Origin of the sequence: Streptosporangium sp. G11 (assembly GCF_051192615.1) — a bacterium.
Lineage (GTDB): Bacteria > Actinomycetota > Actinomycetes > Streptosporangiales > Streptosporangiaceae > Streptosporangium.
In genome coordinates, this window is record NZ_JBPJUQ010000032.1 from 1 (window position 1) to 56,145 (window position 56,145).

Genomic DNA, 56,145 nt, shown 5'->3' on the forward strand with positions numbered 1-56,145 from the left:
CAGGTCAGCCGGTTCTCGTTGTCGTCCAGGAACGGGTCCTCGATGAGCCCGGCGGCCAGCAGATCGGTGTGCACGCACCCCGGCACCGTGGCCGGGACGTGGGAGACGCCCCCGTCCACCTGGTGAAGGGTCCAGCCGTCGTGTAGTGCCCTCAACTAACGCTCCCCGTGGATGTGGATGTGGTGCCGCCCCGCCGGACGAGGTGACCCGGTTTGACCTCCACCAGTGTGGAGGGTCCTTCTGGCACGTCCCCGGCGGGGGCGGCGGGTTCGCCGTCCCACCGGGCGGTGAGCCTCGGCACCGACGACAGCAGCCTGATCGTGTACGGGTGGAGGGGGTCGCCGAACACCATGTCGGTGGGACCGGACTCGACCACCTGCCCCCGGTACAGGACCACGGCCCGCTCGCTGATGTAGTTGCCCAGCGACAGGTCGTGGGTGACGAACAGCACCCCGAGGCCGCGCGACTTCAGGTCGGCGAGCAGGTTGAGGACGTCGATCCTGGTGGACGCGTCGAGCATGCTGGTGATCTCGTCGGCGACGAGGTACCTGAGGTCGAGCAGGAGCGCCCTGGCGATCAGCAGGCGCTGCAGCTGGCCGCCGCTGAGCTGGTGCGGATATCGGCCCAGGATCTGCCCGGGGTCGAGGCCGACGTCCTTGAGCGAGGTGTCGATCCTGCCCGCCCACTCGGAGGCGGCGACGCCGGGGAAGTACTCGTCCTTGATCATCCGAAGCACCCGGTCGGCGGTGAAGACCGGGTTGTAGCAGCTGAACGGATCTTGGAACACGCCCTGCACGTGCCGGTAGTACGCCTTGCCCGGCCTGGCGGGGGCGCCGTCGAGGGTGATCGTGCCTTTCGTCGGGCGCAGCAATCCCAGGACGGTCTTGCCGAGGGTCGTCTTGCCGCTGCCGCTCTCACCGATGAGGGAGACCACCTCCCCCGGCGCCAGGTCGAGGCTCACGTCGTCCACGGCGGTCAGGGTCGCGGTGCCGAAGGCACCCACCCTGTAGGTCTTGGTGACCCCTTCGAGTCTCAGCATCGTCCGAAATCCTTCGGGTCAGGCCTTCCAGCAGGCGACGTGATGGCCGGGGGCGACCTCGACCGGCGGCGGGTCCTCCGCGCACCTGTCGAAGGCCAGCGGGCAGCGGTCCCTGAACCGGCAGCCGGAGGGCGGGTCGAGCAGCGAGGGCGGCCTGCCGGGGATGCCGGAGAGCCTGCGTTCGGTGTGGCGGACGCCGACCTCGGGCAGTGAGGAGATCAGCATCCGCGTGTACGGGTGGCGCGGCTCGCTGACGATCACGCCCGCCGGGGCCTTCTCGGCCAGCCTTCCCGCGTACATGACCATGATCGTGTCGGCGATCTGGTATGTCAGCGAGATGTCGTGGGTGATGAAGATCATGCTGCGCACGAACCCCCGGTCCCTGAACTCCATCAGGGTCCTGGCCACGGCCTTCTGGGTCGACACGTCGAGCGCGGAGGTGATCTCGTCGGCGATGAGCAGGGACGGGTCGAGCAGGGTGGAGACGACCATCACCATCCGCTGCTTCATCCCGCCCGACAGCTCGATCGGGTAGCGCTCCAGCACCTCGCGGGGCAGCTCGACCAGGTCGAGGCGGCGTTCCAGCTCGGTGACGTCGAGGCGCTCGCCCCGGGAGGCGAGCAGCTCGGCGACCATCCGGCCTATCTTGCGGGTGGGGTTCAGCGCGCTCATGGAGTACTGCGGGATGAGGGAGACGCGGCTGAAGCGGAAGGCGTTCATCCGGCGGTCGTCGCCGATCGGCAGTTCCTCACCGTCCAGCTCGGCGCCGCCCCCGGCCAGCCGCATCCGGCCGTCCATCCTGATGAGGCTCTTGCCGAGGGTCGTCTTGCCGCAGCCGGACTCGCCCGCCAGGCCGAGGATCTCGCCGTCGCCCACGTCGAAGCTGACGCCGTCGAGCGCCCTGACCTCGCCGCGCAGGGTCCTGTAGTGGACCCGCAGGTCGTCCACGCGCAGGGTCATCGGACCGTCTCCTTCACTACAGCTCCCGCAGTTTCGGGTTGAACACCTCGTCCAGGCCGACGTTCATCACGTAGAGGGCGCCGACGATGGCGGTGATCCCGGCCCCCGGGGGGACGAACCACCACCACATGCCCAGGTGCAGGGCGCTCCAGCGGGCGGCGTTGTTGAGCATCAGACCGAGCGAGACGCCCTCGCTGGGGCCGAGCCCGATGAAGTCGAGCGAGGCCGCGATCAGGATCGACCCGCCGAACAGCAGGATGAAGGTCATGAAGAGGTACGAGCTCATGTTGGGCGCGATCTCCCTGGCGATGATCTTCCAGGTGCGCACGCCGCTGAGCCTGGCCAGGTCCACGAAGTCGCGCGAGCGCAGCGAGAACGTCTGGGCTCTGATGGCCCTGGCCGCCCAGGGCCAGGAGGTGAGCCCGATGAAGAGCGCCTGCACGCCGACGCTGCGGACGCCGAGGTAGGCGTTGACGATCAGCAGCACCGCCAGCGCGGGCAGGACCAGGACGATGTTGGTGAGCATGTTCAGCACCTCGTCGACCAGCCCGCCCCGGTATCCGGCGGTGAAGCCGACCACCATGCCGATGATCGCGGCCAGCCCGCCGCCGAGCACCCCCACCTGGAAGGTGACGCCCAGGCCGTAGACGAACTGGGCGAAGATGTCCTGGCCGAACATGGTGGTGCCGAACCAGCGCTCGGCCGAGGGCGGCGAGGCGGGGGTGGCGACGTAGGCGTTCGGGTCGCCCCCGACGATCACCGGGGCGGCGACGGCCAGGACGAGCAGCGGGACCAGCACGGCCAGCCCCGCCAGGAGCTTTCCGTTGCGCATCGCGAAGTACAGGCCCTCGCGGCGCCTCGCGGGCACGGCCGTCACGGCGGCCTTCCCCTCCGGGCGCGGGTCCGCGGGCACGGCGGTCACGCGGCCTCCCCTCCCATCCCGATCCTGGTGCGCGGGTCGACCAGGACGTAGACGATGTCGATGATGAAGTTGGCGACCAGCACGCCCACGACGATGAACAGGAAGGCCCCCTGCAGCAGGAAGAAGTCCTGGTTCTGGATCGCCATGAGGATCAGGTGGCCCAGCCCCGGATAGGAGAAGACGATCTCGGTGACCAGGGCTCCGGCCACGAGCACGCCGAGCTGCAGGGCCAGGCCGGTGATCTGCGGAAGGACCGCGTTCCTGAACGCGTAGCGCCGGATGAGCCTTCGCGACGCCCCGAGCGAGGACAGGTAGGTGGAGTAGTCGGCCTCCAGCTCATAGATGATCATGTTGCGCATACCGATCGCCCAGCCGCCGAACGCGACGAGGAAGAGCGAGGCGAACGGCAGGAACCAGTGCAGCGCCAGGTCCCCGACGAACTCCCACGACCAGTTGGGCCGCATGGAGAAGCTGTAGCCGCCGGAGACGGGGAAGATCCCCGCCACGACGCCCAGCCCCCAGGCCATCAGGATGGCCAGCCACATGTAGGGCGTGGCGGTGAGCACGTACCCGATCGGCAGTGCCGTGTTGTCCAGCCACTTCCGCCTGGCCGCGAAGGCTCCGAACCTGTTGCCCGCCCACCAGCTGAGCAGGATGGACGGGATGAGCAGCGCCAGCGTGTAGGGCACCGCCCGCACGATGACGTCGGTCACCGGAGTGGGGAACAGCCAGATGCTGGTCCCCAGGTCGCCCCGGAAGAGCGCGGCCCAGAAGTTGGCGTACTGCTCCCAGAGCGGCAGGTCGAGCCCGAACAGGCTCGTGTAGTGGGCGCGCATCGCCTCCACGGCGGCGGGCTGTGACACGTTGGCCCTGGCCAGCATGCTCTGGACCGGGTCGCCCGGCATGAAGCGCGGGATCATCCAGTTGATCGTGACGGCCACGAGGAAGGTGAGCCCGTACACGAGCAGCTTCCGGCCGAAATAGCGTCGCACGCGATCCTCCAGAATCGGCGAGATGGACCCCCTCCCCGCGCGGCCCCCGAACGGATCCAGGCGCGCGGGGAGGAGGTGAGGATCGCGGGGTCAGCCTCCGGCGGGCTTCAGCTCGGTCAGGGTCAGCACCCCGCCCAGCTCCAGCCAGTTGCGCCACATGGTCGGCGGCGTCTTGGGGGTGCTCGCGGCCGAGGACGGCCAGTTGGTCCAGACCGCGTTGCTGGTCTGCGCCCACAGGCCGTTGTACCAGAGGGGGATCACCGGCAGATCGTCCAGCTGGACCTTCTGAATCTCCGAGGCGACCTTCTTCATGCCCTCGGCGTCGTCGACCTTCTGGCCGTCGAGTTCCTGGACGAGGTCCCAGACCTTCTTGTTCTCGTAGCGGCCGAAGTTGACGGTGTTCTGCTGCTTGTTGATCGGCAGCCGGAACATGTAGTCGTAGTACATCCAGGGGGTGTTGGACAGCTGCCGCTCGTTGTTGAGCAGCAGGTCGAACTTGCCGGACCCGCGCTGGTCGACCAGCGCGTTGTAGTCGGGGAACTCGGGGGTGAGGTCGATCCCGGCCGCTTTGGCGCCCTCGGCGATGACCCGGCTCGCCTCCATCCAGTCGGTCCACCCGGCCGGAACGATGATCTTCAGCGAGGCCTTGGAGCCGTCCTTGTTCTCCACGAACCCGTCGCCGTCGCCGTCCTTGTATCCGGCGTCGGCCAGCAGCTTCTTCGCCTTCGCGGTGTCGAACGCGAAGCCCTTCTCGCCCACCACGGCCTGGTCGACGTACTTGTCCCACTGGGGCAGCAGCCCGGTGGGACTGGCCGCCTTGACCAGGTTGCCGTAGACACCCTCGACGATCTTCTTGGTGTCGATGGAGTTGGCGATCGCCTTGCGGAAGGCGGGGTCGTTCATCGGCTTCTTCGTGGTGTTGGGCACCAGGAAGGCGGTGTTGGCCGAGAGCATGTAGGGCGGTTCGGGGTAGTAGGTCTGGACGCCGAAGTTGCCCTTGACGAGGTTGGCCACCCCGGGCAGGAAGTTGTTGCTGAGGTCCAGGCCCTTCTGCAGCAGCAGGCCCATCGCGACCTCGTTGCTGGAGTTGACGACGTCGACGACGTACTTGGGCTTGACGTCCTTGCCCAGCGCCGCCGTGGCCCACCAGCCGTCGCGCTTGACCCAGGCCATCCGGTCCTGGTCGTGGCTGTGGTAGGCGTACGGCCCGGTGCCGACCGGCTTCTCGTTGACGCCGTTCAGCACCTCCTCCTCGGAGAGACCTTCCCAGATGTGCTTGGGGACGATCGCGTTGCTGTAGACCCAGTTGGCCCACTGCTGGTAGTTGGCCGTGGAGAAGGTGAATCTGACCGTGTTCGGGTCGACCGCCTCGACCTTCTCAAGCCAGTCCCACAGGTTGGCGTAGGGGACGGTCTTCATCTTGCCGAGTTCGACCGTGAAGACCACGTCGTCGGCGGTGAAGGGCTTGCCGTCGGCCCAGGTGACGCCCTGCCTGAGCTTGAGGTCGTAGGTCTTGTCGTCCGTCCAGGTGCCGCTCTCGGCCAGCCAGGGGGGGAACTTGTCCGTCTGGGGGTCGTACAGGAACAGGGTCTCGTAGACGAGTCCCTTGGTGCCGGTGGCCGAGTCCCAGGTCCGCAGCGGGTTCCAGTTGGCCGGAGGGCCCCACTGGGTGCCGCTGGTGTACAGGGTCTCGTTGCGGGGGAACGCGGCGTTCGCGCCGCTCGCCCCGCCCGCCCCGGCCGACGGGGCCGCGCCGCCGGAGCCCTGCGGCGCCCCGCTCGGAGCGGACGGCGTCGTGGACCCTCCGGTGCACCCGGCCACGACCATGCAGGCCGCCGCCCCGAGGATCGCGAACCTTCGTCGAATCCGCATCGACAGTCTCCTCTCCAGCATGGGAGCGCTCCCAACCGACCTAAGACGCGACCGCATGCGCTTGCTGAACCGGATAAGTATCGTGACCGTAAAGTCAATGTGTCGGTACTGTCAATAGGTCGCTGGACCGGTTCAGTTACAATCGCCACAATCGAGGAGAGGGGATCATGAGAAGACCGACGATCACGGACGTCGCCAAGCAGGCCGGGGTCTCGAAGGGCGCCGTCTCGTACGCCCTCAACGGGCAGCCCGGCGTGTCGGAGAGCACCCGCGCCAGGATCCTGGCGATCGCCGAGGAGATCGGCTGGCGCCCCAACAGCGCGGCCCGCGCCCTGAACGGCGCGCGGGCCCACACCGTCGGCCTGGCGCTGTGCCGCCCGGCCCGCACCCTCGGCATGGAGCCCTTCTTCATGGAGCTCATCAGCGGCATCGAGGGCGAGCTGTCGGCCCGCTCGTACGCGCTCATGCTGCAGGTGGTCGCCGACCACGAGCAGGAGGTCGCGGTCTACCGCCGGTGGTGGGGGGAGGGCCGCGTCGACGGCGCCATCCTGGTCGACCTGCACGTGGACGATCCCCGGGTCCCCGAGTTCGAGGCGCTGGGCCTGCCCACCGTGGTGATCGGCCATCCGTCGGGCGCGGGGTCGCTGGTCCCCGTCTGGTCCGACGACGGCGGCGCCGTCCGCGAGACGGTGGAGTATCTCGCCGCGCTCGGCCACCGCAGGATCGCCAGGATCGCCGGGCTGCCGCGCCTGGTCCACACCGTGCTGCGCGACCGCGCCTTCGCCGAGGCCTGCGACGGCGTCGCCGAGCACGTGACCGTGCACACCGACTACACCGGCGAGGAGGGCGCCCGTGCCACCCGGCGCCTGCTCAGCGCCCCCGGCCGGCCCACCGCGATCGTCTACGACAACGACATCATGGCCGTCGCCGGGCTGTCGGCCGCCCAGGAGCTGCGCCTGGACGTCCCGCGCGACCTGTCCGTCGTCGCCTGGGACGACTCCCCCCTCTCCCGGGTCGTCCGCCCCCCGCTGACCGCCCTGAGCCGCGACATCTCCGCCTACGGCGCCCACGCCGCCCGCAGGCTCCTGGCCCTCGTCGCCGGAGAGGAGGCGGGCCCGTACGAGGACGAGGTCGCCCGCCTCACCCCCAGGGCCAGCACCGCTCCCCCGCCCCGGTGAGGCGGCCCCCAGGACGCCTCGCGGGAGCCGCGTCAGGGCCACCTCAGGGCTTCGTCAGGGTGACGAGCAGCGCGGGGTGGTCGGTGTACCGCATGGAGATGACATCGGTGCGTTCGAAGCCCATGCTCGCCGCGAAGACGTGCTGCACGGCCCCGTCCCCCTTCCTGAAGAAGGGGGCGGAGTTGCAGTTCTGGACGTTCTGCCCGAACAGCGGCGCGTACCTCATGTTGAAGTCGCCCGCCAGGAAGGTCGGCCTGGTGGCGGCGCCCCGGTCGCGCAGCATGGCGATGGCGGCCTTGCACTGCGCCATGGCGACGTTCCCCGTGGTCGACAGGTGGGTGGTGCAGCCGGTCAGGTCGGAGAACTCGGCGCACACGTAGACGCGCCTCTCGCTCCCGCCGTCCTGGGTGGCGTAGACGCCCGAGAAGCTCGTCGCCCCCGTGGCGCGGAAGATCAGCCCGTTGCCGTACTCGTCCCCGTTGACGCAGCGCACCGGCGTGCCGTCGGGCCGCAGCGCCGGGGCGAACACCCGGTAGCCGTCCCCCATCGAGGGAGCCAGCTGGGCCAGGTCGTCACGGCAGATCTCGTTGAGCGTGACGACCTGCGGCTGCCTGGCGCCGATGATGTCGCGCGCCTCCTGGATGACACTGGCCCCGTTGAAGCAGGAGGTGTTGACGCCGCTGTGGCAGAGGTTGAGCTGCAGGACACGGTAACTCTGCGCGGCGGCCGCGGAGGGAACGGCGGTGACGGTCCCGGCCACGGCCAGCAGGACGACGAGAGGAAGGCGGGCGAGAGCATGGAGGCTGAACCACGAAAGGCGCATTTATCCTCTTATCTCGGACATGCCGAACGCATCAGTCGAACACGAAGCGGCCCCACAGAAGGCATCCGGGGCATTCACCGCCGAACGGCAACAGTGGCATATAAGGCCATCATGACGACTGGATCTAGATCGTCAACCGCGGGAACCGGCGGCCGCCGACACGGCCCCTCGGCCGGTGAACGCCGAAGGGCCGGTACGGCGGAACGCCGTACCGGCCCTTCAGGGTCTTGCCGCAGGACCCTCAGGTCCTACGAGGTGAATCAGCGGCCGTAACGGCTGCCACCGCTGCGCGGGGCGGAGCCACGGCCGTCGGCGCGGAACTCCCCGCCGCGGAAGCCGCCACCCTGGCGCTCGCCACGGAACGGCTCGCGCTCGCCCGCCGGACGCTCGGAGCGGAAGCCGCCACCGGCCGGGGCCGGACGGTCGGCGCGGAACGGCTCACGCCGCTCGCCACCGCGGTAGCCGCCGGCCGGACGGTCGGCGCGGAAGCCACCGCCCGCGGGACGCTCGGAGCGGAAGCCACCGCCGGCCGGGCGCTCGGAGCGGTACTGGCCGCCACCGGCGGCACCGGTGCCACGGTTGTCGTCACCGAAGGAACGCTCGCGGGGCGGCTGGCCCTCACCGGCGCCGTGGGCGGGACGGTCGGAGCGGAAGCGGCGCGGGCCACGCCCGCCGCCACCGTTGCCGTTGCCGCCGAAGCCGCCACGGCCCTGACGCTGCTTGGCGGCCGGCGCCGAGGGCTCCCAGACCGGGATCGGCTCGCCGCTGGGCATGCGCGCACCGGCGACCTCTCCCAGGCGCGGGTGGCCCGGGGTGGCCTTGATGCGGAACGGCTTGATGCCCGCGCGGCGGGTCATCGCGTCGGTGGAGCGGCGCTCGTTGGGGAGCACCAGCGTCATGACGGTGCCCTTCTCCCCGGCGCGAGCGGTACGGCCACCGCGGTGCAGGTAGCTCTTGTGGTCCTGGGGCGGGTCGACGTGCAGCACCAGGCTGATGTTGTCGACGTGGATGCCGCGGGCCGCGACGTCCGTGCAGACCAGGACGTTGATCGCGCCTTCCTTGAACTCGGCCAGGATGCGGGTGCGCTGGTTCTGGCGCTTGCCGCCGTGCAGGCCGCCGGCGCGGATGCCGACCTGGGCGAGCTGCTTGCACAGCCGGTCGACACCGTGCTGGGTGCGGACGAAGATGATCGTCCGGCCCTCGCGGTTGGCGATCTCGGCGGTCACCGGGAACTTGTCGTCGCGGTGCACCTCCAGCACGTGGTGCTCCATGGTGTCGACCGAGGAGGCGGCCGGGGACATGGAGTGGGTCACCGGGTTGGTGAGGAAGCGGCGGACCAGCTTGTCGACGTCGCCGTCGAGGGTGGCGGAGAACAGCAGGCGCTGGCTGTCGCCCGGCGTCTGCTGCAGGATCGCGCTGACGACCGGGAAGAAGCCGAGGTCGCACATGTGGTCGGCCTCGTCGAGGATCGTCACCTGGACCTCGTCCAGCATGCACTCACCCTGCTGCATGAGGTCGGTCAGACGGCCCGGCGTGGCCACGATGACCTCGACGCCGCGGCGCAGCGCCTCGATCTGACGGCCCATGGACATGCCGCCGACGACGGTCTTCATCCGCAGCGACAGGCCACGGCCGAGCGGCTCGAGCGCGTCGGTCACCTGCATGGCGAGCTCGCGGGTCGGGACGAGGACGACGGCCAGGGGGTGACCCGGACGGGCCTTGGCGCCGGCGATGCGGGTCATCATGGGCAGACCGAAGGCCAGCGTCTTGCCGGAGCCGGTCTGTCCGCGGCCGAGAACGTCGTGACCGGCGAGAATGTCGGGGATCGTGGCCCGCTGGATGGGGAAGGGACTGTCGATGCCCGAACGGGAGAGACCGGTGACCAGCGGCTTCGGCAGACCGAGGAGGGTGAACTCGGACGGACCCGCGGGGGCCTGGGAGATCTCAGCGATGTCGGTGATTTCGGGCAGAACAGCGTCAAGCATGGTCACGAAGACTCGTGCCTTTCGATAGAAGAACGGGGCACGTCACTTCTGCGAAAGGACGAGCCTGGAACGCACGGCCTGAGGCCGCGCTGGATCAACGCCCACATGGGGGCGGTAGTGCGGTGCAAGTCGAGGCGCACCGCACGGGGCGGGTCTAGCTTACCCGCACGCAGTCAAACCACGATCAAGCATACCCGGCGTTCGCAGTGCCGGGTTCGGTCGGGGCGTCCGGCATCAGCCGGTCGCTTGTCCGTCGAATGGAGTCAACACTCCTGGCCGGGCTTTTCTTCCCGGCCTCGGGAATCCTCTCACACAATTGGGCACGGCCCGAACCCAGGGGGTGCGAGCCGTACCGGGAGCCACGTCTCAGACGTTGAAACCGAGCATCCGGAGCTGCTCGCGTCCCTCGTCAGTGATCTTGTCCGGGCCCCACGGCGGGAGCCACACCCAGTTGATCTTCACGTTGGAGACCATGCCCTCCAGGGCCGAGTGCGCCTGGTCCTCGATGACGTCGGTCAGCGGGCAGGCCGCGCTGGTCAGCGTCATGTCGATGGTGGCGACCGGCAGGGTGGCACCATCGGCGCCTTCGGCACCCTCGACGGCCTCGGCGGCGTCCAGGTGGAGCCCGTAGATCAGGCCCAGGTCGACGACGTTGATGCCGAGCTCGGGGTCCACGACGTCCTTGAGGGCCTCCATGACCTCGTCATGGGTGGTGTCCCCGTCGTACGCCGTGGTGGGTGTCTCTACAGCCTTGCTCATTTGGTGCTCCTCACGACCGCGTCCTTGTAGGCCATCCAAGCCAGTAGCGCGCACTTCACGCGGGCGGGGAACTTGGCGACCCCGGCGAAGGCGACGGCGTCGCCCAGTACGTCCTCGTCCGCCTCGACCTTTCCCCTGCCCTGCATGAGCCGGGTGAACTCGTCCACGACGCCGAGGCTGTCGTGGACGGTCGAGCCGGTGGCCAGCTCGTGCAGCACGGAGGCCGCGGCCTGGCTGATGGAACAGCCCTGCCCGTCGTAGGAGACGTCCTCGACCTTGCCTCCGTCGCCCAGTTTCACACGCATGGTGATCTCGTCACCACACGTCGGGTTCACGTGGTGGACCTCGGCGTCGTACGGATCGCGGAGCCCCCTCCCCTGCGGGTGCTTGTAGTGCTCCAGGATCAGCTCCTGGTACATGGACTCGGCGATCATAGGGTCGTGCTCACCTTCTCGTTCGCTGCGCCGTGCGCTCGTGCATCGCCGGGCGCCGTGCGGCGGGCGTCTTTCGCCCGCCGTTCGCCCGTCCGCCGGCTCGACTGCTCGGGCATGGCTAGGCGAACACCTTCCGCACGTGGTGGAGGCCGCGGACCAGGGCGTCGATCTCGGCCGGTGTGTTGTACAGATAGAAGGACGCCCGCGTGGTCGCGGGAATCCCGAATCGCAGATGGAGCGGGCGGGCGCAGTGGTGTCCCACGCGCACGGCCACGCCGAAGTTGTCATCCAGGATCTGCCCGACGTCGTGCGGGTGAATCCCCTCAAGGGTGAACGAGACCGTGCCACCCCGGTCGGCGAGGTCCGTCGGGCCGATCACCCTCAGCCCCGGGATCTCCCCCAGGGCACCGAGCGCGTACGCGGTGAGCTCGCGCTCGTGGCGCACGACGGCGTCCATCCCGATCTCGGACAGGTAGTCGACCGCGGCGCCGAGGCCGATGGCCTCGACGATCGGCGGGGTGCCCGCCTCGAACTTGTGCGGCGCGGGCGCGTAGGTCGAGTGGTCCATCCAGACCGCCTCGATCATCTCGCCGCCGCCCATGAACGGGGGCATCGCCTCCAGCAGCTCACCGCGGGCCCACAGCACGCCGACCCCCGACGGGCCGACGACCTTGTGGCCGGTGAAGGCCAGGAAGTCGACGCCCAGCGCGGCCACGTCCACCCGCTGGTGGGGCACCGACTGGGAGGCGTCGAGCATCATCAGCGCGCCGACCTCGCGGACCCTGGCGAGCACCGGGGCCACCGGGTTGACCGTGCCCAGCACGTTCGACTGGTGCACGATCGAGACGATCTTCGTGCGCTCGGTGACGAGCTCGCCGAGGTTGGACAGGTCCAGGCGGCCCTCGTCGGTGACGGAGAACCACCGCAGCGTCGCGCCGGTGCGCTGCGCGAGCATCTGCCACGGCACGATGTTGGAGTGGTGCTCCATCTCGGAGATGACGATCTCGTCGCCCGGGCCGAGCCTGAAGCGGGGGTCGGTGCCGATGGGGTTGCCGAAGGCGTACGCCACCAGGTTGAGCGCCTCGGAGGCGTTCTTGGTGAAGACGACCTCGTCACGGTCGGGCGCGCCGATGAAGGCCGCGATCTTGTCACGGGCGTTCTCGTACGCCTCGGTGGACTCCGCGCCCAGCACGTGCATGGCGCGGCCGACGTTGCTGTAGTGCATCGCCATGTGCTCGCGCATCACCTCGACCACCTGCGTCGGCTTCTGCGCGGAGTTGCCCGAGTCGAGGTAGATCAGCGGCCTTCCGCCGGGAAGCTCGCGGGAGAGGACCGGGAAGTCCTTCCTGATCCTCTCCACGTCAAGGCCGGTCTCCATCAGGCCGACGCCTTCGTGTAGGCCTCGTAGCCCTCGGCCTCGAGCTTCTCGGCGAGCTCGGGGCCGCCCTGCTCCACGATCCGCCCGGCGGAGAAGACGTGGACGAAGTCCGGCTTCACGTAGCGCAGGATGCGGGTGTAGTGGGTGATGAGCAGCACGCCGGTCTCGTCGGAGCGGAAGCGGTTGATGCCCTCGGAGACCACGCGCAGCGCGTCGACGTCGAGGCCGGAGTCGGTCTCGTCGAGAACGGCGATCTTCGGCTTGAGGAGCTCCAGCTGGAGGATCTCGTGGCGCTTCTTCTCACCGCCGGAGAAGCCCTCGTTGACGTTGCGCTGGGCGAAGGCCGCGTCGATGGACAGGGCGTCCATGCCGGCCTTGAGGTCCTTGGCGAACTCGCGGAGCTTGGGGGCCTCGCCGCGGATGGAGGTGACGGCGGTGCGCAGGAAGTTGGAGACGCTGACGCCGGGGACCTCGACCGGGTACTGCATGGCGAGGAACAGCCCGGCGCGGGCGCGCTCGTCGACCGTGAGCTCCAGCAGGTCGACCCCGTCGAGCAGGACCTGGCCACCGGTGATGGTGTATTTGGGGTGGCCCGCGATCGCGTAGGCGAGCGTGGACTTGCCGGAGCCGTTGGGGCCCATGATGGCGTGGGTCTCTCCGGCCCGCACGGTCAGATTGACGCCGCGCAGGATCTCCTTGTCGGCGACGGTGACGTGCAGGTCGCGGATCTCCAGGGTGGAACCCGAGGGGACTCGGCTCGTGTCAGACACTTTATGACTCCTTCGAGAGCGAGACGAGGACGTCATCGCCATCGATCTTTACTCGGTATACGGGGACGGGCTTGTTGGCGGGCGGCCCGGTGGGCTTGCCCGAACGCAGGTCGAAGCACGAGCCGTGCAGCCAGCACTCCAGAGTGCCGTCGTAGACCTCTCCCTCGCTGAGTTTCACCTCGGCGTGGGAGCAGACGTCGTGCAGCGCGAAGACCTCCTCGCCCCGGCGGACCAGGGCGACGGGGGTGTCGTCGACCTCAAGGCCGATCACTCCCTCGTCGGGGATGTCGGCGAGCTTGCAGACCTTCTCGAACGTCACTTCTCAAGCTCCGCCTCAACCCGGGCGAGCACCCGCTCGCGAAGCTCGGGAACCTCGATCTTCTCCAGCAGCTGCGCGAAGAAGCCCCTGATGACGAGGCGGCGCGCGTCCTCGAAGGGGATGCCGCGGGCCTGGAGATAGAAGATGTGCTCGTCGTCGAGACGGCCCGAGGCGCTGGCGTGACCCGCTCCGGCGACCTCGCCGGTGAGGATCTCCAGGTTGGGCACCGAGTCGGCGCGGGCGCCGTCGGTGAGCAGCAGGTTGCGGTTGAGCTCGTAGGTGTCGGTGCCCTCGGCCTCGACGCGGATGATGACGTCGCCGATCCAGACCGCGTGGGCGTCCTGGCCCTGCAGCGCGCCGCGGTAGTCGACGTTGCTCCGGCAGTCGGGCCGGGAGTGGTCGACGAGCAGGCGGTGCTCCAGGTGCTGGCCGGCGTCGACGAAGTAGAGGCCGTTCAGCTCGGCGTCGCCGCCGGGGCCCTCGTAGGAGACCGACGGGGACAGCCTGACCAGGTCGCCGCCGAGGGTGACCACGAAGCCGCGGAAGGTCGCGTCCTTGGCCAGCAGGGCGTGGTGGTGGGAGACGTGCACGGCGTCGTCGGCCCAGTCCTGCAGGCTGACGACCTTGAGCGTGGCGCCCTCGCCCACGACGAACTCGACGTTGTCGGCGTAGACGGCGCTGCCCTGGTGGTCGAGGACGACCACGGCCTCGGCCATCGGCTCCAGCTTCACGACCGTGTGGCCGTACGCGGCGCCCTGGCCGGACCCGGTGAGGGTGATCACGGTCGGCTTGGAGGCGACGGCCTCGCGCGCCACCGTGATCACGGTGGCCTTCTCGAAGGAGGCGTAGGCCTGGGCGCTGACCCGGTCGGCGGGCACGTAGGCCTTGCCGACCCGCTGGTCGTCGCGGCCGACGGTCTCCACGGTGACCTCGGGGGCGGCGTCGACGTGCACGACCACGTTCGCGGAGGCCGCGACGCCCTCGTGCAGGCCCTTGAGCCGGGAGAGCGGGGTGAAGCGCCACTCCTCCTCCCGGCCGGTCGGTACCTCGAAGTCGGCCACGTCGTACGAGGCCTTCTCGTGGAGGGTCGACAGGGGTTTGCCGGTGTCGAGACCCATCAGCCGACGGCTCCTTCCATCTGAAGCTCGATCAGGCGGTTCAGCTCCAGGGCGTACTCCATCGGGAGCTCGCGGGCGATCGGCTCGACGAAGCCCCGGACGATCATCGCCATCGCCTCGTCCTCGCCCATACCGCGGCTCATCAGGTAGAAGAGCTGGTCGTCGGAGACCTTGGAGACGGTGGCCTCGTGCCCCATGGAGACGTCGTCCTCACGCACGTCCACGTAGGGGTAGGTGTCGGAGCGGCTGATCTGGTCGACGAGGAGCGCGTCGCACTTGACGGTGCTGGCGCTGCCGTGAGCGCCCTCCTCGATCTGGACCAGGCCGCGGTAAGAAGTGCGGCCGCCGCCACGGGCGACGGACTTGGAGATCACCGAGGAGCTGGTGTTCGGCGCGAGGTGCACCATCTTGGCCCCGGCGTCCTGGTGCTGGCCCTCACCGGCGAAGGCGACGCTGAGGGTCTCGCCCTTGGCGTGCTCACCCATGAGGTAGACGGCCGGGTACTTCATGGTGACCTTGGAGCCGATGTTGCCGTCGACCCACTCCATGGTCGCGCCCTCGTACGCCACGGCGCGCTTGGTGACCAGGTTGTAGACGTTGTTCGACCAGTTCTGGATGGTCGTGTAACGGCAGCGCGCGCCCTTCTTCACGATGATCTCCACGACCGCGCTGTGCAGCGAGTCGGAGGAGTAGATCGGCGCGGTACAGCCCTCGACGTAGTGGACGTAGGAGTTCTCGTCCACGATGATCAGGGTCCGCTCGAACTGGCCCATGTTCTCGGTGTTGATCCGGAAGTAGGCCTGGAGCGGGATCTCCACGTTGACGTTCGGCGGCACGTAGATGAAGCTGCCGCCGCTCCAGGTGGCCGTGTTCAGCGCGGCGAACTTGTTGTCGCCGACGGGGATCACGGTCCCGAAGTACTCCTTGAAGATCTCCTCGTGCTCCTTGAGGGCGGTGTCGGTGTCGACGAAGATGACACCCTTCTCCTCAAGGTCCTCACGGATCTTGTGGTAGACCACCTCGGACTCGTACTGGGCGGCGACGCCGGCGACCAGGCGCTGCTTCTCCGCCTCGGGGATGCCGAGCCTGTCGTAGGTGTTCTTGATGTCGTCCGGCAGGTCCTCCCAGGAGGCGGCCTGCTTCTCGGTCGAGCGCACGAAGTACTTGATGTTGTCGAAGTCGATCCCGCTGAGGTCTGAGCCCCAGTTGGGCATGGGCTTCTTGCCGAAGAGGCGAAGCCCCTTCAGGCGAAGGTCCAGCATCCACTCCGGCTCGCTCTTCAGCGCGGAGATATTGCGGACGACCTCTTCGGACAGGCCACGTCGGGCCGTCGCTCCCGCGGCGTCCGAGTCGGCCCAGCCGAACTTGTAATTCCCGAGGCCTTCCAGCTCCGGGCGGTCGGTGACAGTCACCTTCCGGTCTCCTTGCTCGATATGTCGATCGTTTCGTGGATTGCCGGCGATTGCGCCGGGTCGGGTGCCGGGGAGCCCGTCGCGCGCTCCCTCGCGCCCGGCCCGGATGTCCTGTGGGGACTCACGTGCGTGGTGCACACGCCGTCACCGTGGGCGATGGTCGCGAGCCGCTGCACGGGGGTGCCGAGGATGCGCGCGAACGCCTCCGTCTCGGCCTCGCACAGCTGCGGGAACTCCGCGGCCACGTGCGCCACCGGGCAGTGGTGCTGGCACAGCTGCTCGCCGCCGAGGCTGGCCTTGCTCGCCGAGGCGGCGTAGCCGTCGGCCGACAGCGCCTCGGCGAGGACGCGGACCCGCTGGTCCTCGGGGACCTCGCTCATCTTCGGCCTCAGGCGGTCGACCAGGCCGGCCACCTGTGACCGGGCGAACTCCGCCACGGCCTCCTCGCCCACGCGCTCGGCCAGGAAACGCAGCGCGCTCCCGGCGAGGCCGTCGTAGGCGTGCTCGAAGGCGCTGCGGCCCGCGTCGGTTATCGCGAACAGCTTGGCCGGTCGCCCGCGCCCGCGCTGGCCTCGCGGCCTGGCGGTGCGAGCCTCGGCCATCCCCTCGGCCAGCAGGGCGTCGAGATGCCTGCGGACGGCGGCGGGGGTGAGACCGAGCCGCTCGCCGAGGGCGGCGGCGGTGACGGGGCCGTGCTCCAGGATGAGCCGGGCGACACGCGCTCGCGTGCTGCGCTCGGCGGACACGCCGGAGGGCCGCGCGACGGCGGCTCCCTCGGTGTCTCGCATCCCGGTCACGTATTTCACAACATCAGTGTGCCGTAATTGCTTCCCGAGTTACAAACCCTGTGTCCAGTCGTCCGGAATGTGGTTCGTCACGCAGGTAAGCCTTACCTAAGCTGGGGAAACGCTCCGCGCGGTCCCTCTCAGGCCGACGAAGGCGGCGAGCGCGGCGACGGTGAAACCGGCCAGGACGACGGCCATCGGCAGGGCCGATCCCTCGCCACCCAGCCCCACCAGCGGAGCAGCGAGCGCGCCGAGCGCGAACTGCAGCACGCCCGTCAGCGCGGCCGCGCTCCCGGCGATCTGCGCGGGCTGGCTGGCCAGGGCGAGCGCGCCGCTGCCCGGCAGGACGAAGCCCGCCCCGCACATCATCACGAACAGCGCGGCGACCAGCACCGGCAGGGGCAGGTGCAGCAGGGCCGTGACGAGCACCCCGGCCGCCCCGGCCACGCTCAGGAACAGCCCGGCGAGGATCAGCCTGGCCGGGTCCAGGCGCCCGGCGAGACGCCCGCCGATCTGCGCGGTGACGGTCAGGCCCAGCGCGTTCAGCCCGAACACCAGGGAGAAGGTCTGCGCCGAGGTGTCGTAGACGTCCTGGAGCACGAAGGGCGACCCGGAGATGTAGGCGAACATGGCCGCGAAGCCCAGTCCCCCGGCCAGGGTGGCGGCCATGAAGGAGCGGTCGCGGAGCAGGTGCCAGAAGGTGACGAGGGTGTGCCGGAGCCCGCCGCTCTCGCGCCGGCCGGCGGGCAGCGTCTCACGTACCCCGGACAGCGCGGAGACCAGCAGCAGGAGCCCCGCGACGCTCAGCGCGACGAACACGCCTCGCCAGGAGGTGTGGTCGAGCAGTTGCGCGCCCGCGATCGGGGCCAGGATCGGCGCGAGGCCGGTGACGAGCATGAGGGTGGCGAAGATGCGGGCGATGGCCGCCCCCTCGTACAGGTCGCGGACGACCGCGCGGACGATCACCAGCGCGGCGCCGCCCGCGATGCCCTGGAGCAGGCGGAATCCGACCAGCCCGTACACCGAGGGCGAGAAGGCGCACAGCAGGGAGGCCACGGCGTAGGCGGCGATGCCGATCAGCAGCGGGCCCCGCCGGCCGCGCGTGTCGCTGATCGGGCCCGCGACGACCTGCCCGACGGAGAACCCGACGAGGCAGGCGGTGAGGGTGAGCTGCACCTCGGCCTGCCCGCTGCCCAGGTCGGCGGCGATGGAGGGGAAGGCGGGCAGGTACATGTCGATCGACAGGGGACCGACCGCCGACAGCGCGCCCAGGATGAGCAGTAGCAGTGTCCTGCGCCGTGCGATCGGCGCCACCTCCGGCTCGATGACGGCCGTGGTCATACCCTTGTCCCCTTTTGATTGCAGGCCACGCCCTCTGGTCACGGGCGACGACGGGCCCACAGGGGCCGAAGCGTCCCAACCAATAGCCGGTCATCCGAATTCCTATATTTCGGAAATTTCCTCGGAAAAACCTTCAAGCGCTGACCGGCCGAGGAGCCGGATGGGCCCAGTTCCGGGCGGGAAACGGGCTCGGGCCGACCCGGGACGCGCGGTCCGGGAACGTGACCGGCGGACACAGTCCCTAAACTCGTGGCCATGGACTCCCCAGCCGTCGAGATCGTCGACCTGGTCAAGAGATACGGCGGGACGACCGCGATCGACGGCCTGACCTTCAACGCCGCCCGCGGCGCGGTCACCGCGGTGCTGGGCCCCAACGGGGCCGGCAAGACCTCCACGCTGGAGATCTGCGAGGGATTCCGCCGGGCCGACGGCGGCGCCGTGAGGGTGCTCGGGCTCGACCCGTCGAGGCCGGAGCTGCGGGCCAGGGTCGGGGTGATGCTCCAGGCGGGCGGCGTTCCCCCCGCGTCCCGCTGCGGGCAGTGGCTGCGGCTGATGGCCCGCTTCCACGCCCACCCGCTCGACCCCGCGGCCCTGCTGGAGCGGCTGGGGCTGAGCGAGCACGCCCGCACCCCGTACCGCAGGCTCTCCGGTGGCCAGCAGCAGCGCGTGTCGCTGGCGGGAGCGGTCATCGGCCGCCCCGAGCTGGTCTTCCTCGACGAGCCGACCGCGGGCCTGGACCCGCAGGCCAGACGTGCCTGCTGGGAGCTGATCGAGGACCTGCGCGCGAGCGGGGTCTCGGTGGTGCTCACCACCCACCACATGGACGAGGCGGAGAGGCTCTCCGACCAGATTGTGATCATCGACCGCGGCAGGGTGGTCGCCGAGGGCACGCCCTCGGCCCTCACCGGCGCCGAGCGGCAGCTGCGCTTTCGCGCCCGGCCCGGCCTCTGCCTGGACGAGCTGCTCGCCGCCCTGCCCGACGGCAGCGCGGCCAAGGAGTCGCCGGCGGGGCACTACATCATCGAGGGGCAGGTCGCGCCCGGCCTCCTGGCCACCGTGACGACCTGGTGCGCCGCCGAGGGGGTGACCGCCGACGACCTCAGCATCGAGCGGCGCACCCTGGAGGACGTCTTCCTGGAGCTGACCGGGCATGAGCTCCGGTGAGTCCCCCCGCGTCCCCGAAATCCCTTGCTCCGGTGAGGCCCCCGAGGTTCCCCGCTCCGGCGGCGCCCTCGAAACCCCTTGGCCACCGCCCCGCGCGCGTCCGGGCGCGGCCCGAGCCAGACCGCAGGCCAGACCGCAGGAGAGCCCCATGACGACACTGGACCTCACGCCGGCCCCCGGAGCCGCGCCGCTGGGCCGGATGGTGGCGGCCCAGACGGGCGCGGAGATCCGGGCGATGCTCCGCAACGGCGAGCAGCTGCTGCTCACGATGATCATCCCGGTGCTGCTGCTCGTCGGCCTCTCCTCCGCCCCGATCCTCGACCTGGGCGGCGGTTCCCGGATCGGCTTCATGACCCCCGGGGTGCTCGCGCTGGCCGTGATGTCCACCGCCTTCACCGGGCAGGCCATCGCGACGGGCTTCGAGCGCCGGTACGGCGTGCTGAAGCGGCTGGGCGCGACCCCGCTGTCGCGGACCGGGCTGATGCTGTCCAAGACGCTCGCGGTGATCGCCGTGGAGGTCATCCAGGTGGCGGTCATCTGCGGGGTGGCGCTCGCCCTGGGCTGGCACCCCGCGGGCTCGCCGCTCGCGGCGCTCCTGCTGGTCGTGCTGGGCACCGCCGCGTTCAGCGGGCTCGGCCTGCTGATGGCGGGAACGCTGCGCGCCGAGGCCACGCTCGCCGCGGCGAACCTCGTCTACCTGCTCCTGCTGGCCTGCGGCGGGGTCGCCTTCCCTCTGGCGAGGTTCCCCGAGTCGGTACGGCCGGTGCTGGAGCTGCTGCCGATCTCGGCGCTGACCGGGGGGCTCCGCGCGGTCCTGAGCGACGGCGCGGGACTGCCGCTCGCCGCCGTGGCGATCCTCGCGGCGTGGGCGGCGGTGTCGCTCTTCCTGACCTCCCGGCTGTTCCGCTGGGAATGACCCGACCAGAGATCATTTAATCGTAAATATCCCCATTTTTCACCGTAAAAGATCAACGGGGATGATCACCAAGATCTACCATCCTCCGGGTGATCATTACCGGAACGCGGTCCTCATCCCGTCCGGCGACACGACATACGGGGCGAATCTGGCCAAGTTTGGCCATGGGGATCGTTGCCACGCTTGTCGCCGTCGCGGGCTCGTCCACGGTCTCCCAGTCGGGGGACGAGCTCGCCACCCTCAGCGCGGCCCGCCGCGGCGCCGGAGGACTCTGGGAACTGGCCCAGCACATCGACGGGCACTTCCTGCCCTACTACGGGTTCATGCACCTGTGGCTCCAGTTCGGGGAGGCCGAGTGGTGGATGCGCCTGCCCTCGGCGCTCGCGACGGGCGCGGCCACCGCGCTCATCGCCGACCTGGGACGCCGGCTGAGCTCGCAGCCCGCCGGACTGGCCGCCGCCGCCGTCTACACCTTCCTGCCCTCGGTCTCCTACCACGGGCAGAACATCCGCTCCTACGCGTTCGCCGCCGCCGCCGCGGTCCTGGCCACCTGGGCGCTGTACCGGGCGATCGAGGAGCCCGGACGGCGCGGCGCCTGGTGGAGGTACGCGGCCGCCGTCGCGCTGCTGGGCTGCACGCAGGTGTTCGCGCTGCTCGTGATGGCCGCGCACCTGCTCGCGATCGGGCTGTACGGGCGGGGCGTCCTGCCCAGGGTGCTGGCCTGCATGGCCGTGGGGTGTGTCCCGGGGGCCGTCTGGGCGGCGGTCGGCTTCGCCGAGCGGCACGCGATCAGCTGGATCACCATGCCGGGGCCCGACGTGTTCCTGGCGCTGCCCAAGATGGCCGGGGGCACCGCCCTGGCGGGGTGCGTGGTCCTGGCCGTCGCGGCGGCCGCCCCGTTCCTGCGCGGGCGGCACGGCGCCGACCGGCTCTGGATCGTCCTGCTGGGCGCCTGGGCGCTCCTGCCGCCCCTGCTGCTGTTCGCCCTGTCCCACCTGGTCTCGCCGGTCTACGTCGACCGCTACCTGTTCGCGACGGTGCCCGCGTACGCGCTGCTGGCCGGGCTCGCGCTCGCCGCGCTGCCCCGCCTGCCCGCCGGGCTCGCGCTGGCGGGCGTCCTGGCGGCCGGGGTCCCCGGCCACCTGGACTTCCGCAGGGAGGACGGGCACCACGAGAACTTCCCCCGGGCGGTACGGATCCTCGCGAGCGAGTCCCGGCCCGGCGACGCCCTCGTCTACGGGCGCTCCTCCCTGCGCGAGGGGTTTCTCTACTACGACGAGACGCGACACGGCGGGAGGGGGCTGCCCGACGACGTGCTGCTCGCCGGGCCCGACCCCCTGCCCGACTCCTTCGGCTACCCGGAGCGCTCCGACGTGGCCGCCGCCGTGGCCGGGCGCGAGCGGGTCTGGGTGGTCTGGCGGGGCGGATCCGAGGCGGCCTCGCGCGTCGGCCGGGTCACCACCCTCCTCAAGGAGGGATTCGTCCGGGTCAAGGCGTGGCGGACGGGCCGCGTGCCCGGCATGACCGTGGCGCTCTACACCCGCGATCCGGCGCCGGACGCCGGATAGACGGCAGGGCGCTCCTTCCGGCGGAGGGGACCGGGCCGCCGTGGGAAGGAGCCGTCCCCTCCGCCGGAGCGGCCCCTCTCTCGGGACCGCCGGATCCCGCGGGACCGTTTCGCAGGGCCGTCTCGCATCGCGGACGCCGCTGAAAATGAGAGTCCCGATAAGTAATGTGTCATGTGCTGCTTTGCACCTGGCATGAGGAGAGTCGTGACCGCCGAAGCCCTGCACGGGCCCGCCGAGCCGTACAAGCCGGGGCTGCCCAGGCCCGGAGCGCTGCTGAAGGCGGCCTCCGACGCCATCCCGCCGTCAGGGCTGGTGATGCTGGCCATCCTGTCGGTGCAGGTGGGCGCGGGCTTCGCGAAGGATCTGTTCTCCCAGCTGCCGCCGAGCGCCGTGGTGTTCCTGCGGATCGCGACAGGTGCGCTGATCATGGGGCTGGTCGTCCGTCCCCGGTTGCGCGGGCTGTCCCGGGCGGACATCGGGGCCGGGGTGGCGTTCGGCGTGACGCTGGGCGTGATGAACCTGTCGTTCTACGAGGCGCTGGCCCGGCTGCCCATGGGCATCGCGGTGGCGATCGAGTTCCTCGGCCCGCTCGGCGTCGCGGTGGCGGCCTCGCGCCGCCGCCTCGACCTGCTCTGGGTCGTGCTCGCCGGGTCGGGTGTGCTGCTGCTGGCTCCCTGGGGCGCGGGGGCGTCCAGGATCAGCTGGGCCGGGATCGCCTTCGCCCTGGTGGCGGCGGCCTGCTGGGCCGGCTACATCCTGCTGTCGGCCTCGGTCGGCCGCCGTTTCCCCGGGACGAGCGGCCTCGCCCTGGCGATGATCGTCTCCTGTGTCCTGGTCGCCCCCGTCGGGATCGCCTCCGGCGGCACCGACCTGCTCCAGCCCGAACTGCTGCTGATCGGGCTCGGGGTGGGGCTGCTGTCGTCGGTCATCCCCTACTCGATCGAGCTGGAGGCGCTGCGCAGGATGCCCAAGCGGGTCTTCGGCATCCTGATGAGCCTGGAGCCCGCGGTGGCCGCGATGGTCGGGCTGCTGGTGCTGGGCGAGGTGCTCCAGGTGCGGGAGTGGGCCGCCATCGGCTGCGTGGTCATCGCCAGCGTCGGCGCCACCCGAAGCGCCCGCTGACCCCGTCCCCGCGCCCCGCGCCCCGGGGCACCGGCGGCCCGCCTGCCGGGCCGTCGCGGCACGGCCGGCCCGTCGCGCGCGGGCCGTCAGGCCGCGCTACTCCTCGGGCCGGCTGGCCCAGATGCCGCGGACGTGCCGGATGTGGTCGCGCATCAGCCGCTCGGCACCGCTCGCGTCGCCCGCGGAGAGCAGCTCGAGCAGCGTGAGGTGCTCGCGGGCTGAGTCGGCGAGGGTGCCCCGCCGGTGCAGGGAGGACAGACCGTACAGGCGGGCCCGGTTGCGCAGGTCGCGGACCACCTCCACGAGGTGGGCGTTGCCCGCCAGGGCGAGCAGGTCCAGGTGGAAGCGGATGTCGGCGTCGACGTACGCGAGCAGGTCGCCGCGCTCGGCGGCGTCGACGATCGCCTGGGCCAGCGGGCGCAGTGTCTCGAAGCTCGGCGCGCGCCCGGCGTCGGCCAGCTGGGCCACCGTGGGCACCTCGATGAGCCTGCGGATCTCGGTCAGCTCGTCCAGATCACGGTCGGACAGCTCGGTGACCCGGAAGCCCTTGTTGCGCACCGCCTCGACCAGGCCCTCCTTGGCCAGGTCGAGCATGGCCTCGCGCACCGGGGTCGCCGAGACCCCGAACTGGGCGGCGAGGACCGGTGCGGAGTAGACCATGCCGGGCCTCATCTCGCCGGTGATCAGGGCCGCCCTGAGCGCGTGGGCCACCTGCTCCCGCAGGCTCTGCCGCTCGCTCACGGCCGGCAGATCGAGCCGGCCGTCCGCCCTAGAAGCCATACCGGAGCCTCTCGTGTCGCTCGCGTCCACGCCTGATCGGCGGAACCCGCCACCCCCATATCCTCCCAGGCCATGCGCGACCCCCCGGACACCCGGGGTCCGATCCCGGGGACACGGCGCCGGTGACGGGTCCGCCGATCATCTCCGCTCGCTCCCCCCGGCTCCGCCGAGATAGGCCTCGACCACCCGGGGGTCACGGCGGAGCTCGGCGGCGGGCCCGTCGAGGACGCACTCGCCGTTCTCGATCACGTACCCGCGGTGCGCGATCCCGAGGGCGGCGACGGCGTTCTGCTCGACGAGCAGCACCGAGGTGCCCTGGGCGTTGATGCCCGCGATGAGCTCCATGACCGAGGCGACCACCAGGGGCGCCAGGCCCATGGACGGCTCGTCGAGCAGCAGCAGCCGGGGCCCGGTGACCAGTGCCCTGCCGATGGCGAGCATCTGCTGCTCGCCGCCCGACAGCGTGCCGCCCTGCTGTGCGCGCCGCTCGGCCAGGCGAGGCAGCAACTCGTAGACGCGCTCGATCCGCGCGCGGACCTCCGCCTGGTCGCGGACCAGGTAGCCGCCCAGCTGGAGGTTCTCGTGGACGCTGAGCGTGCTGAAGATCCTGCGGCCCTCCGGGACGTGCACCAGGCCGCGCGCGGTGATTTTGTGCGGCTTCTCCCTGGTGATCTCCTTCCCGTCGAAGACCACCCTGCCGCCGCTGGGCCGCAGCAGCCCGGAGACCGCGGACAGCGTGGTGGTCTTGCCCGCGCCGTTGTTGCCCAGCAGGGCGACGATCTCCCCCTCGGCGACGCCGAGGGACAGCCCGCGCAGGGCGTGTACGCCGCCGTAGTGGACGTCCAGCCCGTCGATGTCAAGCATTGGCGTCTCCCCCGGCCGTGGTCTCTTTCCCGGCGCCGTCTTGTCCTGCGCCGTCTTTCCCGGCCGTCTCCTCGCCTGCGCCGTCTCGTCTCGCGCGGTCTTTCTCCGCCGTCTCCTCGCCGGCGCCGTCTTGCGCCGCGTCGCCTTTCCGCGCCGTCGCGGTCCCGCCGGGCTCGTCCCTCGCGGCGGTGGTGTCACCACCGAGGTAGGCCTCGATGACGGCCGGGTCGCGCCGGACGTCCTCGGGGCGGCCGTCGGCGATCTCCCTGCCGAAGTTGAGCACGACCACGCGCTCGGAGACCTCCATCACCAGGCCCATGTCGTGCTCGATGAGCACGATGGCCACCCCCAGCGCCTGGATGCGCCGGATCAGGTCCAGCATCTCGGCCTTCTCGCCGTGGTTGAGCCCGGCCGCGGGCTCGTCCAGCAGCAACAGGTCGGGGCGGCGGGCCAGGGCACGGGCGATCTCCGTACGGCGCTGCTCGCCGTAGGGAAGGTTTCTGGCCTGCCCGTACCGGTCGCCGCGCAGGCCGACGAAGTCCAGCCAGTGGTGGGCCTGCTCGGTGCACTCGCGCTCGGAGCGCCGGTAGCGCGGCGTGTGCAGCAGGGCGTCCAGGACGCTCTGACGCAGCCACAGGTGCGATCCGGCGCGCACGTTGTCCAGGACCGACAGCTCGCCGAACAGGCGCAGGTTCTGGAAGGTCCGCGCGACGCCCAGGCCCGCGATGGCCGAGGGCCGCAACCCCGGCAGGTCCCTGCCGCGCAGGGTGATCCGGCCCGAGGTCGGCCGGTAGAAGCCGGTGACGCAGTTGAAGGCCGACGTCTTGCCCGCTCCGTTGGGACCGATCACGGAGACGATCTCCGCCTCGTCCACCGAGAACGACAGGCCGTCGATGGCCACCAGACCGCCGAAGGTCAGGCGCAGGTCGGTCACGCTCAGCAGGCTCACGGAACCTCCTTGGAACGGGCCGGCCAGATCCCCTGCGGTCGCAGGAGCATGAAGGCGATGAGGAGTACGCCGAACAGGAAGAACCGGTAGTCGGCGAGGTCGCGCAGGATCTCCGGCAGGATGCTGATCACGACGGCGCCGACGACGACGCCGGGCACCGAGCCCATGCCGCCCAGGACCACGGCCATGAGCACCAGCGCCGACGACAGGAAGGTGAAACTGCCCGGTGAGATGGCCGACAGCTGCGCGGCGAACAACACCCCGGCCAGGCCGCCCCAGACCGCCCCTGCGATGTAGGCGGCGAGCTTGACCCGGTAGGTGTGCACGCCCATCGCCTCGGCGGCGTCCTCGTCCTCGCGGACGAAGCGCCAGGCCCGGCCCAGGCGGGAGCGGCCCAGCCGCGCCGCGCCGAGGACGGCCAGCGAGACGACGGCCACGGTGACGTAGTAGAAGGCCGCGGGACTCTCGACCAGATGCGGGATGCCGTAGATGCCCGAGGGGCCGCCGGTGACGTCCAGGTTGTTGGCGGTGATCCGGATGATCTCGCCGAAACCGAGGGTCACGATGGCGAGGTAGTCGCTGCGCAGTCGCAGGGTGGGGGCGCCGATGACGATCCCGGCGACGACCGTGACCACGAGCACGGCGGGCACCGTGGCCAGCAGCGGCAGGTCGAAGCGGGTGGCCAGCACGCCGCTGGTGTAGGCGCCGACCGCGAAGAAGGCGACGTAGCCCAGGTCGAGCAGGCCGCAGTAGCCGACCACGATGTTCAGCCCCGCGGCGAGCATCACGGCGATGGCCGCGCTGGTCATGACCGACAGCGCGTACGGCGTGGCGTTGACGAAGGGGGCCAGCAGCGCGATCAGCAGCCCGGCGAGCCCGGCCCAGCGGTTCTGCATCAGCTTCGACGCCCGGCTGGGCGGCCTGTCCGTGCCGAGGCGACGGACCCTCTTCACGGAGGACCCCGCGTTCCCTGCGGGCCCGGTGGGCCCGGTGGCGCCGGTCATACGCGCTCCGTGACGCGCTCGCCGAGCAGGCCAGTGGGCCGCACCGTGAGGAACAGGATCAGCACCCCGAAGGCGAACACGTCGCGCCACTCGCCGCCCAGCCAGAACGTGCCGAACGACTCCAGCAGCCCGAGCAGCAGCCCGCCGAGCATCGTGCCGGGGATGTTGCCGATGCCTCCGATGACGGCCGCCGTGAAGGCCTTGAGCCCGATCAGGAAGCCCATCAAGAAGTCGATCTTCCCGTAGTACGCCCCGGCCATCACGCCCGCGGCCCCCGCCAGCGCCGAGCCGATGAAGAAGGTGCGGGAGATCACCGCGTTGACGTCGATGCCCATCAGCGCGCTGGTGCGCGGGTCCAGCGCGATGGCCCGCATGGCCCGGCCCTCGCGGGTGCGGGTGACCAGCAGGTTGAGCCCGGCCATGAGGAGCACCGCCACGCCCACCAGGACGACCTGCTGCACGGTGAGCCGGGCCCCGAGGATCTCCAGCGAGGTGCCGCCCAGCCGCACCGGGTAGACCCGCGGGTCGGCCCCGGCCGCCGCGCGCATCCCGTACTCCAGGGCGAAGGAGGCCCCGACCGCGGTGATCAGCAGGGACAGTCGCGGGGCTCGGCGCAGCGGGCGGTAGGCGATCCGCTCCAGCGCCACCCCGGCCAGGCCGGTGACGACCATGGTCACCAGGAGCACCGCGAGCAGCAGCGGCAGGGCCATCGAGGAGGACACGCCGCCGAACGCGCCGAGGATGGCGAAACCGGCGAACGCGCCGAGCATGTACAGGTCACCGTGGGCGAAGTTGAGCAGCTTGATGATCCCGTAGACCATGCTGTACCCCAGGGCGACCAGGGCGTAGAACGAGCCGACGAACAGCCCGTTCCAGACGAGCTGCGTCACTTGAGGGCGTCCTGCAGGGCGAACTTGTCGTCCTTGACGACGAGGATCTGGAAGCCGCCGTTGGCCAGGGTGTGCTCGGGGGTGAACTTCAGCGGCCCGGAGAACATCGAGAAGCCGTCGATCGCCTCAAGCGCCGCGATGACCTTGTCGCCGTCGGTGGCGCCCGCCTTGGTGACCGCCTCGGCGGCCAGCCGCACCGCGTCGTAGGCCTGGTTGGAGTACGGGCCCGGCTCGGAGGCGTACTTCTTCTTGTAGGCCTCGATCCAGCCCTCGGCGCCCTGGAGGGTGTCGGGCGTCTGGGTCATCGTGGCGTACAGGCCCTCGGCGGCCTCGTCTCCGGCGATCTCGATCAGCTTGGGGGAGACCGAGCCGTCGCCGACCATGATGGAGTCCTTGTATCCGGCCTGCCGGAGCTGGCGCGCGATCAGGCCGCCCTCCTGGAAGTAGCCGGTCCAGTAGACGAAGTCGGGCTTCTTGGCCAGCACGTTGGTGATGTTGGCGCTGTAGTCGCTCTCCTTCGGGGTGACCGCCTCGGTGATCACGGCCTCGGCTCCGCCCGGGGCCTCCAGGAGGGCCTGGGTACGCAGCGCGATGTCCTTGGAGTAACTGGTGTTGTCGTGCATGAGCGCGACGCTCTTGGAGCCCTGCTTGGTGATCCACTTCTCCGCGGCCGCGGCCTGCTGGGAGCCCGTGCCGTTGATCAGGAAGACGTGCTTGAGCTTCTGGTCGACCAGTTCCTGGGAGTTGGCGGCCGGGATGATCATCGGGATCCCGGCCTTGCCGAAGATCGGCAGGGTGGGTAGCGTCGCACCGGAGCAGTAGCCGCCCACGGAGACGTCGACCCCCTCGGTGACCAGCTTGTTGGCGCCCGCCGCCGCGGACTGGGCGTCGCAGGCGTCGTCGGCGGTCTTCAGCTCCAGCTTGCGGCCGAGCACACCGCCCTTGGCGTTGATCTCGTCGATCGCGAGCTGCGCCGCGTTGCTCATGTAGGGACCGATGGCGGCCTCGCTGCCCGACTGCGGGATCAGCATGCCGAGGACGATCGGCTCGTCCTTCGCGGCGGCCGTCTGGCCTCCGCCGCCGTCACCGAGCAGCCCCTGGCCACATCCGGTGACCAGGAGACCGAGAACGGCCAGCGACGTGAAGCATTTCAGGGGGGTGGCGCGCATGTGCGGCTCCTCACATCTGGTGATGTGTGATATTGCACGTGCAATGTAAGTACACGTCAAGGGCCGAAACAAGACCGTTAACGTTAATACGTCGTTTCCCCTGGCGAGGCGCGACCCATCGGGGACCGCTCCGGGTACGGCGGTGTATTCGCAGCTCGGAACGGGAGCGGATGGCGCCGGTAGCGGTACCCGGCGAGGGCTCCGGGGGCCGGGAATAACGGTCGTCGTACGGCCCCCGCGGGAAAACGCCCCCGGCCGGCGGGCCGGGGGCGAGCGGGCCGGGGGCAGGAGCAGGCCCGAAAAGGCCAGAGAAGGTCGGAGAAGGCCCGAGGACGTCAGAGGAGAAAACCTGCCGGGAACGGATCGCGGGGGTCGAGGAAATACTGGGCGGTGCCGGTGACCCACGCCCGCCCGGTGATGGCCGGGACCACCGCGGGCAGGCCCGCCACCTCCGTCTCCCCCGTGAGCCGCCCGACGAAGCGGGTACCGATGAACGACTCGTTCACGAAGGCGGTGTCCAGGGGAAGCTCCCCCCTGGCGTGCAGCTGGGCCATCCGGGCGCTGGTGCCGGTGCCGCACGGCGAGCGGTCGAACCAGCCGGGGTGGATCGCCATCGCGTGCCGCGAGTGCCCGGCGCCCGCGCCGGGCGCGGTGAACTGCACGTGGTGGCAGCCCCGGATGCCCGGGTCCAGCGGATGGACGGGCTCGTCCCGCTCGTTGATCGCCTCCATGATCGCCAGGCCCGTGTCGAGGATCCGCTGCTTGTGCGAGCGCTCGAACGGCAGGTCCACGGACTCGATGGGCAGGATCGCGTAGTAGTTGCCGCCGTAGGCGAGGTCGTAGACGACCTCCCCGACGCCGGGCACCTTGACCACGCGGTCCAACCCCGCGCTGAAGGAGGGCACGTTGGTGATGGTCACCTCCGTGGCGGCGCCGTCCTCGACCCGTACCTCGGCGACGACCAGGCCTGCCGGGGTGTCCAGCCGGATGGTGGTGACCGGCTCGGCGACCTCGACCATCCCGGTCTCGACGAGGACGGTGGCCACGCCGATGGTGCCGTGCCCGCACATGGGCAGGCAGCCGGAGACCTCGATGTAGAGCACGCCGTAGTCGGCGTCGGGCCTGGTGGGCGGTTGCAGGATGGCCCCGCTCATCGCCGAGTGGCCGCGCGGCTCGTACATGAGCAGGGTGCGGACGTGGTCCATCTCGGCCAGGAAGTGCTCGCGGCGCTTGGCCATGGTCGAGCCGGGGATGACCCCCACTCCCCCGGTGATCACTCGGGTGGGCATGCCCTCGGTGTGGGAGTCCACCGCGTGGAAGATCCTCTTCGTTCTCATCGACTCTCCTCGCGGAAAAGGGTACGGGGCGGGGTCTACCGCAGGCCCTCGGCCAGGGCCTTCTCCGTGGCGGCGCGTACGGCGGCCTCCTGCTCGGGGTCGAGGCCGAGCCTGGGCGGGCGGCACGGGCCGCCGTTGCGCCCGGCCAGGTCCATGGAGAGCTTGATGGCCTGGACGAACACCGGCCTGGAGTCCCAGCGAAGCAGCGGGTGCAGCGCGCGGTAGAGCGGCAGCGCGGTGGCCGTGTCCCCCGCCACGGCCGCCCGGTACAGGGCCACGGTCGACTCGGGCAGCGCGTTGGGGAATCCGGCCACCCAGCCGACCGCCCCGGCGGTGACCAGCTCCAGCAGTACGTCGTCGGCCCCGGCCAGCACGTCCAGGCCGGGGGCGAGCTCGGCGATCTCGTAGATCCGGCGGACGTCTCCGCTGAACTCCTTGACCCCGGCGATCAGGCCCTCGGCGTGGAGGGTGGCCAGCAGCCGGGGGGTGAGGTCCACCCGGGTGTCGAAGGGGTTGTTGTAGGCCACCACCGGCAGACCGGCGCGGGCCACCTCGCGGTAGTGCTCCACCACGGTCCTGTCGTCGGCGCGGTAGGCGTTCGGCGGGAGCAGCATCACCGCGCGGCACCCGGCCTCACCGGCCTGCTCCGCCCAGCGCCGGGCCTCCAGGGCGCCATAGGCGGCGACACCGGGCATGACGCGGTCGCCGCCGACGGCCGCGACCGCCGTCTCCACGACCGAGGCCCGCTCCTCGGGGGTCAGCGTCTGGTACTCGCCCAGCGATCCGTTCGGCACGACGCCGTCGCACCCGGAGGCGACCAGCCACCGGCAGTGCTCGGCGTAGCCGTCCAGGTCGACGGAGAGATCCGCGCCCAGGGGCAGCGCGGTGGCCACCGTCACACCGTGCCAGGGCTTCACGGGGGTCGTCATGGTTCATCCTTCCGAGGGGGTTTCCAGCCGGTGGACGGCCGGGTCCGTGGGAGCTTCCTTACGATCCGGGCGCGGGTCCGAGGGAGGTCCCGTACGGTCCGGGCGTGGCTCCGGACGAGCTCCCGCACGGTCCGGGTCCAGTGAAATCCCCGGCCCGCCAGGCTCCGAAGAGGCCCGTGACCGCGCGGCGAGGTCGCCGAGCCTGACGGGCTGGGCGATCGGGCGCCGGGGCGGCGCGGGGTCCTCACCGGCGAGGCACGCGACCGCGTAGCCGCACATCCTGCCCTGGCACCACCCCATCCCCGGGCGCGCCAGGAGCTTGACGGAGCGCGCGTCGACGGCCCCCATCGCCTGGGCCTCACGTACGGCCGACAGGGGCACCTCCTCGCAGCGGCACACGAGCGTGTCGTCGCGGAGCCAGTCCTGCCAGCCGGGCCGTACCGGGTAGGCCTCCAGCAGGGCTCGCGCGAAGGCGGCGAGCCGGTCCCCGCGCCGGGACAGGGCCGGGTCGGGCGGCACCGGGCGGCCCAGGTCGGCGGCGGCGGACCGGCCCGCGAGGCGCCCCTCCACCTCGGCGAGCGGCGCCCCGCCGACACCGGTGGACTCCCCCGCCGCATAGACGCCGGGCACGCTGGTGCGCATGCCCGCGTCCACCGCGACGACCGGGCTGCCGTCGTGGTCGCGGCGGGTGGCGCAGTCCAGCTGGACCGGCAGGTCGAGCTGGGGGACGAACCCGTAGCCGCAGGCGAGGGTGTCGCACTCGACGGTCCTCGTCGAGAGCGGCCGCCAGTCGCCGTCCAGGCTCGCCACGGTGACATGGGTCAGCGCGGTGTCGCCGTGCGCGGCGATCACCGCCTCGCGGCCGCGGTAGGGAATCCGGTGCCGGGCCAGGCGCGCTCCGTATCCCAGGGCCTCCCCGGCCCGTCCCGCGGCGAGCAGCGGGTGCCTGGCGAGCCCGAACCGGCGGTTGGCCTCGTGGACGCCGAGCACCCGGGCCCCCGCGTCCGCCAGGCCCGCGGCGACGGGGAGCAGGAACGGGCCGGTACCCGCGACCACGACCCTGCTGCCCGCGAGGACCAGGTCGCCCTTGAGCAGCGCCTGCGCGCCGCCCGCGGTGAGCACCCCCGGCAGGTCCCAGCCGGGGAACGGGAGCGGCCGGTCGTGCGCGCCGGTGGCGATCAGCAGCCCGCGCGCGGTCACCGTGCGGGGCCGCTCCTCGCGGTCTCCCTCCAGGCACCGTAGGGTGATCGCCCCGTCCACGCGCTCGACCGCCCAGACCCGGTGGCGCATCAGCACCTCGGCGCGCTCGCGGAGCGTCTCCCACTGGCGGGTGAACCTGCCGAGGCCGTGGTGGAGCGCACCGGGCCGCGCGGCGTGGAACCCCTCGGCGGGGTGGCGGAAGTACTGGCCGCCCGGCCTGGCGGCACCGTCGACCAGCACGACGTCCAGCCCGGCCAGGGCGGCGGTGAGCGCGCCCGCGACCCCCGCGGGGCCCGCGCCGACGACGGCGAGATCGTGAATCCGCGTCATCGGCCGCTCACCCCCGGCGCCTCCGTGCCGGAGACGCCGGGATCGCGAGGCGTGCGCGTGCCCGGGACGTCCCCCTCCGTACCGGAAGGGCCGAGATCACGAGGAGCGTACGCGCCCAGGGCGTCCCTCTCCGTACCGGAGGGGCCGAGATCACGAGGGTCATGCGCGCCCGGGGCGGCCGGATCGCCGTCCGCCCGCTCGTCCGGCCCGGCTCCGGCCTCGTGCTCCGGCGGGCCCTGGGCCGGGGCCGAGGGGCCGCCGGTCGTCACCAGGTCTCCCGGGAGCGCCTCGGTCAGGCAGGCGCGCAGGGACGGGGTCCCGTTGATCGTGACCAGGCAGTCGAAACAGACCCCGATGCCGCAGAACAGCCCGCGCGGGCGCCCGCCGAACCTGGTGGTGCGCCAGGAGCGCACGCCCGCGCCGTGCATGGCGGCGCCGACGGTCTGGCCGGGGACCACCGGGACGGGAGCGCCGTCCACGCTGATCTCGAATCCCGGCTCGGGCCGCGCCCCCACCAGGCGGTACGGATCCCTCATCGGACACCCCCGCGGGCAAGCCACCGATTCCGGCCCGGGGCACAGATCACGGAGCGGGTCACGAAGCGGGTCACGAGGCCTCCCGGGTGAAGCGGTCCGGGCGGAAGGGAGTGAGGTCCAGGTCTGGGCGGAGACCGGCCAGGAGCCGGGCGATCAGGTGGCCGGTGGCCGGGGCCAGGCCGATGCCCGCCCCCTCGTGTCCGCAGGCGTGGTAGAGCCCGGGTGCCCGGGGATCCTCCCCGATCACCGGGAGGTGGTCGGGACAGTAGGGGCGGAAGCCGCAGTAGGCGCGGATCGCCCGGTACGCCGCCAGGGCGGGGAAGAGCTCCACGGCCTGGCGGGCGAGACGTTCGAGGACCGGGACGGAGACCGTGCGGTCGAAGCCGACCCGCTCGCGGCTGGCGCCGATGAGCACCGGCCCCGACGGGGTGCTCTCCACGACGGCGGACGTCTCCAGCCCCTCCGAGTCGCTGGCCACCGCGGTGACGTAGGCGGCGGTGTAGACCTTGTGCCTGATCAGCGGCCCGGCGAGAGGCTCGGTGACGAGGATGAAGCCGCGCCTGGGCAGGATCGGGACGTGTACACCGGCCAGCGCGGCGATCTCGCCGCCCCAGGTGCCCGCGGCGTTGACGACGGCTCCGGCGAGGATGTCCCCCTGGTCGGTGGTGACGCCGGTGACCCGGTCGCCGTCGCGGAGGAAGCCGGTCACCGTGACGCCGGTACGCAGCATCAGGGCGCCGTGGCCGAACCGCTCGGCGCCCCTCCGGATGAGCCTGGCCGCCGCCAGCATGGGCTGGACCTGGGCGTCTTGCGGGTAGAACACGCCTCCGGCGAGCCCCGTGGCCAGGTGGGGCTCGTAGTCGCCGAGTTCCCCCGGGGCGACGGGGACGTGCTCGACGTCCTGTTCACCCGCCAGGTCGGTGAGCGCCTCCAGGATCTCGTCCGTCTCGGCGACCACCAGGCCGCCCTTGGCCTCGAACTCGAACCCCCCGTCAGCACCGTCAGGCCCGTCAGCCCCGGCCAGGTCTCGCCAGAGCCGGTTGGAGAGCAGCGCCAGGTCGAGTTCGGGTCCCGGTTCCTTGTCGGAGACCAGGATGTTGCCCTCGCCCGCGCCCGTCGTACCGCCCGCCACCGCCCCCCGGTCGACGACCACGACGTCCAGCCCGGCGCGGGCGGCGTAGTAGGCGCAGGCGGCACCGACGACCCCGGCGCCGACGACCACGACGTCCGGCATGTCTCACCTCGCTCCCGCGCCTCGGGCTCGGCAGTACTATGTCACATACCTTTTGACGGATCAATGCACCAAAACGGACATCACAGACGTACCCTCGGCTCACGCCCACCCCTACCCACGGGCCCGCGGGACACGCCGTCCCGTGGCGGGCGCCCGCACCAGCCGCCGGTACCCGGGGTCCGAGGCGGGACCGCGCACCTCGCCGCCTAGCATGTGAGCCGTGAACCACCTCCTTGACCAGGCCCGCCGGCATGCCCTGAAGTCGGCGCGGATCGTGGGGCCGCCGACCTTGCCCGCCCTGCGCCGCTGGGCGCTGGCGGCGGTCGTCGTCAACGTCGGGATCACGGTGACGGGTGCCGCGGTGCGGGTCAGCGGGTCGGGCCTGGGCTGCCCCACCTGGCCCCGGTGCACGCCGGAGAGCTTCGTCCCGGTGGCCCACTCCGAGATCTCGCCGCTGAACATGGCGATCGAGTTCGGCAACCGGATGCTGACCTTCCTGGTGCTGGCCGTCGGCGTGGCCTGCCTGATCGCCGCCCTGCGGCTGCCGTCCCGCCACCCCGGCCTGGTCAGGCTGGCCTGGCTGCAGCCGATCGGCGTGGCCTTCCAGGGGCTCTGGGGCGGCCTGGTCGTGCGCAGCGCGCTCAACCCGGTCACCGTGAGCGTGCACTTCCTGGTCTCCATCGGCATGATCGCCGCGGCGTACGCGCTGTACGCCCGCACCGGCGAGGCCGAAAGCGGGGGCCGGGACGAGACCCCGCCCCGGCAGCGGGTCCACCGCACCGTCCGCACGCTCGCCTTCGCGCTCGTCGCCGCCGTGTTCGTCCTGCTCGTCGTGGGCGTGGTGGTGACCGGCACCGGGCCGCACTCCGGGGACGAGATGGCCTCCCGGTTCGGCTTCGACATCGAGACCGTGGCGAGGATCCACGCCGACGTCGCCTACGTCGTCGTCGGCCTCACCTTCGCGCTGGCGTTCGCGCTGCACGTCACCGACGCGCCCGGGTACGCCCGGCGGGCCGCCTGGACGCTGCTGTGCGTGGAGGCGGCGCAGGGGGTCCTCGGATACGTCCAGTACTTCCTGGGCGTGCCCGCGGCCCTGGTCAACCTCCACGTGCTCGGCGCGACCCTGGTCTGGGTCTGCGCGCTGCGGGTGGTGTTCGCGACCGGCCCGCGCGGGCCGGGGGACGCCTCGGAGGCGGTCACCGGCGAGCTCGACGCCGTCCGCGTCTGAGCCGCCCCGCACACCGCCGCCCGTACATCACCCGCACACCACCGTCCGCGTCCGAGCCGCCCGTACACACCACCCGTACGCCCCCGTACGCCGCCGCCCGCACTCGACGCGGTCCCGGTACGGCTGGACAATGATCGGATGTCGTTGTCACGCACGATCATGCGGCGTTGCTACCAGTGGACCGTGCTGCTGAGCGTCCTGGCCATCGCCCCGATCACCTGGGCCTGGCTGGCCAGCTCCGGGCACCGGGCGGTCGCCGACTCCTCCCCCGGCTGGGTGGCCGGGGTTCCCGAGGCCCCGGTGGCGCTGGTGCTGGGGGCGGGCGTCGTCGGGAGCTCCCCCAGCCCCATGCTGGCCAGGCGGCTGGACATCTCCGCGCAGCTCTACCGGGCCGGAAAGGTCGAGGCGATCCTGCTCTCCGGCGACAACAGCCGCGCGGACTACGACGAGCCGACCGTGATGCGCGACTATCTGCTGGCGAGCGGCGTACCGGCCGGGGCGCTGGTCCTGGACTACGCGGGCTTCGACACCTGGGACTCGTGCGTGCGGGCCCGGACCGTGTTCGGCGCCACCAAGGTCACCGTGGTCACCCAGGTGTTCCACCTGCCCAGGGCGGTCACCCTGTGCCGCACGGCGGGCATCGACGCCTTCGGCGTGGGCGACGACTCGTCCAAGCGCTGGGTGTCCACCTACGGCCTCGCGGCCCGCGAGTTCCTCGCCTCGGCGAAGGGGCTCGTCGACTCCGTGCTCCTCGACTCGCGGCCCGTCTTCCCCGGACCACGCGAGACCACCCTGGAGACCGCGCTCCGGCTGGGGTGAACCCCGCCGCGACCGGCCGGGGCCGCCCTACAGGCGAAACGCCCCGTCCTGCGGCGGATGACCGGGACCACCTCCGGGCTGACCGGCGGAGCCGCCCTGCGGATGGGACGGGCCGCCGAAGGCGTGGCCCGCCGGAGCGTTCCCGGCGGCGGGCGGCGCGGGGAACTGGGCGCGGGCACCGGCCATGCACTCCAGCAGCGCCCGCTGCTCCTCGTTGAACGTGCGCTCGTCGATCACGTGGCCCCTGGCCCGCTCGTGGAGCAGGCCGAGCTCGGTGGCCGCGAGCTGGTAGTCGCTCATCGCCCGCAGGGCCGGCCTGCCCCCGTGCTTTCTGGCCCACTGCCGGGCCTGGCGGCGGCTGGGCAGGGACGAGAGCATCGCGACGTCGCCCGAGGACACCAGCCCCGTCGCCCAGTAGGCGGGCAGGTAGGTCTGGATGAGCGCGATGATGCGCTTGCGGTCGCGGAAGATGATCCAGATCAGCACGAACAGCACGGTCATCAGCAGCAGGTAGGCGACAGCCAGGCCGCCGATGCCGACGTAGGAGGCGAAGCCGTTCCAGATGCCGTGCAGCAGCATCGCGCCGATCCATCCGGCGGCGATGACGAAGATCCGCCCCGGTCCCCGGCGCTGCGCCGCGTAGGCCACCGCGACACCGATCATGGAGGTGAACAGCGGGTGCGCGAACGGGGAGAGGATCCCGCGCAGCACCACGGTCACCGCCAGACCCTGCGCGCCCAGCTCGTCGAGCGCGGCCACGTAGTAGCTGACGTTCTCGCTCATGGCGAAGCCGAGGCCGACCATGCTGGCGTAGATGATCCCGTCGGTGGGCCCGTCCAGCTCGGCGCGCTTGAACCTGAGCAGGCCCAGCAGGACCAGGCCCTTCATCGTCTCCTCGACCACGGGGGCGCCGAACGTGGCGGTGACATTGCGCGCGTAGTCGTAGCCCAGCTGGGCGGTGTTCTCGATGTAGAGCAGGTTGAAGGAGTTGATGACCCCGGCGACCAGGACCGCCACTCCCGCGCCCCAGGCGAACGCGAAGAGCAGGTTGCCGCGCGGCTCGGGCTCGATGCGGTCGAGCGCCAGCACCGCGGCCAGCAGCACCGGGACGGGCGCCAGCGCGAGGCCCAGGGCGATGAAGAAGTAGACCGGGTCGCCGTTCAGCACGTCGAAGGAGAACGACACCAGGGCGCACAGCCCCGCCAGGACGAGCCCGGCGATCAGCGCGACAGACGGGCGGTCCCTGAGCACCCAGCGGGGGTCATGGCCGGTCATGTGGCCACCGTAACCGTTGGCGCCCACCCCACGGCTCGAACCGGGAGATTGCCGCCCGAAGGTTGACGGACCGCACCCTGCCACCGGACCCCGGCCGCACCTCGCGGGGAACCCGGTGAACCCGGCCGGCCCGCCCGGCCGCCGCGAATCCCGAAACCATACCGAGCGATGGGCCGCCCTCGCGGCCGGAGCCGGAATCGGGCTCCCAGGGTTTCCCGAAGACCACGAACCATCCTCCCCACGACCAGGCCCACCCCGGGCCGGTCAAGAAAACATGTTCCCCCGGGAGACGTCTCCCCCGCGGCCGGGGCGCGGAAACGGGCGCACCGGAGGAGAACGTACGTGCGAGACGACTCGGACGGGCCTCAGATGGGCGTCAGGCGAACATCAGACGAACATCGAGTCGATGGCGACGGCCAGGAACAGCAGCGCCAGGTAGGCGTTGGACCAGTGGAAGAAGCGCATCGGGCGCAGGTCGACACCGGTCTTGCCCGCGTTGACCCGGCCGAGGAGGCGGTGGACCTCCCACAGGCAGGCGGCGCCGAGGACGGCGGCCACGACGGGGTAGAGAAGGGTGGTCCCGGCCACCGGCCACAGCAGCAGCGAGCAGAGCACCGTGGCCCAGGTGTAGACGATGCTCTCCAGCACCACGCGGCGCTCGGTGGCGACCACCGGGAGCATGGGGACCTTCGCCGCCGCGTAGTCCTCCTTGTAGCGCATGGCGAGGGTCCAGGTGTGCGGCGGCGTCCAGAAGAACACCACGCCGAAGAGCACCACGGGTGCCCAGTCGAGGCCACCGGTGACGCCCGCCCAGCCGATCAGCACCGGCATGCAGCCGGCGAGGCCGCCCCACACCACGTTCTGCGAGGTCCGCCGCTTGAGGATCATCGAGTAGACGAGCACGTAGAACAGGTTCGCGGCCAGCGAAAGGCCCGCGGCGAGCCAATTCACCGTCAAGCCGAGGCCAAGAGTGGACAACACGCCGAGGATGATCCCGAAGATCAGCGCGTTCGTCGGCGGCACCAGGTCGCGGGCCAGCGGGCGGCGCCGGGTGCGGCGCATGGCCGCGTCGATGTCACGGTCGATGTAGCAGTTCAGCGCGTTCGCGCTGCCCGCCGACAGGGTGCCGAACACCAGGGTGTTGACGGCGATCCACAACGGAGGCAGGCCCTTGGCCGCCAGGAACATCACCGGTAGCGTCGTGATCAGCAGCAGCTCGATGATCCGCGGCTTCGTGAGGGCGACGTACGCCTTCACGACGTCGCCGAAGGAGCGCGGCGCGGCCTCGGGGACCGTGCCCGCCTCGGGCGGGGCCGTCGATTGCTTGTCGGTGAGCACCATCTAAGGCGCTTCCAGCACGTGCGGGGTCAACGCGTAACCTCTGATTAGAGCGAATCCGTGAATGCGGGCACCAGCCAGCCTTGAGGACTCACTGTAGTTGCAGGGGTGGCCGGTCCCGGCACGGGGTGCGGAAGCGGCGCGAGGGGACTCCCGCGAGGGGGTGCGCGCCGCCTGCGGGTCACGCTAGCCCCCCTGGATCGACCTGCGCCACGGTGGCGAGGTCGAACCCGTTAGGGTCCGGTGTGGGCGGGAAATACCAGACCGGCGCCATCATCACACGACTAGATCCGGAGATCGAGCACTTGAGCAGTGAACTCGTGCCAGCCCTCGAATGGAGCGACCTGGACCGCCGTGCGGTCGACGTCGTACGGGCCCTGGCCATGGACGCGGTAGAGAAGGCGGGCTCGGGTCACCCCGGCACCGCGATGAGCCTGGCGCCGGCCGCGTACCTGCTGTTCCAGCAGGTGATGCGGCACGACCCGTCAGACCCCTCGTGGGTGGGCCGTGACCGGTTCGTCCTTTCCGCGGGTCACAGCAGCCTGACCCTCTACATCCAGCTCTTCCTGTCGGGTTACGGCCTCAGCCTGGACGACCTCAAGGGGCTGCGCCAGTGGGAGAGCCTGACCCCGGCCCACCCCGAGCACGGCCACACCGTCGGCGTCGAGACCACCACCGGCCCGCTCGGCCAGGGGATCGGCAACGCGGTCGGCATGGCGATGGCCGCCCGCCGCGAGCGCGGCCTGTTCGACCCGGACGCCGCAGCGGGCGCGAGCCCCTTCGACCACAACATCTGGTGCATCGCCTCCGAGGGTGACATCGAGGAGGGCATCAGCCACGAGGTGAGCGCCCTCGCGGCCCACCAGAGGCTGGGCAACCTGACCGTCGTCTTCGACAGCAACCACATCTCGATCGAGGACGACACCCGGATCGCGCTGAGCGAGGACGTCGTCGCGCGCTACGAGGCGTACGGCTGGCACACCCAGACCGTCGACTGGACGCGGACGGGCGACTACGTCGAGGACGTCGAGGCGCTGCACCAGGCCCTGGAGGCCGCCCGCGCCGAGACCGGCAGGCCGTCGTTCATCCGGCTGCGCACGATCATCGGCTGGCCCGCCCCCAACAAGCAGAACACCGGCAAGATCCACGGCTCGGCGCTGGGCGCCGACGAGGTCGCCGCGACCAAGAAGGTCATGGGCTTCGACGTCGAGAAGAGCTTCGACGTCCCCGCCGAGGTGCTGGAGCACGCCCGCGAGGTCGTCGCGCGCGGCCGGATCGTGCGCGCCGAGTGGGACAAGCTCTACCAGAGCTGGCGCGAGGCCAACCCCGAGCGCGCCGCCGAGTTCGACCGCATCTCCGTGCGCAGGCTCCCTGCGGGCTGGACCGAGGCGCTACCGACCTTCGAGGTCGGCTCCTCCGTCGCCACCCGCAAGGCCTCCGGCGAGGTGCTCAGCGCCCTCGCGCCGGTGCTGCCCGAGCTGTGGGGCGGCTCGGCCGACCTGGCCGAGTCCAACAACACCACGATGAAGGGCGAGCCGTCCTTCATCCCCGAGGAGTTCCAGACCGAGGCGTTCCCCGGCGGCCCCTACGGCCGCACGCTGCACTTCGGCATCCGCGAGCACGGCATGGGGGCGATCCTCAACGGCATCGCGCTGCACGGCGGCACCCGCCCGTACGGTGGCACGTTCCTGGTGTTCAGCGACTACATGCGCCCGGCCGTGCGGCTGGCGGCGCTGATGAGGCTGCCGGTCACCTACGTGTGGACGCATGACTCCATCGGCCTGGGCGAGGACGGCCCGACGCACCAGCCCATCGAGCACCTGTGGGCGCTGCGCGCCATCCCCGGCCTCGACGTGGTCCGCCCGGCCGACGCCAACGAGACGGCCGCCGCCTGGCAGGTCGTGCTCGAGCACAACGACCGCCCGGCCGCGCTGGCGCTGACCCGCCAGAACCTGCCGGTCTACGAGGGCACCGGCGACGCGGAGAAGGTCGCCCGCGGCGGTTACATCCTGCGGGACGCCTCCGACGGGCAGCCCTCGGTGGTCCTGATCGGTACCGGCTCCGAGGTCGAGATCGCCATCGGGGCCCGCGAGATCCTGGAGGCGGAGGGCATCGCCACCCGGGTCGTGTCGATGCCGTGCGTGGAGTGGTTCCAGGCTCAGGACGCGGCCTACCGGCAGACGGTGCTGCCGTCGGCGGTACGCGCTCGCGTGGCGGTGGAGGCGGGAATCGCGCTGGGCTGGCGGGAGTTCGTGGGAGACGAGGGTGTGGTGGTCGGCCTGGAGCACTTCGGTGCCTCGGCCCCCTACAAGACCCTCTACGAGCAGTTCGGGCTGACCGCCGAGCGCGTGGCCGCCGCCGCCAAGGCGAGCCTCGCCAAGACCGGAGCCGACAAGGGCGAGACGACGGGAAACTGATCATGAGTGAGATCCTGAAGAAGCTCTCCGAGCAGGGCGTCTCCATCTGGCTGGACGACATCAGCCGCGAGCGCCTGCGTACGGGCAACCTGCAGTCCTTGATCCGCGACAAGCACGTGGTCGGTGTCACCTCCAACCCGACGATCTTCGCGTCGGCGCTGAGCAAGGGTGACGCCTACGACGGCCAGCTGCACGACCTGAAGATCCGCGGTGTCGACGTCGAGGAGGCCGTGCGGGCCATCACCACGTACGACATCCGCTGGGCCGCCGACGTGCTGAGGCCCGTCTACGACGCCACCGGCCAGGTGGACGGCCGGGTGTCGATCGAGGTCGACCCCCGCCTGTCCAGGGAGACCGACAAGACCGTCGCCGAGGCGCGCGCGCTGTGGTGGCTGGTCGACCGGCCCAACCTGTTCATCAAGATCCCCGCCACCGTCGAGGGCCTTCCCGCGATCGCGCAGGCGATCTCCGAGGGCATCAGCGTCAACGTCACGCTGATCTTCTCCCTTGAGCGCTACCGCGCCGTGATGGACGCCTGGCTGAGCGGCCTGGAGAAGGCCAAGGAGAACGGCCTCGACCTGTCGGCCATCGAGTCGGTGGCCTCGTTCTTCGTCAGCCGCGTGGACGGCGAGATCGACAAGCGCCTGGACAAGGCCGGCACCCCCGAGGCCCTGGCGCTGAAGGGCAAGGCCGCGCTCGCCAACGCCCGCCTCGCCTTCGCCGCCTTCGAGGAGGTCGTCGCGTCCCCGCGCTGGCAGGCGCTGGCCGCGGCCGGGGCCCGGCCGCAGCGCCCGCTGTGGGCCTCCACCGGGACCAAGAACCCCGACTACCCCGACACCCTCTACGTCGACGAGCTGGTCACCTCGGGCACGGTCAACACGATGCCGGAGAAGACCCTCGACGCGACGGCCGATCATGGCAGGATCGGCGGCGACACGATCCGCCCCTCCTACGAGGAGGCCTGGAACACCATGGCCGCGCTCAAGGAGGCCGGCATCGACTACGACGACGTCGTGAAGTTCCTTGAGGAGGACGGCCTGGACAAGTTCGAGGCCTCCTGGAACGAGCTGCTGGCGACCGTCGCCGCCGAGCTGAAGAAGGCGTGAGGAACACATGTCAGTGTCCGTAACGTTCGGCGAGGACGACTTCGCCGATCAGGCCGCGGAGACGGTCGGGCAGCTCACCTCCGAGGGGGTTCCCCAGGCCCTGGCCTCCAAGGACCCCGCCCTGTGGGGCCCGGAGGCGCAGGCCGAGGCGGCGGTCCGCCTCGGCTGGCTCGACCTCCCGGTGACGAGCAGGGAGCTGCTCCCCGAGATCGGCGCGCTGGTGGAGCGGGCCCGCGCCGAGGGCCTGGACCACGTGGTCCTGGCGGGCATGGGCGGCTCCTCCCTCGCCCCCGAGGTCATCACCGCCTCCGCCGACGTGCCCCTGACCGTGCTCGACACCACCGACCCCGGCCAGGTGCGCCGCGCGCTGGAGGACCGGCTGGAGAACACGATCCTGGTCGTCGCCAGCAAGAGCGGCGGCACGGTCGAGACCGACAGCCACCGGCGGATCTACGAGAAGGCCTTCCGCGACGCCGGGATCGACCCGGCGACCCGGATCGTCGTCGTCACCGACCCGGGCTCGCCCCTGGAGCTGAGCGCCCGCGAGGCGGGCTACCAGGTGATCCTGGCCGACCCGAACGTGGGTGGCCGCTACAGCGCCCTGACGGCGTTCGGCCTGGTGCCCAGCGCGCTGGCGGGCGCCGACGTCGAGCGGCTGCTCGACGACGCGGCCGAGGTGGCGCCGCTGCTGTCGCGGACCGAGGGCAACCCCGGCCTCGACCTCGGCGCCGCCCTGGGCGCCGCCTCGATCGCCGGGCGCGACAAGCTCGTGATCGAGGACAGCCTGTCGGAGATCAACGGCCTGCCCGACTGGATCGAGCAGCTGGTCGCCGAGTCCACCGGCAAGTCCGGCAAGGGCATCCTGCCCGTCGTGGGCGCCGACCCGGGTGACGGCGACGACGAGCTGCTCGCCGGGATCGACACCGACGGCGTCGTGACCGTCGTCGGCCCGCTGGGCGCGCAGTTCCTCGTCTGGGAGTACGCCACGGCCGTCGCGGGCCGCGTCCTCGGCATCGACCCGTTCAACCAGCCGAACGTGGCCGAGTCCAAGGAGAACACCGCCAAGCTGCTCGACCAGGCCGAGCTGCCGGTCGGCACGCCGATCCTGGTCGACGGCCCGGTGGAGGTGTACGGCGAGTTCCCCGGCTCCGAGGACGTCAAGGACCTGTCGGACGTGCTCACCCGGCTGCTGGAGGCGATCCCGGACCGCGGTTACCTCGCGGTGATGGCCTACCTCGACCGTGAGGCGGCCTTCGACGCCCCGTACGCCGAGGGCGCCTCGTTCGAGGAGATGACGGACGTGTGGAGCGGGGCCGACCCGGCCACGCTGCGCGGGATGCTCGCGATCCGCACCGAGCGACCGGTCACCTTCGGCTGGGGCCCCCGCTTCCTGCACTCCACCGGCCAGTACCACAAGGGCGGCCCGCAGAACGGGGTGTTCCTGCAGATCACCGGCGTCGTCGAGAACGACGTCGAGGTCCCCGGCAAGCCCTACACCCTGGGACGGCTCCAGCTCGCCCAGGCACTGGGCGACCTGGGCGCACTGGCCAGCCGCGGGCGCCCCGCCGTGCGGCTGCACCTGACCGACCGCGCCGCCGGAGTCGCGCGCCTGCTCGCCGCCGCACGGGAGGTCTGATGGGCCGCTGGAGGTTCGCATGAGCAAGGAGAACTCCCCGGACAGCGGGGAGACCACGCACGCCGAGGAGAGTGTCCCGGCGGCCGTCGCGGGCACGACGGCCACCTCGGCGGCGGGCACGCGGGGAAAGGTGACGCCCACGGCCACCACGGCCACCGCCGCCGCGACCACCGGCATCACCGAGGCCCTGATCGACGCCAACCCGCTGCGCGACCCGCGCGACAAGCGCCTGCCGCGCGTGGCGGGGCCGTGCGTGCTGGTGCTGTTCGGCGTGACCGGCGACCTGGCCCGCAAGAAGCTGCTGCCGGCGATCTACGACCTGGCGAACCGCGGGCTGCTGCCCCCGGGCTTCTCCCTGGTCGGCTTCGCCCGCCGCGACTGGAAGGACCAGGACTTCGCGCAGCTGACCCACGACGCCGTCAAGGAGCACGCGCGGACGCCGTTCCGCGAGGAGGTCTGGAAGCAGCTGTCGGAGGGCATCTTCTTCTGCCGGGGTGAGTTCACCGACGACGGCGCGTTCGACGCGCTGGCGATGATGCTCAAGGAGATCGACCAGACCCGGGGCACCGGCGGCAACTACGGCTTCTACCTGTCGGTGCCGCCGAAGTTCTTCCCGGTCGTGGTACAGCAGATGAAGCGGACCGGCCTGGCCGACGCCCCCGCCGGGTCCTGGCGCCGGGTGGTGATCGAGAAGCCCTTCGGGCACGACCTGCAAAGCGCCCAGGAGCTCAACGCGATCACCAGCGCGGTCTTCCCGGAGAGCTCGGTGTTCCGCATCGACCACTACCTGGGCAAGGAGACCGTCCAGAACATCCTGGCGCTGCGGTTCGCCAACAACCTGTTCGAGCCGATCTGGAACCGGGGTTACGTCGACCACGTGCAGATCACGATGGCCGAGGACATCGGCATCGGCGGCCGGGCGGGTTACTACGACGGCATCGGCGCGGCCCGCGACGTGATCCAGAACCACCTGCTGCAGCTGCTGGCCCTGGTCGGCATGGAGGATCCGACGTCGTTCGGGGCCGACTCGCTGCGCAGGGAGAAGGAGAAGGTCCTCAAGGCGGTGCGGCTGCCGGCGGACCTGTCGCAGGCCACCGCGCGCGGCCGCTACGGGTCCGGCTGGCAGGGTGGCGAGCCGGTGATCGGCTACACGCAGGAGGAGGGCATCCCGCCCGACTCGATCACCGAGACCTACGCGGCCATCAAGCTGGAGATCGCCAACCGGCGCTGGGCCGGGGTGCCGTTCTACCTGCGCACCGGCAAGCGGCTCGGCCGCCGGGTGACCGAGGTCGCCGTGGTGTTCCAGCGGGCGCCGCACCTGCCCTTCAGCAAGGACGACACCGAGATCCTGGGGCAGAACGCCCTCGTCATCCGGGTGCAGCCCGACGAGGGCATCACGGTGCGGTTCGGCTCCAAGGTGCCCGGCACCGCGATGGAGGTCAGGGACGTCTCGATGGACTTCGCCTACGGCGAGTCGTTCATGGAGTCCTCTCCCGAGGCCTACGAGCGGCTGCTGCTGGACGTGCTGATCGGCGACCCGCCGCTCTTCCCGCACCAGCGCGAGGTCGAGCTGTCGTGGAAGATCCTCGACCCGATCGAGGATTTCTGGAGCTCCCAGGGCTCGCCGGAGGAGTATCCGGCGGGCACGTGGGGACCGGCCTCGGCCGACGAGATGATGGCCCGCGACGGGCGTGCCTGGAGGCGGCTGTAGATGACCAGCTTCATGCTCAGCGGCACGAACGCCTCGAAGATCTCCTCGCAGCTCACCCACCTGCGCCACCAGATGGGCACCCCGGCGGTCGGCATGGTGCTGACCCTCGTGGTGGTCTGCAACGAGAGCGACCAGTACGACGCGGTCCGGGCGACGACCGAGGCGGCCAGGGAGCACCCCTCCCGGATCCTGGTCGTCATCCCCCGCGACTCCGAGGAGCCGAACCGGCTCGACGCCGAGATCCGGTTCGGCGAGTCGACCCCGGGCGAGGTGATCCTGCTCCGCCTGTACGGGGAGCTGACCAGGCACGCCGACTCGGTGGTCAGCCCGCTGCTGCTCACCGACACCCCGGTGGTGGCCTGGTGGCCCGCCGACGGCCCCGACGTCCCGGCCAAGGATCCGATCGGCGCGCTGGCCCAGCGCCGCATCATCGACGCGCGGCCGGCGTCCGACTCGGTCAAGGCGATCACCGGCAGGGCCCGTGGTTACGTGCCCGGTGACACCGACCTGGCCTGGACCCGGCTGACGACGTGGCGGAGCCTGCTGGCCGCCGCGTTCGACCAGCCGGTGGGCAAGGTCAAGCGGGGCATCGTGGAGGCGGCGCCCGGCCATGCCAGCGCCCTGCTGCTGGCGGCCTGGCTCAGCGAGCGCCTCGGCGCCCCCGTGAAGGTCTCCGACTCCGCCGGGCCCGGCCTGACCGCGGTCAAGCTGTCCTCGGCCGAGGGCGACATCACCATCACCCGGGGCGACGGCCGTACGGCCATGCTGTCGCGTCCGGGCCAGCCGGACCGCAGGGTCGCCCTGACCCGGCGCCCGACGTCGGAGCTGATCGCCGAGGAGTTGCGGCGGCTGGACCCCGACGAGATCTACGCGGCCGCGATCCAGCGACTCGCCCGGACCCACAAGTCCTGAGCCGTAGGTGCCCCGCGGTCCGCCGCGGGGCACCCGTTTCCTTTCGAAAGAGAAGCACCGATGAGCGTTCCCACTGTGATCATCCACCGCGACGCCGACGTGCTCGCCAAGGCCGTCGCCGCACGGGTGATCGTCCGAGCCGTCGACGCCCAGTCGGCCAAGGGCTCGGCCCACCTGGTCCTGACCGGCGGGACCGTCGGCATCGCCACCCTCGCCGAGATCGCCGCCTCCCCCGCCAGGGACGCCGTCGACTGGCGCAAGGTGGACATCTGGTGGGGCGACGAGCGTTTCCTGCCGGGCGGTGACGCCGAGCGCAACGAGACCGGTGCCCGCAAGGCACTGCTCGACCACCTCGACCTCGACCCCGAGCGGGTCCATGTGATGCGCGGCCCCGACTCCGGCATGACCGCCGAGGAGTCGGCCGAGGCGTACGCCGAGGAGCTTCGCCGGGCCGCGCGCCCCGAGGACCACGGCCCGGCCCCGTCGTTCGACCTCACGATGCTGGGCATGGGTCCTGACGGCCACATCGCCTCGCTGTTCCCCGGCCTGCCCGCCCTGTACGACACCCGCCCGGTGGTGGCGGTGCACGGCTCGCCCAAGCCTCCGCCCACCCGCATCTCGCTGACGCTGCCGGTGATCCAGGGCTCCCGCGACGTGTGGGTGATCGCCGCCGGCGAGGAGAAGGCGGGGGCGGTACGGCTGGCGCTGTCGGACTCGGGAACGATGCAGGTCCCCGCCGCCGGGGCCAGGGGCAGCCGGCGCACCCTCTTCCTCCTGGACAGGGCCGCCGCCTCCAAGATCCCCTCCTCCCTGGGCCGGATCTCCTCTCCCTGAACCGGGTTCGCTGAGAGTCCTCGCAAATGGAAACTCATTTGCGAGGATTTTTCATATCAACGGCCGTCCCATGATTGCGACCACAGCGGCATCCGTGGAGAGATCATGACCGGTCGGCACTCCATTACGATTCTTCATATTTCGAACATGCAGTTTGGAAAGGAGCATCGGTTCGGAGCGAAGGGCATCACCGCCGGAGATCGCGAATACTCCTCGCCGGCGGCACGGCTGCCGGACGACATCACCCGGCTCCAGGCGGAGCACGGCATGCGGCCCGACCTGGTGGTGGCCTCGGGCGACCTGGCCGGATGAACCCTTCCCGCCGAGTTCAGGAAGGTGAGCGAGTTTCTCACCGATCCGGCAGAGGGCCTGAGACTCGGGAACGGCGGGAGGGAGACCGGCGAGTGGGTCACCGAGTTCCAGGGCGGCCTGGCCCAGCTCAACCTGCCCCCGGCCAGAGGTGACCTCCAGCCACCCGGCGCGATTACGGTGTGCGATCAAACCGTTACCGCTACGGTAGATCGCGGCAGGAGGTCTGCCGTACAAACACCGTACGATGGAGAGGAGGTGGAGGTGATGGTGATGACCGCCAAGACACACCGCATCGAGATGCGCGCGGACGCCGCGACCGAAGGGCTCATCGTGCAGGCCGCGCAGGCCTTGGGAGAGTCGATCTCCTCGTTCGTCCTCCGCGCGGCCCGCGCGGAGGCCAGCCGGGTGCTCGCCCGGCCCGATGTCACGCTGATGCCCGCCGAGCAGTTCGACGAGTTGCTCGCGTCGCTGGACGAGCCCGACGAGGCGCCTGCGCTCCGCAGGGCCGCGCAGCGACAGCGCCGCTATCACGAATCGACGTGACCTGGCGATCGCGACCCCTCCACGAGGAGCACGATCTCAGCGCCTTCGACTGCTCGGTCCCGGTCATGAACGAATGGCTGGTCAGGATGGCGCTTCGCGCTCAGCGATCGGACACGGCACGCACCTACGTATGGTCCGCCCCTGACTCCCACCGAGTCGTCGCGTATTTCTCTGTCACCCCCACCGAGGTACGGCGAGCGGAGGTCGGTGGCTCGCTCTCCGGCGGGGTGAGCATCGTGCCCGGCTACCTCCTGGCGAGGCTCGCCCTCGACCGCCGCCTCCACGGCCAGGGCCTCGGCGCGGATCTGCTGGTGAACGCGATTTCCAAGATCGTGTCTGCCTCGGAAACGGCGGGGGGCCGTGTCATCGTGGTCGACGCGATCGACGGCCGTGCCGCCGACTTCTACGCCTCTCACGGGTTCACCCCGGTCAAGAACGACTCCCACCGGCTGGTGATGAAGATGGCCACGGCGCGGGCCGCGCTTTCCGCTTCCTGACCTCCGAAACCCGCGGTGCGCGAGAGCCCGGGCGGGTCAGGAGGCCGTCTCGGGGTGCTGGGCGGCGACGGCGTCGATCTCGGCGCGGATCTCCTTCTTGCCCGCCGGGTCCATGGACGAGGCCTCGACGGCGTTGCGGGCCAGGGTGGTGAGGGTCTCGCGGTCCAGGCCCAGGTGGTGGGCGGCGACGCGATACTCGCGGCTCAGGGTGGTGGCGAACATGGGCGGGTCGTCGCTGTTGAGGGTGACGAACAGGCCCTCCTCGATCATGCGGGGCAGGGGGTGGTCCTCGACGCGGGCGACCTGGCCGGTGCAGACGTTGGAGGTGGGGCAGACCTCCAGGGGGATCCGGGTCTCGCGCAGGTGGGCGACCAGGCGGGGGTCGTCCATGCAGGAGGTGCCGTGGCCGATCCGCTCGGCGCCCAGAAGGTCGAGGGCCTCCCAGATGGTCTCGGGGCCGGTCATCTCCCCCGCGTGCGGCAGGCTGCGCAGCCCGGCGGCGGTGGCGGCACGGAAGGCGTCCGCGAAGACGTCACGATATTTCGGGCGTTCCTGCTCGATACCGGCCAGCCCGAAACCTACCAGCGTGTGGGGAGGTTCCCGGAGCGCGTGGTCCAGGGTGATCCGGGCCGCCTCGGCGCCGTACTCGCCGGGGATGTCGAACACGTACGCCATCCGCACGCCGTGCTCCTCGAGGGAGCGCCGGGCGGCCAGGTCGAGCGCCTCGGTGACCTCGCGCATCGGCATGCCGACGACGTGGTGGGCGTACGGCGTGACGGTCAGCTCGACGTAGCGGCCGTTCTGCCGGGCGAGGTCGGCGGCCAGGCCGAGAACCAGGGTCGCCACGTCCTCCGGCTCGCGGACCAGGGCGTTGACCGCCTGGTAGATGCGGGCGAAGTGCGGGAAGTCGGTGAACCTGTAGAAGGCGCGCAGCTCCTCCTCGTCCGTGGGGACGCCGCCGTCGGGGTGGCGGCGGGCGAGCTCCAGCACGGTGGGGACCGAGGCGGAGCCGACCAGGTGGACGTGGAGCTCGACCTTGGGAAGGGCGTCGATGAAGGTGTCGATCGTCATGCGGGGACCTTACGCACGTCACCCCCGCACCCGAAAGACTTTTACCATGAAACTAACACTAAAATGTAAGTTTCCATCGGGCAGGAGAGGGTGACCCCAGCGAACGGGACGGGAATTGCCCGGGAGATGTCCTCCCGCTCACCGGCCGTCTGACGCATAGTGGGGGCAAGCACCTCGACACCCTTCACGGAGGCTTCCAGTGTTCGAGCGCTTCACCGACCGTGCCCGCCGCGTCGTGGTCCTGGCCCAGGAGGAGGCTCGCAGACTCAGCCACAACCACATCGGCACCGAGCACATCCTGCTCGGCCTGATCCTCGAGGAGGACGGCGTCGCCGGTCGCGCCCTGCGGGCCTTCGGCATCGGCGGTGAGCGCGTCAGGAACGACGTGGAGGAGATCATCGGCAGGGGCGACGAGGTCCCCGGCAGCCACATCCCGTTCACCCCGCGCGCCAAGAAGGTGCTCGAACTGTCCCTGCGCGAGGCACTCGGCCTGCACCACACCTACATCGGCACCGAGCACATCCTGCTCGGCCTGCTCCGCGAGGGCGAGGGCGTGGCCGCCCAGGTGCTGACCGGGCAGGGTGCGCGCCTGGAGGCCGTACGCGCCCAGGTGATCGCGCTGCTCGGGCGACGTAACCCCGATCGCGCGGCGACGGCGGAGGAGGGCTTCCACCTCATGGGGGCGACGCTCTCCGCCAGGCTGGATCGCATCCAGGAGAGCCTGGCCCGGATCGAGCGCAGGCTGGACGCCATCGACGCCTCCCGCGACGACACCGCCGCGCCCCGGGACGACGCCTCCCCCGGCGGCACCACGCCCCGGGACGACGACGCGCGCCGGGACGACACCGCCACGACGCCTCGCGACGACGACACGGCCGGCCCGCCCCGCGCCCCGGAGGCCGGCCCTCAGGAGGGACAGGCCTCCTGAGGCGCCCCGGAGCCGGTGGCCCCGCCTCCCGGCGACGCGTTCAGGACCTCGGAGCGCGTCCCGGCCCCTGGCGCGGAAAGGACGCTCCTTCGAGGCCCGCGGTCCGCCCCCGCGGGAACGCGGATCAACACGAACGACCGCCGAAGAACGCGACCTCCCCGCTTCGGGATCCCTGAGCGATCTCGAAACGGGAAGGCCACGAGACGGGTCAGCGCGGGGATGCCGTCGCCATCGCGCCCACGGCCAGCCTGGCCTCCACCACGCCGGGGTCCTCGGTATAGCTCAGGGTCGCGCCGAGCGAGACCAGGAGCCTGCGCATGCGGACGTTGTCGGACAGCAGGGTCGCCCTGACCTCGGCGAAGCCCAGGTCGCGGGCCTGACGGACGAGCATCCCGGCCAGGGCCGTCCCCAGCCCCCTGCTCTGCCAGCGGTCCTCGATCAGAAACGCCATCTCGGCGATGCCGGGATCCGGAGTGAACATCAGGTTGGCGAGCCCGACGACCTGGCCGTCGTGCCCGGCGACGATCGAGTGGCCCCGGGTGCGGTCGCAGAGCCGGTCGAAGACCTTCGGCGGCAGCACCGGCATCGAGGTGAAGTAGCGGAACCTGCGGGCCTCGGGCGAGCAGCGGTCGTGCAGGTCGCGGACGGCCTCGCGGTAGAGGCGGGTGAGCGGGCGGACGTTGACCTCCACACCGTCGGAGAGCGTGATGTCGCGGTCGCCTCCGGCCTGCTCGACGGGGGGCTGCGCCAGGCGTACGAAGGAGGCCGCGCGGGCGGCCTCGGTCAGGGTGAACGGCAGCTCGGCCCGGCGGACCCTGATCGCGCGGCGCGCGGCCACGGGCACGGTCAGCAGGGTCGGGTCCGGAAGATCGCTCATCTCCGAACCGTAGACCCAGCGGGAGTCGTCGGCGCGCAGCAGCTCTCCCAGCAGCTCCGGCAGGCGCCAGGGCGTCATGCGCAGCCGGGAGGCGAGCAACAGGATGCGGGTGGGCTCGTCGGTCAGCTCGTGGGCGGTGGCGGTGACGACCTGGACCCGGCGTCCCCCGGCGGCCTCCAGCGCCTCGCGTACCGCCTCGGCCCCGGCGGGGATGTCCGTGACGAACTCGTCGACCGTGCCGTCCACGTCGGTCTGCACGCTCAGGCCCAGGATGTTGCCGCCCTTGGCGGCGAGCGCGGCGGCCAGCGAGGCGAGCCGCCCCGGCCTCTCGTCAACGGTCGTACGAATCCTCAGAAACCCCATCAGAATGCTCCCTCTGTTGGGGATAGCCTTGCCTGACACTGTTACGGGACTGCTACACATGAGTGAGCCCATCGTTACGTCTTGGAAGATCACTCATTACGCGGCAGGACGGCGTTTGTACAACGGTTTCCGTTGAAAGGTGCACTCCGGTAGACGGATACAGCAGGATATGAGGCCATGAGCACGCGCGTTCCCCTGGCTGGGGACTTCGTCAACGGAGACGTCTCCTTCTGGTATCGCTCCCTCGGCATCCCCTTGCCCGGAGCCCCCCTCGACGGCGACCTCGACGCCGACGTGGCCATCGTCGGCGCCGGATACACGGGCCTGTGGACCGCCTACTACCTGAAGAAGGCGAGCCCGGGCCTGCGGATCGTCGTACTGGAGAAGGAGTTCGCCGGGTACGGCGCCTCCGGGCGCAACGGCGGCTGGCTGGTCGGCGAGCTGGCGGGCACCCCCGAACGCTACGCCAGGACGCACGGCGCGGACGCGGCCAGGCGGCTGCAGCGGGTGATGTTCGAGACGATCGACGAGGTCGTCGCCGTCGCCGAGGACGAGAAGATCGACGCCGACATCGTCAAGGGCGGCGTCACCACGGTCGCCACCAACGCCGCCCAGGACCGGAGACTGCATCAGCTGCTCGCCCACGAGCGCCACTGGGGCTGGACCGAGGAGGACGTGCGGCTGCTCGACCCCGTCGAGCGGGAGGAGCGCCTGCGGGTGGACGGCGCGGTCAGCGCGATCTGGAGCCCGCACTGCGCCAGGATCCAGCCCGCCAAGCTGGCCAGGGGCCTGGCCGAGACCGTGCGGAACCTCGGGGTGGAGATCTTTGAGCGCACCCCGGTCACCGAGATCGCCCCGCGCGAGGCCCGCACGCCGCACGGCACCGTCCGCGCCGAATACGTCATCCGCGCCACCGAGGGCTTCACCTCCGAGCTGAAGCAGTATCACCGGACGTGGCTGCCGATGAACAGCTCGATGATCGTCACCGAGCCGCTGGGCGCGCTGTGGGACGAGATCGGCTGGGAGGGCCACGAGCTGCTCGGCGACATGGCGCACTACTACATGTACGCCCAGCGCACCGCCGACGGCCGGATCGCGTTCGGCGGGCGCGGCAAGCCCTACCTGTACGGATCCCGCGTGGACGACCGGGGCCACACCCACGAGTGGACGATCGAGGCGCTCTGGGAGCTGCTGACCGGGATGTTCCCCGCGCTCAGGGCCTCTCACGTGGCGCACGCCTGGTCCGGGGTGCTCGGCGTGCCCCGCGACTGGTGCGCCACCGTGCACGTCGACCACACCACCGGCATCGGCTGGGCGGGCGGCTACACCGGCCACGGGGTCACCACGACCAACCTCGCCGGCCGTACCCTGCGCGACCTGATCCTGCGCGAGAACACGGAGCTGACATCCCTCCCCTGGGTGGACCGTAAGGTGCGAGGCTGGGAGGTGGAACCGCTGCGGTGGATCGGCGTGCACACCATGTACGACCTCTACCGCCGGGCGGACGCCAGGGAGAAGGCGGGGCTCGGCCGCACCTCGGTGCTGGCCCGCGTCGCCGACTCCATCACCGGACGCTGAACCGGCGCGTCACCGGACTCTGAGAGCATCGCCGTATCCGAACCCCCCGAGAACGCCGAGAATCCAGGTAACGCCGAGAGCACCGACGCCGAGGAGAGCCATGACCTGCCCGCCCGACCCCCGAGTGGGAACCGAGTGAACGACATCCTCTTCCGCGGCGGCAGGGTCTTCCTCGCCGCCGACACCTTCGCCGAGGCCGTGCTGGTCCGTGACGGCCGCGTCGCCGCCGTGGGCACGGAGGCCGACGTCGTCCGGCTGGCCGCCCCCGGCCACGAGACCGTCGACCTGGACGGCGGGCTGCTGACCCCCGGGTTCACCGACGCGCACATCCACCCCGTGCAGGCGGGTCTGGAGCGCAGCAGGTGCGATCTGGCCGAGGTCTACGGCCTGCCGGAGTATGTGGAGCGGATCGCCGCCTACGCCGGCTCCCACCCCGGCCACGAGTGGATCGACGGCGGCGGCTGGGACATGTCGGCCTTCCCCGGCGGCCTGCCGCACCGCTCCCAGCTCGACTTCGTCGACCGCCCGGTCTACCTGATCCAGCGCGACCACCACGCCGCCTGGGTCAACAGCCGGGCCCTGGAGGTGGCCGGGATCACCCGCGACACCCCCGACCCCGCCGACGGCAGGATCGAGCGCGACGCCGACGGCACGCCGAGCGGCGTGCTGCACGAGGGCGCGATGGACCTGGTCGGCCTGCTCACTCCCCGCCCCACGGCCGAGGATCTGCACAACGCGCTGATGGACGCCCAGGACCACCTGTTCTCCCTCGGCGTCACCGGCTGGCAGGACGCCATCGTCGGCTCCTACGCGGGCTACGACGACCAGCTGCCCACGTACGTCTCGGCGGCGGCCTCCGGCGCGCTGCGGGCCCGCGTCGTGGGCGCGCTGTGGTGGGACCGGGCGCGCGGCGCCGAGCAGATCCCCGAACTGCTGGAACGGCGCCGGTCGGCCGAGGGCCTGGAGCGGTTCCGCGCCGGCTCGGTGAAGATCATGCAGGACGGCATCACCGAGAACTTCACCGCCGCGGTGATCGAGCCCTACTGCCGCTGCGGCGGCACCGGCCTGTCGTACGTCGACCCCTCGCTGCTGAAGGAGTACGTCGCCGAGCTGGACCGGCACGGCTTCCAGGTGCACTTCCACGCCATCGGCGAGCGGGCCGTCCGCGAGGCACTGGACAGCTTCGAGGGAACCGACCCGGCCAACCGGCACCACATCGCGCACCTGCAGATCATCGAGCCGTCCGACGTGCCGCGCTTCGCCAGGCTCGGCGTGACCGCCAACCTGCAACCGCTCTGGGCCACCCACCACGCCCAGATGGACGAGCTGACCCTCCCCTTCCTGGGCGAGGAGCGTTCCGCCTGGCAGTACCCGTTCGCCGACCTGCTGCGCAACGGCACCCTGTTCTGCGCGGGCAGCGACTGGCCGGTCTCCGGCGCCGACCCGATCCAGGGCATGCACGTGGCCGTCAACCGCACCGAACCCGGCGGCTCGATGCACGCGAACTACCCGACGGCGCAGACCCCGTTCCTGCCTGGCCAGAGCCTGACCCTGGCCACCGCGCTGACGGCCTACACCGCGGGCTCGGCCCGGATCAACCACGACGACGACGCGGGCACCATCGTCCCCGGCAACCGCGCCGACCTGGTCGTCCTGGACCGCGACCCGTTCACCGAACCCGCCGCCGACATCTGGCGCACCGAGGTCGCCATGACCTTCGTCGACGGCCAGGAGGTCTACCGCCGCTGACCCGAGGGCTCGGCCGCCTTCTGCCGTCCGCTGTACGCCCGCTTACAGGCCACCCCGTATCAAGCGTTCGACATCGCGCCAGAACTTGTCGAAGGAGGGCGCGTTCTTGCGCGCCAGCGCCATGTCGAAAATCGCGGTCAGGGCCGCCTGGTCAGCCGTTGGACGGTAGGAGGTGCCGTCGGTCTTACGAGCCGACAGCCATCCCTTCGCATCGCGGGGCCCCTCGGGGTCGGCGGGTGGTTCGAGGGGTTCCGCCAGCCCTCGCCGACCCGCGAGCGACGTGGCGGCGGCGAGGAACCACGCCTCGAACTCCCGGTTGTCGAGGACCGTCGAGACCTCCCGGTCGCCGCGTGCCAGCCGGGCCCGCTCCAGGAGCGCGGGACCGGTCGTCGCGGGGCAGTCGTCATCGGCGTCGATCAGCAGCAGGATCCCGCCTCGTCCGTCGACCTGGTAGGAGGCCTGGAGTACGGCGCTCTCGACCCCTCCCGGAGCGACCAGCTTGGAACGCGGAACCCTGCGCGGTGTCGGGATCCGTATCGCCCAGACCGAGAGTTCCTCCGCGATCCTGCGGAGCAGGACCGGAAGCGCGGCGACCTCTCCCTCCCCCTCGACGATGGCGGCGATGGTGACCGCCCCGGTCATTCGACCTCCCCGGTGCCGGGCCGGAGCTGGTTGCCGCGCATCAGCTCTCCGATGGTGGCACGCTGGTCGCCGACGAGGCGACGGCTCACGTCGTCGATCTCACCGATCGTCGTGAGCCCATCCGTCATGGTCACGACGCGTACGGACGCCGGATCGAAGTCGTCGCGGTCGAGCAGGTCCGCGCTCTGCGTGGTGACCACCAGCTGGACGTGCTCGCTCGCCTCGTTCAA

Annotated in this window: 52 protein-coding genes and 1 pseudogene (1 of these 53 only partly in view); 19 read left to right on the top strand and 34 right to left on the bottom strand. The window is 71.1% G+C overall.

Annotated features, from left to right (window positions below; genetic code table 11):
* The 6 genes from ACSDR0_RS26635 to ACSDR0_RS26660 all read right to left on the bottom strand — a co-directional run.
* On the bottom strand, positions 1–155 hold a 155-nt coding region (locus tag ACSDR0_RS26635), incomplete at its 3' end, for a glycosyl hydrolase 2 galactose-binding domain-containing protein (RefSeq protein ID WP_435291697.1).
* A complete protein-coding gene (locus ACSDR0_RS26640; protein WP_435291613.1) occupies positions 152–1,039 on the bottom strand; it encodes an ATP-binding cassette domain-containing protein in 888 nt (295 codons plus the stop codon). The genes ACSDR0_RS26640 and ACSDR0_RS26635, both read right to left, overlap by 4 nt.
* Positions 1,040–1,057: 18 nt before the next feature.
* Positions 1,058–1,999: an ABC transporter ATP-binding protein gene (locus ACSDR0_RS26645; protein WP_435291614.1), complete on the bottom strand. Its 942-nt coding sequence runs from the start codon at positions 1,997–1,999 to the stop codon at positions 1,058–1,060.
* Positions 2,000–2,015: 16 nt separating this feature from the next.
* Entirely contained in the window at positions 2,016–2,921 is a 906-nt protein-coding gene (locus tag ACSDR0_RS26650; protein WP_435291615.1) for an ABC transporter permease, read from the bottom strand.
* Complete coding sequence (locus ACSDR0_RS26655; protein WP_435291616.1) at positions 2,918–3,913, bottom strand: ABC transporter permease; 996 nt, start codon at positions 3,911–3,913, stop codon at positions 2,918–2,920. The genes ACSDR0_RS26650 and ACSDR0_RS26655 overlap by 4 nt, the downstream gene beginning before the upstream one ends.
* A gap of 90 nt (positions 3,914–4,003) precedes the next feature.
* On the bottom strand, positions 4,004–5,785 hold the full coding sequence (locus tag ACSDR0_RS26660) for an ABC transporter substrate-binding protein (protein WP_435291617.1): 1,782 nt from the start codon (positions 5,783–5,785) through the stop codon (positions 4,004–4,006).
* A 167-nt stretch (positions 5,786–5,952) separates the two neighbouring features.
* Here ACSDR0_RS26660 and ACSDR0_RS26665 point away from each other — a divergent pair, with 167 nt between their 5' ends.
* Positions 5,953–6,963 carry a LacI family DNA-binding transcriptional regulator gene (locus ACSDR0_RS26665; protein WP_435291618.1) on the top strand — a complete coding sequence of 337 codons (1,011 nt, stop codon included), beginning with the start codon at positions 5,953–5,955 and terminating at the stop codon, positions 6,961–6,963.
* Between the two features lie 43 nt (positions 6,964–7,006).
* Here ACSDR0_RS26665 and ACSDR0_RS26670 read toward each other — a convergent pair whose 3' ends face one another.
* The 11 genes from ACSDR0_RS26670 to ACSDR0_RS26720 all read right to left on the bottom strand — a co-directional run bounded on the left by ACSDR0_RS26670 (position 7,007) and on the right by ACSDR0_RS26720 (position 18,087).
* Positions 7,007–7,786, bottom strand: coding sequence for an endonuclease/exonuclease/phosphatase family protein (locus ACSDR0_RS26670; protein ID WP_435291619.1), 780 nt, complete (start codon positions 7,784–7,786; stop codon positions 7,007–7,009).
* Between the two features lie 260 nt (positions 7,787–8,046).
* The gene (locus tag ACSDR0_RS26675) at positions 8,047–9,771 is read right to left on the bottom strand and encodes a DEAD/DEAH box helicase (protein WP_435291620.1); all 1,725 of its coding nucleotides are present in this window, start codon (positions 9,769–9,771) and stop codon (positions 8,047–8,049) included.
* A gap of 366 nt (positions 9,772–10,137) precedes the next feature.
* Complete coding sequence (locus ACSDR0_RS26680) at positions 10,138–10,530, bottom strand: metal-sulfur cluster assembly factor (protein ID WP_435291621.1); 393 nt, start codon at positions 10,528–10,530, stop codon at positions 10,138–10,140.
* Positions 10,527–10,964, bottom strand: a complete 438-nt coding sequence (gene sufU / locus ACSDR0_RS26685; protein WP_435291622.1) for a Fe-S cluster assembly sulfur transfer protein SufU — start codon at positions 10,962–10,964, stop codon at positions 10,527–10,529. The genes ACSDR0_RS26680 and sufU overlap by 4 nt, the downstream gene beginning before the upstream one ends.
* A gap of 118 nt (positions 10,965–11,082) precedes the next feature.
* Positions 11,083–12,342 (bottom strand): cysteine desulfurase, encoded by a 1,260-nt coding sequence (locus tag ACSDR0_RS26690; RefSeq protein WP_435291623.1) that lies wholly within the window; start codon positions 12,340–12,342, stop codon positions 11,083–11,085.
* Positions 12,342–13,112 (bottom strand): Fe-S cluster assembly ATPase SufC, encoded by a 771-nt coding sequence (gene sufC, locus ACSDR0_RS26695; RefSeq protein WP_435291624.1) that lies wholly within the window; start codon positions 13,110–13,112, stop codon positions 12,342–12,344. The genes ACSDR0_RS26690 and sufC overlap by 1 nt, the downstream gene beginning before the upstream one ends.
* Before the next feature lies 1 nt (position 13,113).
* On the bottom strand, positions 13,114–13,431 hold the full coding sequence (locus ACSDR0_RS26700; RefSeq protein ID WP_435291625.1) for a Rieske (2Fe-2S) protein: 318 nt from the start codon (positions 13,429–13,431) through the stop codon (positions 13,114–13,116).
* The gene (gene sufD / locus ACSDR0_RS26705) at positions 13,428–14,549 is read right to left on the bottom strand and encodes a Fe-S cluster assembly protein SufD (protein ID WP_435291626.1); all 1,122 of its coding nucleotides are present in this window, start codon (positions 14,547–14,549) and stop codon (positions 13,428–13,430) included. Before sufD ends, ACSDR0_RS26700 begins: the two co-directional genes overlap by 4 nt.
* Positions 14,549–15,961 (bottom strand): Fe-S cluster assembly protein SufB, encoded by a 1,413-nt coding sequence (gene sufB / locus ACSDR0_RS26710; RefSeq protein ID WP_435291627.1) that lies wholly within the window; start codon positions 15,959–15,961, stop codon positions 14,549–14,551. The genes sufD and sufB overlap by 1 nt, the downstream gene beginning before the upstream one ends.
* The gene (locus tag ACSDR0_RS26715; RefSeq protein WP_435291698.1) at positions 15,958–16,749 is read right to left on the bottom strand and encodes a helix-turn-helix transcriptional regulator; all 792 of its coding nucleotides are present in this window, start codon (positions 16,747–16,749) and stop codon (positions 15,958–15,960) included. The genes sufB and ACSDR0_RS26715 overlap by 4 nt, the downstream gene beginning before the upstream one ends.
* 105 nt (positions 16,750–16,854) lie before the next feature.
* Entirely contained in the window at positions 16,855–18,087 is a 1,233-nt protein-coding gene (locus ACSDR0_RS26720; RefSeq protein ID WP_435291628.1) for a multidrug effflux MFS transporter, read from the bottom strand.
* A 255-nt stretch (positions 18,088–18,342) separates the two neighbouring features.
* Between ACSDR0_RS26720 and ACSDR0_RS26725 the strand changes: the two genes are divergently transcribed.
* The 4 genes from ACSDR0_RS26725 to ACSDR0_RS26740 all read left to right on the top strand — a co-directional run bounded on the left by ACSDR0_RS26725 (position 18,343) and on the right by ACSDR0_RS26740 (position 22,857).
* Complete coding sequence (locus ACSDR0_RS26725; RefSeq protein ID WP_435291629.1) at positions 18,343–19,251, top strand: ABC transporter ATP-binding protein; 909 nt, start codon at positions 18,343–18,345, stop codon at positions 19,249–19,251.
* 148 nt (positions 19,252–19,399) lie between these two features.
* Positions 19,400–20,167, top strand: coding sequence for an ABC transporter permease (locus ACSDR0_RS26730; RefSeq protein WP_435291630.1), 768 nt, complete (start codon positions 19,400–19,402; stop codon positions 20,165–20,167).
* Positions 20,168–20,331: 164 nt separating this feature from the next.
* Positions 20,332–21,735: a glycosyltransferase family 39 protein gene (locus ACSDR0_RS26735; RefSeq protein ID WP_435291631.1), complete on the top strand. Its 1,404-nt coding sequence runs from the start codon at positions 20,332–20,334 to the stop codon at positions 21,733–21,735.
* Between the two features lie 204 nt (positions 21,736–21,939).
* On the top strand, positions 21,940–22,857 hold the full coding sequence (locus tag ACSDR0_RS26740) for an EamA family transporter (protein WP_435291632.1): 918 nt from the start codon (positions 21,940–21,942) through the stop codon (positions 22,855–22,857).
* Between the two features lie 96 nt (positions 22,858–22,953).
* Here the strand turns inward: ACSDR0_RS26740 and ACSDR0_RS26745 are convergent, their stop codons facing one another.
* The 11 genes from ACSDR0_RS26745 to ACSDR0_RS26795 form a co-directional block, all read right to left on the bottom strand.
* Positions 22,954–23,637: a GntR family transcriptional regulator gene (locus ACSDR0_RS26745; protein ID WP_435291633.1), complete on the bottom strand. Its 684-nt coding sequence runs from the start codon at positions 23,635–23,637 to the stop codon at positions 22,954–22,956.
* A gap of 138 nt (positions 23,638–23,775) precedes the next feature.
* Positions 23,776–24,501, bottom strand: a complete 726-nt coding sequence (locus ACSDR0_RS26750) for an ABC transporter ATP-binding protein (RefSeq protein ID WP_435291634.1) — start codon at positions 24,499–24,501, stop codon at positions 23,776–23,778.
* Positions 24,494–25,450, bottom strand: coding sequence for an ABC transporter ATP-binding protein (locus ACSDR0_RS26755; RefSeq protein WP_435291635.1), 957 nt, complete (start codon positions 25,448–25,450; stop codon positions 24,494–24,496). Before ACSDR0_RS26755 ends, ACSDR0_RS26750 begins: the two co-directional genes overlap by 8 nt.
* Entirely contained in the window at positions 25,447–26,454 is a 1,008-nt protein-coding gene (locus ACSDR0_RS26760) for a branched-chain amino acid ABC transporter permease (RefSeq protein ID WP_435291636.1), read from the bottom strand. The genes ACSDR0_RS26755 and ACSDR0_RS26760 overlap by 4 nt, the downstream gene beginning before the upstream one ends.
* Entirely contained in the window at positions 26,451–27,344 is an 894-nt protein-coding gene (locus ACSDR0_RS26765; protein ID WP_435291637.1) for a branched-chain amino acid ABC transporter permease, read from the bottom strand. The genes ACSDR0_RS26760 and ACSDR0_RS26765 overlap by 4 nt, the downstream gene beginning before the upstream one ends.
* The gene (locus tag ACSDR0_RS26770) at positions 27,341–28,513 is read right to left on the bottom strand and encodes a branched-chain amino acid ABC transporter substrate-binding protein (RefSeq protein ID WP_435291638.1); all 1,173 of its coding nucleotides are present in this window, start codon (positions 28,511–28,513) and stop codon (positions 27,341–27,343) included. The genes ACSDR0_RS26765 and ACSDR0_RS26770 overlap by 4 nt, the downstream gene beginning before the upstream one ends.
* Before the next feature lie 335 nt (positions 28,514–28,848).
* Positions 28,849–29,850: a proline racemase family protein gene (locus tag ACSDR0_RS26775; RefSeq protein ID WP_435291639.1), complete on the bottom strand. Its 1,002-nt coding sequence runs from the start codon at positions 29,848–29,850 to the stop codon at positions 28,849–28,851.
* A gap of 35 nt (positions 29,851–29,885) precedes the next feature.
* Positions 29,886–30,779 carry a dihydrodipicolinate synthase family protein gene (locus ACSDR0_RS26780; protein WP_435291640.1) on the bottom strand — a complete coding sequence of 298 codons (894 nt, stop codon included), beginning with the start codon at positions 30,777–30,779 and terminating at the stop codon, positions 29,886–29,888.
* 3 nt (positions 30,780–30,782) lie between these two features.
* Positions 30,783–32,309: an NAD(P)/FAD-dependent oxidoreductase gene (locus ACSDR0_RS26785; RefSeq protein ID WP_435291641.1), complete on the bottom strand. Its 1,527-nt coding sequence runs from the start codon at positions 32,307–32,309 to the stop codon at positions 30,783–30,785.
* Positions 32,306–32,845 carry a (2Fe-2S)-binding protein gene (locus ACSDR0_RS26790; RefSeq protein ID WP_435291642.1) on the bottom strand — a complete coding sequence of 180 codons (540 nt, stop codon included), beginning with the start codon at positions 32,843–32,845 and terminating at the stop codon, positions 32,306–32,308. Before ACSDR0_RS26790 ends, ACSDR0_RS26785 begins: the two co-directional genes overlap by 4 nt.
* A gap of 70 nt (positions 32,846–32,915) precedes the next feature.
* Positions 32,916–34,079 carry an NAD(P)/FAD-dependent oxidoreductase gene (locus tag ACSDR0_RS26795; RefSeq protein ID WP_435291643.1) on the bottom strand — a complete coding sequence of 388 codons (1,164 nt, stop codon included), beginning with the start codon at positions 34,077–34,079 and terminating at the stop codon, positions 32,916–32,918.
* A 220-nt stretch (positions 34,080–34,299) separates the two neighbouring features.
* Here ACSDR0_RS26795 and ACSDR0_RS26800 point away from each other — a divergent pair, with 220 nt between their 5' ends.
* Both ACSDR0_RS26800 and ACSDR0_RS26805 read left to right on the top strand, forming a co-directional pair.
* Complete coding sequence (locus ACSDR0_RS26800) at positions 34,300–35,307, top strand: COX15/CtaA family protein (RefSeq protein WP_435291644.1); 1,008 nt, start codon at positions 34,300–34,302, stop codon at positions 35,305–35,307.
* 138 nt (positions 35,308–35,445) lie between these two features.
* A complete protein-coding gene (locus ACSDR0_RS26805) occupies positions 35,446–36,126 on the top strand; it encodes a SanA/YdcF family protein (RefSeq protein WP_435291645.1) in 681 nt (226 codons plus the stop codon).
* 27 nt (positions 36,127–36,153) lie between these two features.
* Here ACSDR0_RS26805 and ACSDR0_RS26810 read toward each other — a convergent pair whose 3' ends face one another.
* Together ACSDR0_RS26810 and ACSDR0_RS26815 are read right to left on the bottom strand one after the other, a co-directional pair.
* A complete protein-coding gene (locus ACSDR0_RS26810) occupies positions 36,154–37,401 on the bottom strand; it encodes a PrsW family intramembrane metalloprotease (protein ID WP_435291646.1) in 1,248 nt (415 codons plus the stop codon).
* Positions 37,402–37,788: 387 nt separating this feature from the next.
* The gene (locus ACSDR0_RS26815; RefSeq protein WP_435291647.1) at positions 37,789–38,742 is read right to left on the bottom strand and encodes a heme o synthase; all 954 of its coding nucleotides are present in this window, start codon (positions 38,740–38,742) and stop codon (positions 37,789–37,791) included.
* Positions 38,743–39,122: 380 nt separating this feature from the next.
* Here ACSDR0_RS26815 and tkt point away from each other — a divergent pair, with 380 nt between their 5' ends.
* From tkt to ACSDR0_RS26860, 9 genes are all read left to right on the top strand, one after another.
* On the top strand, positions 39,123–41,156 hold the full coding sequence (gene tkt, locus ACSDR0_RS26820; RefSeq protein ID WP_435291699.1) for a transketolase: 2,034 nt from the start codon (positions 39,123–39,125) through the stop codon (positions 41,154–41,156).
* Between the two features lie 2 nt (positions 41,157–41,158).
* Complete coding sequence (gene tal / locus ACSDR0_RS26825; RefSeq protein ID WP_435291648.1) at positions 41,159–42,262, top strand: transaldolase; 1,104 nt, start codon at positions 41,159–41,161, stop codon at positions 42,260–42,262.
* 7 nt (positions 42,263–42,269) lie between these two features.
* On the top strand, positions 42,270–43,898 hold the full coding sequence (locus ACSDR0_RS26830) for a glucose-6-phosphate isomerase (protein ID WP_435291649.1): 1,629 nt from the start codon (positions 42,270–42,272) through the stop codon (positions 43,896–43,898).
* Positions 43,899–43,917: 19 nt separating this feature from the next.
* Positions 43,918–45,609: a glucose-6-phosphate dehydrogenase gene (gene zwf / locus ACSDR0_RS26835; protein ID WP_435291650.1), complete on the top strand. Its 1,692-nt coding sequence runs from the start codon at positions 43,918–43,920 to the stop codon at positions 45,607–45,609.
* On the top strand, positions 45,610–46,521 hold the full coding sequence (locus ACSDR0_RS26840; RefSeq protein WP_435291651.1) for a glucose-6-phosphate dehydrogenase assembly protein OpcA: 912 nt from the start codon (positions 45,610–45,612) through the stop codon (positions 46,519–46,521).
* A 60-nt stretch (positions 46,522–46,581) separates the two neighbouring features.
* Positions 46,582–47,355 (top strand): 6-phosphogluconolactonase, encoded by a 774-nt coding sequence (pgl, locus tag ACSDR0_RS26845; RefSeq protein ID WP_435291652.1) that lies wholly within the window; start codon positions 46,582–46,584, stop codon positions 47,353–47,355.
* 147 nt (positions 47,356–47,502) lie between these two features.
* Positions 47,503–47,667 carry a hypothetical protein gene (locus ACSDR0_RS26850; protein WP_435291653.1) on the top strand — a complete coding sequence of 55 codons (165 nt, stop codon included), beginning with the start codon at positions 47,503–47,505 and terminating at the stop codon, positions 47,665–47,667.
* Between the two features lie 270 nt (positions 47,668–47,937).
* Positions 47,938–48,210 carry a DUF1778 domain-containing protein gene (locus ACSDR0_RS26855; protein WP_362836641.1) on the top strand — a complete coding sequence of 91 codons (273 nt, stop codon included), beginning with the start codon at positions 47,938–47,940 and terminating at the stop codon, positions 48,208–48,210.
* A complete protein-coding gene (locus tag ACSDR0_RS26860; RefSeq protein WP_435291654.1) occupies positions 48,207–48,707 on the top strand; it encodes a GNAT family N-acetyltransferase in 501 nt (166 codons plus the stop codon). Before ACSDR0_RS26855 ends, ACSDR0_RS26860 begins: the two co-directional genes overlap by 4 nt.
* A gap of 36 nt (positions 48,708–48,743) precedes the next feature.
* Here the strand turns inward: ACSDR0_RS26860 and add are convergent, their stop codons facing one another.
* Positions 48,744–49,778: an adenosine deaminase gene (gene add / locus ACSDR0_RS26865; RefSeq protein WP_435291655.1), complete on the bottom strand. Its 1,035-nt coding sequence runs from the start codon at positions 49,776–49,778 to the stop codon at positions 48,744–48,746.
* A gap of 199 nt (positions 49,779–49,977) precedes the next feature.
* Here add and ACSDR0_RS26870 point away from each other — a divergent pair.
* A pseudogene (locus ACSDR0_RS26870) lies at positions 49,978–50,532 on the top strand (Clp protease N-terminal domain-containing protein); the annotation flags it as partial.
* Between the two features lie 382 nt (positions 50,533–50,914).
* Here the strand turns inward: ACSDR0_RS26870 and ACSDR0_RS26875 are convergent.
* A complete protein-coding gene (locus tag ACSDR0_RS26875) occupies positions 50,915–51,946 on the bottom strand; it encodes a GNAT family N-acetyltransferase (protein WP_435291656.1) in 1,032 nt (343 codons plus the stop codon).
* A gap of 177 nt (positions 51,947–52,123) precedes the next feature.
* Between ACSDR0_RS26875 and ACSDR0_RS26880 the strand changes: the two genes are divergently transcribed.
* Positions 52,124–53,524 carry an NAD(P)/FAD-dependent oxidoreductase gene (locus tag ACSDR0_RS26880; protein ID WP_435291657.1) on the top strand — a complete coding sequence of 467 codons (1,401 nt, stop codon included), beginning with the start codon at positions 52,124–52,126 and terminating at the stop codon, positions 53,522–53,524.
* A gap of 135 nt (positions 53,525–53,659) precedes the next feature.
* A complete protein-coding gene (locus ACSDR0_RS26885; protein WP_435291658.1) occupies positions 53,660–55,273 on the top strand; it encodes an amidohydrolase in 1,614 nt (537 codons plus the stop codon).
* Positions 55,274–55,315: 42 nt separating this feature from the next.
* On the opposite strand, the gene ACSDR0_RS26890 is transcribed toward ACSDR0_RS26885, so the two are convergent.
* Both ACSDR0_RS26890 and ACSDR0_RS26895 read right to left on the bottom strand, forming a co-directional pair.
* Positions 55,316–55,915 (bottom strand): DUF4276 family protein, encoded by a 600-nt coding sequence (locus ACSDR0_RS26890; RefSeq protein WP_435291659.1) that lies wholly within the window; start codon positions 55,913–55,915, stop codon positions 55,316–55,318.
* Positions 55,912–56,145, bottom strand: the end of a protein-coding gene (locus tag ACSDR0_RS26895) for an AAA family ATPase (protein ID WP_435291660.1). 1,134 nt of this gene lie beyond the right edge of the window; the window shows 234 of its 1,368 coding nt (coding positions 1,135–1,368); the start codon falls outside the window, past its right edge; its stop codon occupies positions 55,912–55,914. The genes ACSDR0_RS26890 and ACSDR0_RS26895 overlap by 4 nt, the downstream gene beginning before the upstream one ends.

What these genes read in the sequence shown, in the direction of transcription:
- ACSDR0_RS26640 (WP_435291613.1), bottom strand. Translation starts at nt 1,039, where the DNA reads ATGCTGAGACTCGAAGGGGTCACCAAGACCTACAGGGTGGGTGCCTTC.
- ACSDR0_RS26645 (WP_435291614.1), bottom strand. Translation starts at nt 1,999, where the DNA reads ATGACCCTGCGCGTGGACGACCTGCGGGTCCACTACAGGACCCTGCGC.
- ACSDR0_RS26660 (WP_435291617.1), bottom strand. Translation starts at nt 5,785, where the DNA reads ATGCGGATTCGACGAAGGTTCGCGATCCTCGGGGCGGCGGCCTGCATG.
- ACSDR0_RS26665 (WP_435291618.1), top strand. Translation starts at nt 5,953, where the DNA reads ATGAGAAGACCGACGATCACGGACGTCGCCAAGCAGGCCGGGGTCTCG.
- ACSDR0_RS26670 (WP_435291619.1), bottom strand. Translation starts at nt 7,786, where the DNA reads ATGCGCCTTTCGTGGTTCAGCCTCCATGCTCTCGCCCGCCTTCCTCTC.
- ACSDR0_RS26675 (WP_435291620.1), bottom strand. Translation starts at nt 9,771, where the DNA reads ATGCTTGACGCTGTTCTGCCCGAAATCACCGACATCGCTGAGATCTCC.
- ACSDR0_RS26680 (WP_435291621.1), bottom strand. Translation starts at nt 10,530, where the DNA reads ATGAGCAAGGCTGTAGAGACACCCACCACGGCGTACGACGGGGACACC.
- sufU (WP_435291622.1), bottom strand. Translation starts at nt 10,964, where the DNA reads ATGATCGCCGAGTCCATGTACCAGGAGCTGATCCTGGAGCACTACAAG.
- ACSDR0_RS26690 (WP_435291623.1), bottom strand. Translation starts at nt 12,342, where the DNA reads ATGGAGACCGGCCTTGACGTGGAGAGGATCAGGAAGGACTTCCCGGTC.
- sufD (WP_435291626.1), bottom strand. Translation starts at nt 14,549, where the DNA reads ATGGGTCTCGACACCGGCAAACCCCTGTCGACCCTCCACGAGAAGGCC.
- ACSDR0_RS26715 (WP_435291698.1), bottom strand. Translation starts at nt 16,749, where the DNA reads ATGCGAGACACCGAGGGAGCCGCCGTCGCGCGGCCCTCCGGCGTGTCC.
- ACSDR0_RS26720 (WP_435291628.1), bottom strand. Translation starts at nt 18,087, where the DNA reads ATGACCACGGCCGTCATCGAGCCGGAGGTGGCGCCGATCGCACGGCGC.
- ACSDR0_RS26725 (WP_435291629.1), top strand. Translation starts at nt 18,343, where the DNA reads ATGGACTCCCCAGCCGTCGAGATCGTCGACCTGGTCAAGAGATACGGC.
- ACSDR0_RS26730 (WP_435291630.1), top strand. Translation starts at nt 19,400, where the DNA reads ATGACGACACTGGACCTCACGCCGGCCCCCGGAGCCGCGCCGCTGGGC.
- ACSDR0_RS26735 (WP_435291631.1), top strand. Translation starts at nt 20,332, where the DNA reads ATGGGGATCGTTGCCACGCTTGTCGCCGTCGCGGGCTCGTCCACGGTC.
- ACSDR0_RS26745 (WP_435291633.1), bottom strand. Translation starts at nt 23,637, where the DNA reads ATGGCTTCTAGGGCGGACGGCCGGCTCGATCTGCCGGCCGTGAGCGAG.
- ACSDR0_RS26750 (WP_435291634.1), bottom strand. Translation starts at nt 24,501, where the DNA reads ATGCTTGACATCGACGGGCTGGACGTCCACTACGGCGGCGTACACGCC.
- ACSDR0_RS26760 (WP_435291636.1), bottom strand. Translation starts at nt 26,454, where the DNA reads ATGACCGGCGCCACCGGGCCCACCGGGCCCGCAGGGAACGCGGGGTCC.
- ACSDR0_RS26770 (WP_435291638.1), bottom strand. Translation starts at nt 28,513, where the DNA reads ATGCGCGCCACCCCCCTGAAATGCTTCACGTCGCTGGCCGTTCTCGGT.
- ACSDR0_RS26775 (WP_435291639.1), bottom strand. Translation starts at nt 29,850, where the DNA reads ATGAGAACGAAGAGGATCTTCCACGCGGTGGACTCCCACACCGAGGGC.
- ACSDR0_RS26780 (WP_435291640.1), bottom strand. Translation starts at nt 30,779, where the DNA reads ATGACGACCCCCGTGAAGCCCTGGCACGGTGTGACGGTGGCCACCGCG.
- ACSDR0_RS26785 (WP_435291641.1), bottom strand. Translation starts at nt 32,309, where the DNA reads ATGACGCGGATTCACGATCTCGCCGTCGTCGGCGCGGGCCCCGCGGGG.
- ACSDR0_RS26790 (WP_435291642.1), bottom strand. Translation starts at nt 32,845, where the DNA reads ATGAGGGATCCGTACCGCCTGGTGGGGGCGCGGCCCGAGCCGGGATTC.
- ACSDR0_RS26795 (WP_435291643.1), bottom strand. Translation starts at nt 34,079, where the DNA reads ATGCCGGACGTCGTGGTCGTCGGCGCCGGGGTCGTCGGTGCCGCCTGC.
- ACSDR0_RS26805 (WP_435291645.1), top strand. Translation starts at nt 35,446, where the DNA reads ATGTCGTTGTCACGCACGATCATGCGGCGTTGCTACCAGTGGACCGTG.
- ACSDR0_RS26810 (WP_435291646.1), bottom strand. Translation starts at nt 37,401, where the DNA reads ATGACCGGCCATGACCCCCGCTGGGTGCTCAGGGACCGCCCGTCTGTC.
- ACSDR0_RS26815 (WP_435291647.1), bottom strand. Translation starts at nt 38,742, where the DNA reads ATGGTGCTCACCGACAAGCAATCGACGGCCCCGCCCGAGGCGGGCACG.
- tkt (WP_435291699.1), top strand. Translation starts at nt 39,123, where the DNA reads ATGGACGCGGTAGAGAAGGCGGGCTCGGGTCACCCCGGCACCGCGATG.
- tal (WP_435291648.1), top strand. Translation starts at nt 41,159, where the DNA reads ATGAGTGAGATCCTGAAGAAGCTCTCCGAGCAGGGCGTCTCCATCTGG.
- ACSDR0_RS26830 (WP_435291649.1), top strand. Translation starts at nt 42,270, where the DNA reads ATGTCAGTGTCCGTAACGTTCGGCGAGGACGACTTCGCCGATCAGGCC.
- zwf (WP_435291650.1), top strand. Translation starts at nt 43,918, where the DNA reads ATGAGCAAGGAGAACTCCCCGGACAGCGGGGAGACCACGCACGCCGAG.
- ACSDR0_RS26840 (WP_435291651.1), top strand. Translation starts at nt 45,610, where the DNA reads ATGACCAGCTTCATGCTCAGCGGCACGAACGCCTCGAAGATCTCCTCG.
- pgl (WP_435291652.1), top strand. Translation starts at nt 46,582, where the DNA reads ATGAGCGTTCCCACTGTGATCATCCACCGCGACGCCGACGTGCTCGCC.
- ACSDR0_RS26850 (WP_435291653.1), top strand. Translation starts at nt 47,503, where the DNA reads ATGCAGTTTGGAAAGGAGCATCGGTTCGGAGCGAAGGGCATCACCGCC.
- ACSDR0_RS26855 (WP_362836641.1), top strand. Translation starts at nt 47,938, where the DNA reads ATGACCGCCAAGACACACCGCATCGAGATGCGCGCGGACGCCGCGACC.
- add (WP_435291655.1), bottom strand. Translation starts at nt 49,778, where the DNA reads ATGACGATCGACACCTTCATCGACGCCCTTCCCAAGGTCGAGCTCCAC.
- ACSDR0_RS26875 (WP_435291656.1), bottom strand. Translation starts at nt 51,946, where the DNA reads ATGGGGTTTCTGAGGATTCGTACGACCGTTGACGAGAGGCCGGGGCGG.
- ACSDR0_RS26880 (WP_435291657.1), top strand. Translation starts at nt 52,124, where the DNA reads ATGAGCACGCGCGTTCCCCTGGCTGGGGACTTCGTCAACGGAGACGTC.
- ACSDR0_RS26890 (WP_435291659.1), bottom strand. Translation starts at nt 55,915, where the DNA reads ATGACCGGGGCGGTCACCATCGCCGCCATCGTCGAGGGGGAGGGAGAG.